Source organism: Clostridium sp. OM02-18AC (assembly GCF_003481825.1).
GTDB lineage: Bacteria > Bacillota > Clostridia > Lachnospirales > Lachnospiraceae > Brotaphodocola.
Genome location: NZ_QULW01000012.1, coordinates 57672 through 115342 on the forward strand (window position 1 = coordinate 57672; position 57671 = coordinate 115342).

Sequence of the window (57671 nt, forward strand, 5' to 3'; positions counted from 1 at the left end):
GGATCGCGTTATGGAAGCAAACAAGCTGTACAATTCCCTGCCGACTCACGACCGTGACGACGCTATGGCTATGCAGTATTTGATCCCGAACTGGAAGTTCGATTCCAAGAAACCGGCACTGGTACGGTAAAAATCCCGAATTCGGGATTGAATTGCCGACACGGTCTCATGAAGGCGGTGTCGACCACAGATTTGGCTCAATCCCGAAAGGGTTTGGCGGTAGGCTATAAACAAAAAGAAAAGGAGATGAAGGTATGTTCTTCAAAAAGTATGGGGACATTGTCGTAGGTGTATTTTTCATGGTATTATCCGCTGCACTTATGATTATGGCACAGATGCTTCCGAAATCCCAGGTTATGGATATCGGACCGGATTTTATGCCAATGGTAATTGGAGCAATCACATTTATCCTGGCAGCAATCCTCACATTTTTAAACATTAAAAACTTCAAGATGCATGCAAAAGAGCTGGAAAACGCAGAGATTCCGGAATGCGATTACAAGCGCGTAATTTCCAGTATCATTCTGGTTCTGGTGTATGTCATGGTTCTGCAGCCGGTGGGATTTATTCTTTCCACCCTGGTGTTCTTACTTCTGCAGATGCTGGTACTGTCTCCGGACGATGAGCGTGATGCAAAGCACATCATCCGTCTGGTTGTGATCGATGTAATCTTTACTCTGGTAGTATTCTTCCTGTTCCGTTACGGATTCAAGATCGTACTGCCGGCTGGTATCTTTACCATCAGTTTATAAGGAGGACGTAAGAATATGCAGGCATTAGGACTTTTAGGTAGTGCATTCGCAAGTATTTTAAATCCGGCGTCCATCCTTCTGATGATCGCTGGCGTAGCAATTGGTATTATTTTCGGTTCCATCCCGGGACTGTCAGCTTCCATGGCAGTAGCATTGATGCTGCCGTTGACCTTCAGCATGACCCCTTCCCTGGGTATGAACACCCTGGTAGCAGTTTATATCGGCGGTATTTCCGGTGGTCTGATCTCCGCAATCCTGCTGAACATGCCTGGTACCGCATCTTCCATCGCAACCTGTTTCGATGGACACCCGATGGCAAAAAATGGTGAGGCAATGAAGGCTCTGGGAGTTGGTATCGTATTCTCCGCAATGGGTTCCATCTTCTCTTTCCTCGTCCTGACCTTCTGTGCACCGCTCCTTGCAGATGTTGCACTGAAATTTACTCCGGCTGAGAACTTTGGTATCTGCTTCTTCGCACTGACGATGGTAGCAATCCTTTCTTCCGGTAACATGATCCGCGGTCTGCTTGCAGGTATGTTCGGTCTGATGTTTACCTTAGTTGGTATGGCACCGATCGATGGTACTCCGCGTTTCACCTTTGGCAACACAAACCTGATGGCAGGTTTTGATACTCTTCCTACCCTGATCGGTATCTTCGCAATCGCAGATATCCTGTGTACTGCTGAGAGCATGAAGGGCGGCAAGATGGAAACCATCCCGATCAAGAAAGTAAAAGGTTTTGGTTTCTCCATGAAAGAGTTTGTTTCCTGGCTGCCGAACTTCCTTCGTTCTTCCTTAATCGGTACCGGTATCGGTATCCTGCCAGGTATCGGTGGTTCTACTTCCGGTATGCTTTCCTACGTAACTGCAAAGAACATGTCCAAGCATCCGGAGGAGTTTGGTAAAGGTAATCCGGAAGGTATCGTAGCAACCGAGTCTGCAAACAACGCAACCATCGGTGGTGCAATGATCCCACTGTTGGTACTTGGTATCCCGGGTGATGGTGTTACCGCTATGATGTTAGGTGGTTTCCTGATCCACGGTCTGTCTGCTGGTCCGCTGCTGTTCGTGAAAAATGCAGACGTTGTATACGGAATTTTCGCAGCATGTATCGTTTGTACCCTGATCATGCTGGTGGTTGAGTGGACCTGTATCAAGGGCTTTGTACAGGTACTGAAGGTGCCGAAGCACATCCTGCTTCCGCTGATCCTGGTTCTGTGCTGTGTCGGTGCATACGCAACCAACAACCGTATCTTCGATGTACAGTCCATCCTGATCTTTGGTCTGGTAGGTTATATTTATCACAAGTTCAGTCTGCCGACGACTCCGTTCGTACTGTGCTTCCTGATCGGTGAGATGCTGGAGACCTACTTAAGACGTGGTATCATGCAGTACAAGTCCTTTGGCGCATTCTTTGCAAGACCGATCTTCGATGTATTCTTCTTCATCGCTATCGGTGTTCTGGTATGGACTGTAACCAAGGAGTTAAAGGCTTACAAAGAAAAGAAACAGGCAGCATAAAGAGATCTGAACTTTACAATATTTTATTTCTATATTAATATGATATATGCCCCGTCCGCAGCGGACGGGGATATATATAAGGGAAAAAACAGGGCAGCCAAAATGCCCGGAAAGAAGGAGAAAGTATGAAGAAAAAAATTTTTGCAGCAGTTGTAGCTGGAACCATGGCAATGAGCCTTGCAGCATGCGGCGGAAGCAAACCGGCAGAGACCACTGCAGCTCCGGCAGCTGAGGAGAAGACCGAGGCAGCAGCAGAGAGCAAAGCTGAGGGCGAGAGCACCGAGGCAGCAGCAGAGAGCGATTCTACCTGGGAGCCGAACGGAACTGTATCTATCGTAGTTCCGGCAGGTGCAGGCGGAGATACCGACCTTACTGCTCGTATTTTTGCTCAGTACGCAAAAGAGAAGACCGGCGTTGACTTCATCGTTGTAAACGCAAGTGGTGCTTCAGGTTCTGTAGCTGCTAACCAGGTTATGAACTCTGCAGCAGATGGTCAGACTGTATTATACGGACACTGCCTGCTGAGCGTTGCTAACATCGCTGGTATTACCGACTACAATTTCGAGGCATTCAAGCTGGGACCGAACTTCGCTAAGAACCCGGCACAGCAGTTCTATGTAAATGCTGATAAATACAAAGATCTGGACGAGTTCATCGCAGCAGCAAAAGCTAACCCGGGTCAGTTAAAGGCTTGTACCGAGGTTGGTGCTTACACCTACTACGAGCTGCTTGCATTTGAGAAAGCAGCAGACATCGACCTTGACCTTGTAGATGCAGGTTCTGCTTCCGATAAGATCGCAGCTATGCTGTCTGGTCAGGTTGACTTAATGCCGGGTACTTGGATGTTGAATAAAGACTATGTAACTGCTGGTCAGTTTGTATGCTTAGGCGCTCCGACCGATCAGAAATACGATATGCTTGAGAATGCAGGCGTTAAGACCTTCGCTGATCAGGGTATTGACCTGGCATTCCCGGATACTGACTACTCTTTCTACTTCCCGAAGGAGACTCCGGACGAAGTAATCACCTACTTTGATGATCTGTGCAAAGACCTTCTGGACGATGAGACTGTAAGCAAGGCTCTGACCGATATGGATGTTATCCCGTACTACTTAAATCATGAGGATGCATTCCAGAACGATACCGAGACCTACAACGCAATCAAGGCTATCGCAGATACTTTAAAGTAATTGATTTCAAGTAAAATTTAATACAAAATCAGGCATTCAGGCTGGAGATGGAGGAAACGAAAATGGAGAGTGTTGTTTCAAATCTGATGAAGGATGTTAAATTACCGCGTATGTTCCGTGTGAAACAGAATTTTTCTACACACAGGGTAGAACCGGAGACGATTCCAAACAAGATTGAGACGATGCTTTCTGAGGAAAAGTTTGCCTCTCAGATTCAGCCTGGAATGCGTATTGCGATTACTGTCGGCAGCCGCCAGATCGCGAATGTCGTGGTGATCACAAAAGCAATCGTTGATTTTGTAAAAAGCAAAGGTGCCGAGCCGTTTATCGTGGCTGCAATGGGCAGCCACGGCGGCGCCACCAGTGAAGGTCAGAGAGAAGTTCTTCGTCAGTTCGGTGTGACCGAGGAAACCATGGGCTGTCCGATCAAGACCAGCATGGAAGTGGTAAAGATTGGTGTCAACGAAGAGGGGATGGACGTTCTCATTGGCCGTGATTCCGCAGAAGCAGACGGAATTATCATCAATTGCAGGATAAAACCTCATACGTGTTTTCGAGGACCTTATGAGAGCGGTATCATGAAGATGATGACCATAGGTCTTGGAAAACAGGCAGGAGCATCGGTCTGCCATGCAGCCGGCTTCAAATATATGGCAAAATATGTGCCAATGTTTGGCCGCGCAATCTTAAAACATGCAAATATCTTATTTGCAGTTGCAGTTCTGGAAAACGCTTACGATGAAACCGAGCGGATCGTTGCCTTAAACCACGACGAGATCGAGGAAGAAGAGCCGAAGCTGCAGGAAATTTCCAAATCCCTGCTGCCGAGGATCTGCGTGCCGGAGTGTGACGTCCTGGTATGCGACGTGATCGGCAAAAACTTCAGCGGCAGCGGCATGGATCCGAACATCACCGGAACCTTTGTTACCCCGTATGCTTCCGGTGGCTTAAAGTCCCAGCGCGTTGCAGTTCTGGATCTGAGCAAAGAGAGCCATCATTCCGGAGTCGGCATTGGAATGGCGCATGCCACAACCCGCCGCTTCTTCGACAAGATGGATTTTGAACTGACGTATCCGAATCTGATCACTTCCACCGTGATCGAGAATGCGCGTATTCCGCTTGTTATGAAAAACGATAAGGAAGCCATTCAGGTCTGTGTGCGTACCTGCACCGATGTCGACCACGACAAGATCCGCATTGTCCGGATCGCGAACAGCCTGAAGGTAGAGCACATTCTCTTATCGGAGGCATACTACGACGAAGTGAAGAACAATCCAGATTTCACCATCGAGAGTGAGCCGCAGGAAATGGATTTTGACGAAGATGGAAATTTAAGAGATCTGGGACAGATTTTTTAGGTGATCATAAGGCATAAGAAAAAGAGCTGCTGCTGCAGCTCTTTTTCTTATGCCTGAATGGCATCTTTTAAATATCTGAGAAATTCCTGGCATACCGTATCTTGGTATCCGGTGTTCCCCTGTGTTACAGCGGTCTGATAACGGTACAGCTTTGGCATCAGAGAAATGTACTGCACAGGAAGAATGAGATCCATTCGAGATTCTGGGGTAAAGGTGAGACCAAGCCCTTCAGCTGTCATCTGAAGGGCATCAGCCATATCCCGGATTTCGCATACAATGTCCGGGATAACTTCTATGGAAAGAAGAAATTCATCCACAGATGTTCTCAATGCAGTTCCGTGATCGGCCAGGACAAACGGAAGAACTTTGCTTTGCAGAAAGGCACAGACGTTTTTTGAGTTTATCTCCTGGCCTATAGCTGTTTCCTGTAGTATGCAGTCTGGAACGGCCAGAAGAATCTCTTCTCGATATAGAATCTCTGAATTCGGATATTGTCCTGGATGCTGTGTTGTGATGATAGATATATCCAGCTGTTTGTCCCATACCTTTTTTAACAGATTGATCGGACTTTCGTCTATGATATGGAGAGAAAAATAAGGGATGTTCTGATGTTTCATATCTACAATCACGCGGGTGATCATGGAAGCAGCCCAATGGGAGGAAACACCGATTTCCAAGTGCCGCTGGCCGGAGTTTATCTGTATTTTTTGATAAAGCCTGTGCTTTAATTCTAACACCTGTTTTGCGGTATAGATATAATCTAGTCCGGCCTGGGTTGGTAGCATTTCTGAATGTTCACGCTGAAATAATGGCTGTCCAATCTCCTGCTCCAGTTTTGCCAGTGCCTGGCTAAGGGTCGGCTGTGAAATATAGAGTGTCTGGGCAGCCCTGGTCATATTTTTTTCCCTGGCAATTGCGAGAATATACTCAATCTGTTTGGTGTCCAAAAAAATCTCCTTCTTTGGTGTTAATAGGAAAAAGTAATCAATTCCATCAAATTTGGCAATTAGACTTTTTCCTGTGTATCTTATATACTTCTTTTAAAAGTATAGATGAGAATCTTTATAAATTCAAGTATCTTTCACATTTCATCTGGAATCAGCAGGAGGGTTATTATGAGTAAATTAGCAGATTTAGTTGCAGATGTTCGTCTTCCGGAAATGATTGAAATGAAACAGAGTTACCCACGGCCGGTATTAAAGGATATTGCTGGAGAAGTTCATAAACAGCTGGACATCTCCGGAGTAGGCGCGCAGATCAGGCCAGGAGACAGTATTGCTTTGACGGGAGGAAGCCGTGGCATTGCCAATATTGCTTTAATTCTAAAAGAGGCAGCTGCTTATGTAAAGGCAAAAGGCGGTAACCCATTTATCATACCGGCCATGGGAAGCCATGGTGGAGCTGTAGCAGAGGGGCAGACGGAAATCCTGGCTTCTCTTGGCATTACAGAAAGCTACTGTGGATGTCCGATATGTTCCAGTATGGAGACAGATCTGATTGGTGTTACGGAGGTCTCCCAGATTCCGGTTTACGAAGATCATTATGCGCATCAGGCCGATGGAGTCATCCTGATCAACCGAATTAAACCGCACCCTTCGTTTAGCGGAAAGGTGGAAAGTGGTGTATGCAAAATGGCGGCTGTAGGACTTGGAAAGCAAAAAGGAGCCGCTGCTTATCACAGGCTTGGCATTGAAAATATGTCAAAGACCGTTCAGGAAGTTGCGTGCTATCTGTTTGAACATGGAAATATCATTGGCGGTATTGGAACGGTGGAGAATGCATATGACGAAACGGCCCTGGTCGAAGCCATGACTACGGAACATATTCTGGAGCGTGAGGTGGAACTTCTGAAGATTGCCTATGAGAATTTTCCACAGATTTATTTTACAAAGTATGATGTCCTTCTGGTTGAAGAAATGGGCAAGAATATCAGTGGAGCAGGAATGGATACGATGATTATATCCCGCTACACACATGATGGAATCCCCCATGACAAGCACCAGCAGACGATCTGTGTCCTGGATCTCACGGAAGAAACCCATGGCAATGCATGCGGCATGGGCCTGGCGGATATCATCACCAAGCGGTATGCCGAGCATATTGATTTTATGGCAACTTATCCGAATAACCTGACATCCCGGGTTCTTGGCTCTTGTAAAATGCCATTGGTTACAGACAATGACTACACGGCGATTCAGACGGCAATTCACTGCTGTACCGGTATCGATTATAACTGTGTAAAGCTGATCTGGATCCAGAATACGCTGGATATCAGTCGTATCATGATTTCACGGTCTCTCTATGAGGAGTGGGAGAACAACCGGGAACAGTATCCATATATGGAACAGGTGGGGGAATTCCATCCAATAGAGTTTACTGCAGACGGTACTCTGGTTCGTCTTCCCCGTCGGGCTTAAAAGAAGTGGGCATTAGAATGCCTGAGATGTCTCTGCACTTTTTAAAAGCAGCAGGATCAGATCACGTACCGGCCTTGTTAAAGCATTGCTTTTGGGATAAGCAATGGCAATCTGAAAGGTAACCTGTGGCTTGAGAGAAAAGAGCCTGCAGCCATGGAGCTGCCCACCCGCAGAACGCGGGAGAAAGGCAATGCCTTTTCCGTTTGCAACCATGTTTCCGGATGCGTTGATATCACTGATCTCGCACAGAATGTCCGGCAGAAAAGAAAGCCCGGCCAGAATGTTTTGTTCAAGGCTGTGAAAGAAGCTGTTGTGCTGGTTCAGGATAAAGGATTCTCCGGAAAGCATAGATAAATCAGCACCATGTTGCTCAAAATCAGGAATAACCGAATGGTTTTCTGGAATGGCAAGCATCAGCTCTTCTTCGCGCAGAGGAAGAAATTCCAGCATACTGTGACCGGCTTCCCCAGTCGCAACGACAGCAAGATCGGCCATGCCGTTGGAGAGATAATCCTTTGCAGCAGATGCGTTTCCGTTGATGGTGCTGAGTACAATATCCGGGTGCAGCTTGCGGAAATCCGGCAGAATCTTTGTGGAAAAATCTGGCAGCAGAATGTTATTGTAGATAAAGGTGATCTGATGTCTGCCGGACTGGGAGAGCTTTCGGATATCATTCAGTGCGCGCTCATAAATGTTCTGGATGGAGCGAGCACCGTTTACATATATTTTTCCGGCATCAGTCAGGTGCATTTCGTTTTGTTCACGTGCAAAGAGCTTTGTGTCGAGGCTTTCTTCGACCCGTTTCAACTGTCGGCTCAGCGCAGGCTGAGAGAGGAGCAGACGGTCTGCAGCCTTTGAGATGGATTTCTCTTCGGCAATCGCAATGATATAATCCAGTGTCTGAAAGGTCATAAGGAACCTCCTTCTGTGTGAAATTCATCCCAGATATTCCGTGCGGCTTCGTTAAAATCCGGAATATAGTAGGGAACATGAAAGTCATTTTGTATCATCAGGTAGATAAAATACCGTTCACTTTCTGATAATACTGTTCCTTTTTTTGTCACTACGCACAGATTCAGATAGTAACGCGGGGCAAGGGAGAGGTAGGCGATATCCGGATCATCCATGAGTGCGGTAGAACGTGGTTGAAAACCAATGCCGGAGCCATTTCGGACCATGTTGCGTATGACAAGGTTGTTACCGCTTTCAAATACCACGGTAGGAGAAAAACCGGCCTGATGGAATATATAGTCCGAGATGGTCCGGATGCTACTGCCCGGACTCATAAGGATAAAGGGAGAGTCGGACAGCTCCTCTGGTGAAACCTGCGGGAATTCCATGGAGGTGTTTTTGGGGCGGTGCGCCAGCGGATGGAAGGCCGGGACAGCGACAATGACCTCTTCCCGAAAGAGAGTGATATAGTCAAAATCTGCCGATTCCGTGTCAAAGCAGGTGCCGAGAGAGCAGGAAGCCATTCCATTTTGTACCATATTGCGCAGTTCCTGCATGTAGCCCTCCTGAAGCCGCAGACGGATATTCGGGTACCTGGCAGAGAAACGGGCGAAGATCTTGGAGGCCACCTCAGAACCTCGCAGTGGGGTGACACCGATACGAATCTCTATGGGCGGAGCAGTCGTGAGCTGACGGATGGACTGAAGCGTCTGCTCCTGTGTGGAAAGAATGCGTCTGGCTGCTTCCAGATAAATCCGCCCTGCCGGAGTCGGGATCAGCTTTTTTTTATCGCGAAGGAAAAGGTCGATGCCCAGTTCCTGTTCAAGATTAGACAGAAAAACACTTAGAGTTGGCTGAGAGATGCCAAGCTGTTTTCCGGCAGCGGAAAGGGTGCCGGCTTCTGCTAGCGCTATGATGTAAGACATATTTTTGATCTGCACTGGAGAATCCTCCTTTTATGGATATCCTATAGAATGAGTATAATATATCTGTTGAAGAATATCAATGATATATAGTTTTTTGTAATAGTATATATAGCGAAACATGGATTGTACATTCTATGGCAAAATGATACAATTTCACCATAAACAAGAAAGATAGAAAAGCTTCAGGTGTGTACTGGTAGGCCGATTATCATGAACAGTACCGGAAGTCCAGACTTTTTTATCAAAAAATGTAATGAGGGAGAAATTGAGATGAATGTACAGATGATAATGGCATTATGCATCCTGGTATTTATGGTAGTAATGCTCCTGACCCATGTGCTTCCATATGGTGTCACAGGAATGATCTGCTGTGTCCTTTTTGTATTTACCGGAGTGTTAGATTTAAAGACGGCCTTTTCCGGCCTTTCCAGCAGTACTACATTGATGATCGCACCAATGATCGTAGTTGCGACTGCCCTTGGCAAGACAAGCCTGATCCACCGTCTCAGAGGTGTGATGGGCAAGCTTCAGGGAAAAAGCGGAGCTATGCTGGTTCTTGGTTTATGTGGCATGACAATTCTTTTGTCTCAGCTGATGGGACAGGTCGCATGTATTTCCGTTATGCTTCTGTTTATCCAGACCTTTGATGATGACAGTGAGTATTCCCCGTCCAGACTGCTGTTTTTAGTTGCAACGGTAAACTGTCTGGCAACTTCCAAATTCCCGATCGGCATGGGTGCTACGATGCCAGGCACGATCACTTCTTACTATCAGGGACTTGTTGGTCCGGAGGATTATCTGGGAATTGCTGATTTCTGCAAGGCTGGAATCCTTCCGCTGATCGTGGGCGTCATTTATTGCCTGATCTTCTATAAGCTGATTCCGAACGGAACGATTGATAAGTCCCAGGTGAAAGAGGTTAAGGATGCAGCGCCGATCTCCAGAAAAGATGAATATTTTATTTTTGGTGTATTTGCAGCAATCATGCTGGGCTTTATGTTTACCAAGCAGCTTGGAAGTGATATTACCAACGTGATTCCGGCAGCAGGCCTTCTGGTTCTGATCGTGTTTAAGGTTCTGGAGATTCCGGAAGTGATGAAGACCCTTACCTGTGATATGGTATGGATGGTGGCAGGAATGAGTGTAGTTTCAACCGCACTTTCCAAGACCGGTGTCGGTGAACTGATCGGACAGACGGTTTTAAATATCCTGGGTGGACATCCGAGCGGATTGTTTGTAAGTATTGTCTTCTGTGTGGCATGTGCACTGATGACAAACTTTATGTCTAACATGGGTACCATGGCGCTGATGAGTCCGATCGCAGCTTCTACCGCGCTGGCAGGCGGCATGAATGTGAAAGCAGTCGTGCTTTGCTGCTGTGTATCTGCATGGCTGGCATTTGTAATGCCGACCGGCTGCTCCGGCACGATGATGGCATTTGGTATCGGTAATCAGAATCCGCTGAAGACGCTTAAGTTTACCTTACCGCTTCTGATTCTTACCTTGATCGCACTGATCATCGGCATTAATATTTTCTTCCCGATTTACGGTTAAGAGAGGGAAATAAGGAGATAAAAGTCATGAAAACAATATTTAATCCGGGAACAAAGAAAAAAACACTGACTCTGGTCGATAATGTAGTGTATTCCACGGTAAAAGATTTAAACGGGGATCCGCTGGAGCTGAAGCTTTCGGTTCTGCTCCAGAATGGAAACAGTGAGATGCGTGCTGCAATGGGGGAAGATGATCCGAAGGAGGATCACAGTCCGAAGCCGGCACTGGTATGGGTACCGGGCGGCGGCTGGAAAGGCACAGACAAGAATATGATGCTGGGGGAGATGACAGAATTTGCAAATGCCGGATATGTGGTTGCTTCGATCTATTACCGCAGCAGTGCTCAGGGGCATTATCCGGATCAGCTGATCGATGTGAAAACGGCAATCCGTTTTCTGCGTGCTCATGCAGCGGAGTTCGAGATCAATCCGGAGAAGATCGGTATCTTTGGCCGTTCGGCAGGTGCACATTTGTCAGCAGCAGCAGCTATGAATCAGGATGGTTTTGACAGTGAGGAATGGAGCGGCTATTCCTCTAAGGTTCAGGCATGCTGTGATATGTTCGGACCGGTTGATATCAAGGCGTTGATGGAAAATGAAGAAAAGCAGTTTTCAAATCCGTCTGCACGCTGGCACAGTGTTGAGGAAACCCATGGAGGATGTCTGTTGGGAGGAGATCCGGCAACGATGAAGGAGCGCGGTGCGAAAGCAAGTCCGGTCAATATGGTAAATCAGGATATGTGCCCGATTCAGATCCTTCATGGTGATAATGACCCACTTGTTCCGGTAGAGATCAGCAGTGAGACGCTTTATCAGAAGATTGTGGCTGCCGGTATGGAAGATAAAGTGGATTACTATGTGATTCCGGGCGCAGGTCATGGAACGAGAGAGTTTTTCCAGGATGCCACGAAGGAATTGCAGATTGCATTCTTTGATAAGTATTTAAAGTAAGTTCGTTAATTAACAACCCCACACGTTATACCAGAAACTTATAAAATGGCTTGAATCCCACGGATTTAAGCCATTTTTTCGTATGATAGGAAATTCCTCCACTCGGAGGAAGTCATACTAAAAATGCCCGCTTTTATGCGGGCACCAAAACAAGACAATTACTGAAAGAAGTCGATATAGAAACCTTCTTCGGGTTCTTCACCATCCCAGTCATCATCTTCAGTTAGAAAATAGTGCATATCCAAAAGGTCTGAATCCGACATGTTCTTAACGAGTTTTGCTGTCATACCTTCTGGTGGATGAGCAAAGAAATAAAATCCAGTGCAGGGATACATTTTTTAACAAAAGCATTGTCTTCATGGCGATGATAATGGAAAGTAACATTTTTACCATCATAAGAATCAATGCGGTTTAAGGCAATGACAGGGCGTCCAAGATAGCGGCTGATATATTTGGTGACTGTTTTAGTATCGCAAAGATTAGGTTTGGCATAGACGTAGAAGCCGTTGGAATCTTTTTTACAGTGCGGAATGTTCAAAATGCGTCAGCAGAAGCCGGATCAGCTGCTTCATAGGCTCAGAAAGCGTACAGGTCTTTGGGTAAGCGGCTACAATGTAAAAGGTAAACGGAGGATTGAGGGAATACGTGCGGAAGGTGTCCCCCTCGTGGTGGGAATCGCCTGGTACAAACGCATTTCCAAGTCCTTTGTTTAACATATAGCGGCGGGAAACATTATCCTCGACCTCACAGATGACGTTGGGCTGCAGCTGCATCGCGCGGAGGATCTGTTCTTCACTGTCACGGGCAAAAGAGGGGGCGTGGGTGAGAACAAAGTAATCATCCCGGAGTTTTTCGAAATTACCGGCATGGATCTCTTCCTGGGAGACTTCCGGATGACCATCCGGGAGAGCGAGTAGAAGTTCTCCGGTCCACAATGGAAGATATTCCAAAACGGTGTGCTCTAAGGATGCAGTAAGCACAATCCCAAGATCTGCCCTGCCCATGATCAGATCTTCCTTGGCCTTTGGGCTGTTGCAGCGCTGGGACAGAATCTCTATGTCCGGATATAGTTCGCGGAATGCAGGCAGACATTCGATGGCGGATGAGGTCGCGCAGGCAAAACGGAGCGTGTTTTTATTACTGCGACTCATGGAGGAAATCTTTTTTAAGGCTTCCCGCTTGATCTGCAGGATAGAATGTGCCCCATTGATATAGATTCTCCCGGCATCGGTGATGGAAAGACCGTTCTTTTCCCGCAAAAACAGCGGGGTTCCAAGCTCGTCTTCCAGCTTTTTTAACCGCTGGCTGAGTGCCGGCTGGGAAAGGTAGAGACGCTCGGCTGCCTTACTGAGACTTTTTTCTTCTGCAATGGCAATGACATATTCTAAGATTTTGGTGTCCATGTGTGGGTTCTCCGTTCCGTATCATATAATTCGTATTCTTCTAAAAGTCTTTTGGCATTGGCATTCGGATTGAAACGGTAATTTGCCCGTTTGCTTTCCTGCAGATAGTTTAAATAGATCAGGAAACGTTCTTCCTCGCTCAGAATGTGATCGGGAGCGGACATGATGGTCATATGCACGGAATAAGACGGTTTCAAAGAAAAGTAGACCAGGTTTTTGGAAGGCTCCACATGACCGCGTCCAAGCAGCGCTACACCGGCGCCCTGGTCTGCCATGTGCTTTAGGATCAGGTTGTTGTCGGATTCATAAACGACGGTCGGCTGCATCTGGTTTTGCTGAAAGATCATATCTGCAGTCTGTCGTATGGTTGAATTTTCCGTAGCGAGCAGGAACGGGGTGTCCTGAAATTTACGGATATCGATCGCGGTCAGGTGATCGAGGTCCTGGCTTGCCTGGTAGGCAAGAGGATGGAAGGAAGGAACGAAAAGAACCAGTTCTTCTTCATGGAAAGAAGTATGGATGATATCGGGTTCGTCCGGGTCGTTGCAGGTGCCAAGTGCCAGTTCGACGCTGTGGTCCTGGATGGCGCGGCGCAGTCCTGCCATATAACCTTCTTTCATCTCGATTTTTACATTGGGGTAACGGCGGTGAAACTGGTTGAAGATCTGGGCGATGGCGATGGAACCGCGCAGCGGAGTCACGCCAATGTGCAAGGTTTTCTGGTAACCGTTGGAGAGCTCGGAAATCATCTGATATGTCTGCTCTTTCACACCGATGATACGGGTAGCGGCTTCCAGATAGATTTTCCCTGCAGCGGTTGGATACAGCTGTTTTTTATAACGAAGGAATAATTCCGTTCCCAGTTCGTCTTCCAGTTCTGCCAGGTATTTGCTGAGCGCCGGCTGGGATACTCCGAGTTCTTTGGCAGCAGCAGACAGACTGCCGGTTTCGGCGATCGAAAGCACATAAGTAAGTTGTCTGGTATTCATGTGACAGCCTCCATAACAAGCATCGCTGTGTGCAAAACGCAGGAGCAACGATGTATAACTTTTACTTATATGATATATAAAATTAACCTGTTTGTCAATCGTCATATTGTGTATTATAATACAGACATAGATGAGAAAAGAAATACAGATTGACTCATCAGAAACAAAATCGTAAATTTTTTCATAACAGGTAATCGGGAAAAACTATAATTATTTGTTATGAATTAGAAAAAAGGAGAGGGAGAAAACACTATGAAAAAGAACAGATTATTTGCAGCAGCTATGGCAGCATGTCTGACCGCAGTAAGCCTTGCAGGATGCGGATCATCCTCAAGCTCTGAGACCACTGCAGCAGCAACGACCGCTGCAGCAGCAGAGAGCAAAGCAGAGGGCGGCGATACCGCAGCAGCAGGCGATGCAGTAGGTCCGTGGAAATCCGGCGACAACGTTTACATCGACGTTCCGGCAAAAGCAGGCGGCGGTACTGACCTGTACACCCGTTATTTAACCCAGGCTCTTGGCGAGGTTTGCCCAGGCGTAAACTTCGTTGTAACCAACTACGATACCGGTGAAGTTGGTATGGAGCACACCAAGAACGCAGCAGCAGACGGCTTAACCCTGGTTACTTGCCACGGCGGCGCTATCATCCAGTATCTTGCTGGTTCTTCTGAAGTTAACATCAAAGATGACTTAAAGGTTGTTGGTATCATGAACCAGGGCGGTCCGCAGGCCATCATCGCAAAACCGGGCGCTCCGTACAAAAACTTTGCAGAGCTGGCTGATTATATCAAAGCTAACCCAGGTCAGGTAGTTATCGGTTGTTCCTTAGGCGGTACCACCCAGGTGCTCTTCACTTCCCTGGTTGAGGCTCTGACCGGTGATGCAAACTCCGTAAACTATGTACAGTGCTCTTCCGAGGCTGATAAGCTGACCAACGTTGCAGCAGGTTCTATCGATATTGCAAACTGCTCTATCCCGAACGCAGAGTCTTATGATGCTGACAACAAGATTACCGTACTGGGAAGCCTTGGACCGAAAGTAGCAACCCTTGAGAACATGAGTGAGCTGGTTGGTACTGAGCTGGATGAGAAGTTCGCTACTACCCAGGAGCAGGGTATCGATGTAACCTGGGATTCCAACTACTATGTACTGGCTCCGAAGGATACTCCGGATGAGATCTGCGAGGCAATCAACGAGGCTCTGTGCAAAGCCAGCGAAGTTCAGTCCTTCATCGATGGCAACAACTCCATGGCTACCTACATTGCAGCTGTAAACTATGAGGATACCAAGAAAGCTCTGGATGACGAGTGGGCATTCCAGGATGACCTTGTATCTTCCATGGGTCTGAAGGTTCGCTAAAGAACCGAACAGAAACGAAACTAAAAAACATGTCCGGCTGTCCTTACGGGCAGCCGGATTTCTTTTTAAGGAGAGATTTCCTATGAAAAAATTGAATCGTACCTATATCATGGGTATTGTGTTTATCATTCTGGCTCTGTGGGTTCTGTTCCAGACCACACAGATTCCGGAAAAACTGGTTTCCAACGAGCCGGGACCAAAGCTGTTCCCGTACATTTCCGCGATCGGCATGATCGTCATGGCAGTTCTGTCCATGATCTTCGATGGTAAAAAAGAAGCAGAAGATAACAAAAATGGCGCTGCTCCTTACCTGGATGCAGCAGGATGGAAACGTCTGGCACTGATCATGGTTGAGTGTATCGTATTCTGCGTAGCCATGAACGTAATTGGTTTCTGGATCACTGCCATGGTTGGCATGATGATGTTCATCATGACCCTGAAAGTGGACAAGAAGATCAACCTTGTATTTGCAATCGTATTCAGCATTGCACTGGGCAGCCTGTGCTACTTCGGATTTACCAAGGGCTTCAACATCCCGCTTCCGAAGGGTTTGATCTGGAGTTCCCTTGGCATTAAGATGCCGTAAGCAAGAAGGAGGAAATAGAAAATGGCTAGTTATCTTTCAGCACTTGGCGTTTTGTTCCAGCCGATGAACTTCATCATGATGTACCTGTGTTCCCTGGTCGGCTGTGTACTTGGTGCAATCCCTGGTCTTTCCGGCGGTCTTGGTATCACCCTGATCCTGCCGATGACGTTCGCATTAAACACAAACTTAAGCTTTGCAATGCTGCTTGGTATGTATGTCGGCGGTGTATCCGGTTCTTTCATCGCAGCAGTATTAGTCGGAATCCCTGGTTCCGCAGCTTCCATCGGTACCTGTTATGATGGTTATCCGATGACCCAGAAAGGTCAGGCAGCACGTGCGCTGACCATCGGTATCACTGGTTCCTTTATCGGTACCCTGGTTTCTATCATCGTTGCAACCCTCTGCTCTACCTTCATTGCAGATGTTGCCCTGATGCTTGGACCGTGGGAGTACTTCAGCCTTTGCCTGATGGCAATCACCATGGTAGTTGGTTTAAGCAACGGTTCCATTTTCAAAGGTCTGTTAGCTGCATTCTTTGGTCTGTGGCTTTCTACCATTGGTTCCGATATGGTTACCAACCAGCTTCGTTTCACCTTTAAGAATACCAACCTGTATGGCGGTATCAACGTTGTCTGCCTTCTGATGGGTACTTTCGCACTGCAGCAGGTAGCAACCAGCTACGCAAAGAACAATCTGGATATGCCGGAAGTAGATGCAGGTTCCTTAAAGGGATTTGGACTTAGCTTTAAAGATTTCAAAGCAAACTTAAAGACTATTATCACTTCCCTGTTCATTGGTCTGTGGATCGGCTTCCTTCCGGGCATGGGTTCCGGTATCTCCAACCTGATCGCTTATGGCCAGGCAAAGAAGATGAGCAAACATCCGGAGAAGTTCGGTACCGGTATCGATGAAGGTATCTGGGCAACCGAGGTTGCAAACAACGCAGGTGTCGGCGGCGCAATCATCCCGATGATCGCTCTTGGTATCCCTGGCGATGCAACCACCGTACTGTTAATGTCTGCCATGACCATTCACGGACTGCAGGCAGGCCCGATGTTCATTAAGAACAACCCGCTCCTTGCAAACCTGATCTTTGCAACCATACTGGTATCTGCAATCCTCATCTTTGTAACCGAGCTGTTTACCAAACGCTGGTTCCCAATGCTGTTAAAGGCTCCGTACCATTACCTTTACAGCGCGATCCTCATGATCTGCTTCTTAGGTGCTTACTCCGCATCTACCTCGATGTTCAGTGTTTACCTGGTACTGGTATTCGGTGCCGTTGGTATCCTGATGGAGTTCTTCAAGATGCCGGGTACCCCGTTAATGCTTGCATTCATTCTGGGAAGCAAGATTGAGAGTTACTTCCGTATGGGCTGCTCTTACGCAAGAGGCGATATGACTTCTTTCGTAACCCGTCCGATTTCCCTGATCTTCATCCTGATCGCTGTTTACAGTGTGGTTGGACCGATCATCACAAAAATGCTGAAGAAACGGAAAGCAGCAGCAAACTAGGCAGAATGGGTGTCGGTATAGGTCGGCAACAAGAGATGTAAACCAAACTGTTTTTAGAACAGCAGTGAGATAAGGTGAGAAGCCGGAGCTAGAAATAGGCTTCGGCTTTCTTACTGCCAAAAATCGGAAAATCGTTAAGAAAATTAGAAAAATTGAGAAAGACAGAATAAATCAGAAATCAGAATACGTTGAATGACATGAATGGAGGACAAGTGATGCTGACACAGGAACAAAAAGAGACCATGATCGCGGCACTCCGCGGCAAGAGTGTGGCAAAAGAGAACATTACCGAGGAATACAAAAAGAACCTGGACCTGGCTGAGCGCGAAGAAGTCAAAGTAACAACTTCCGAGGGACCGGTTCCATGCTATATCTTTACAGCGAAAAACCGTACCAAAAACTGCCCGGTACATATCAATGTACACGGCGGCGGATTTGTACGCCCGCATGTACTGAGAGATGAGATCTACTCTGCAAAGGTGGCAGATGCGATCCAGGGAATCGTTGTGGATGTGGATTACAGCCTGGCTCCGGAGTATCCGTACCCGAAGGCATTCAACGAGACCTATGAAGTATGCAGATGGGTATTTTCCATGCTGGAGCACTGGGATGCGGACAGCAGACGCGTATCCATGGGCGGACACAGCGCAGGTGCAAACCTGACTGCCGCTGTCTGCTTAAAGGCAAACCAGACCAAAGAGTTCCAGTTCTGCCTGCAGGTTCTGGATTATGGCGCATTCGATATGGTAACTGACCCGGCAGACAAGCCGGAGGCAGCAACCAACATGATCCCGGTAGAGCGCGGCAGAATGTTCAGCCTTGCTTACACAGACGGAAATCCGGAAACCTTAAAGGATCCGTACTGCAGCCCGCTTTTAGCAACCGATGAGATGTTAAAAGGGCTTCCGGAAGCGCTGATCACCAGTGCCGGACATGATAATTTCCGTTTCGAGGATGCAGACTATGCAAAACGTCTGGTATTGGCCGGAGTAAAAGTTACCCAGAAATGCTTCTTAAATTCTTACCACGGCTTCATCGTTCACTGCACGGATGAGTGGGAAGAAGGACAGCAGCTCGTAATTAATACGATCAAACAGGCATCCCTGTAGAATGGAGGAAACAATCGATGAACGTTCAGTTAGATGCAGAACTGGTTATGGAGCTTCGTGCAGATTGTCCGGAGGAGGACAGACTGGTTGTCGGAGGCAATGACTGGGGATTTTTAAAGGTGATCCAGATCAAAGGCGGCCATTTTGAGGGCGAGAAGCTCCGTGGTCGTGTTGTACCGGGCGGTGCAGACTGGAATATGGGAGTCGGCGGAGACACGGAGGATACCGTAAGCTCCAGAACCGTATTCGCAAAATATTTGCTTCAGACCGATGACGGTGTTTACATTGCCATCGAAAACCTTGGCTATAAATATGCAGACCAGGAGAAGAACAGCGTCATCCAGACCCGTCCATCCTTCCATGCACCAAGAGGAAAATATGAGTGGCTGAACTATGGTGTCTATGTCGGAAGTCTTTCCGGAAGCACCGTAGACGGAGTCCGTGGTGTCAATATTAAGATTTATAAAATGATGTAAGCATAAGTGAGGCAGGCAGAAAGGAGCCGGAATTATGAAAAAAGTAATCAAACCGGGCAGGGCAAGAAAGAGCATTAACTTTATTGATAATATCGTATATTCCAGACAGAAAGATCTCGAAGGCAACGAGATGGAGCTGAAGATGTCCATCATGCTGCAGAACGGAAACAGCGAGATGCGTCTGGCATCCGGACATGACGATGAGGCAGACGACAAGACTCCGAAGCCGGCAATTCTGTGGGTTCCGGGCGGCGGATACCGTGGATGCGATAAGAACCTGATGGTAGCGGAGATGGCATTTTTAGCAGATGCCGGATACGTGGTTGCTTCCATGTATTACCGCAGCAGTGCCGAAGCACATATGCCCTCCCAGATCATCGACGTAAAGACTGCGATCCGTTTCCTGCGTGCCCATGCAGATGAGTATGAGATTGATCCGGACCGCATCGGTATCATCGGCAGATCTGCAGGCGGACATCTTTCTGCACTGGCTGCCATGAACTCCGATCTGTATGAGAGTGAAGAGTGGAGCGGCTATTCTTCCGAAGTGCAGGCTTGCTGCGATATGTTCGGACCGGTTGATTTCTTAAAGCTGATCGAGATTGATGAGCATGAGATTGCCACCAACCCGAATTTCCGCTGGAAATCCATGGCGGAGACGCATGAGGGAGCACTGATGGGCGGAGACCCGGCAACCTTAAGAGAGCGTTCCAAAGAGTTCTGCCCGCCATATATCCTGACGAAAGAGATGAGTCCGATGCTGATTTTGCATGGGGACTGCGATAAGCTGGTTCCGTGCTCCATCAGTGAGGAATTCTATGATAAGATCGTGGAGGCAGGCATGGAGGACCGTGCAGATCTTTACATTCTTGCAGGCGCCGGACATGGAACCAAAGAGTTCTTCCAGCCGGAGACCAAGGAGATTATCTGTGCGTTCTTTGACAAAAATCTGAAATAAAATCTAAAATATGACAGTTTCAAAGCCGACTTTGCTGCACAAAACAACAGAGTCGGCTTTTTCAAAAAGTAGATTGTAACAGAGTAAAAAAGCAAATCCCAAAAAGAAAGAAGAGGATCAGAAATATGATGAAAGTACAGGTACCGATGTGGTCAACTGCCAGCGATGCAGAACTTCAGTTTTACCGGGAGATGGGCGTGGAGTATATCTCGGTCATGTTTCACGAAAACGACTGGGATTATGAGCGTGTGTCCCGCCTGCAGGAGCGCATGGCAAAGTTTGATCTGAAGATTACGGACGCAGGAAGCTTTTCCGTGTTTAAAAACCCGATCATTCATCTGGGACTGGAAGGCCGGGACGAGCAGATTGCGCGCTATAACCAGTTTACTACGGTTATGGGACAGTGTAAGATTCCGGTCTGCTCCCTGGCATGGCAGCCGGACGGTGCAGTGCGTTCCTACAAGAGGGTAGGAGAACATACCCGCGGTTCTGTCAGCGGGATCGTAGACATGGAGGAGATCGCAAAGCGGGAGGCGAGCCATGGACGGGTTTATTCGGAAGAAGAAATCTGGGATAATTTCAAATATTTTCTGGACCGGACACTCCCGGTATGTGAGAAAGCCGGTGTAAAGATGGCGCTTCACCCGAATGATCCGCCAGCTGCCTGTGTCATGGGAGTACCGAGCCTCATTTACAACAGCGATGGCTTTAAGCGTGCATTTGAACTGGCTGGAAACAGCCCGTATCTGGGCATGAAACTTTGCGTGGGCTGCTGGCTGGAAGCAGGGGAGCAGTTTGGCAACCTGATGGAAGACATCCGTTATTTTGTGGAGCAGGGCAAGGTGCTGGCTGTCCATTTCCGCAACTTAAGTGCTCCGATGCCATATTTTGAGGAAGTACTTCTGGAAGATGGCTACGCAGACATGTATGAGATCATGAAGCAGTTGGTGCGCTGCGGCTGCGACGCCCTGATTTCGGTAGACCACGCATCCCACGGCGTTCCGGAATTCGGAGGAATGGCGGGTGCGTACGGATATTCCACTGGATATATGAAGGGGCTTCTGTATGCGGCAGAGCAGGAAGTGAAGCGCGAGAGCGGAAAGTAAAGCTGCAAGCGCAGAAGGTAATGTGCAGGCGCAGAAAAGCAGCGCGGGAAAACGCGGAACGTTCGTTAATTAACGAGCTTGAAGAAAGGCGAAAAAGTAGGAAAACAGGTCGGAATTTTGGAAAATCCGGCCTGTTTTTGTGCAATTTTGCGGGCGAATGCTCGGTGTATGTATGAAATTAAAAAATACTCGTTTCCTTTTTAACTTAACTTGTATACAGAATACAAAAGGTATAAAATAAGCATGTAATTGAGAAAAATGAAGAATAAATGGAAGCTGCAAAAAGACAGCTGAATGAAAAAGGGAGAGAATGTTATGGCAGTACATGTAATTGATGAAGCTAACCGTTGTCTGAATTGTAAGAAGCCGATGTGCATGCAGGGATGTCCGATCCATACCCCGATCCCGATGATGATTAAGGCATTTAAAGAAGGAAACTTAAATGAGGCGGGGGAGATGCTCTTTGAGAACAACCCGATGTCCATGATCTGTTCCCTGGTCTGCAACCATGAGAAGCAGTGTGAGGGACACTGCGTGCTGGGACGCAAGGGTGAGCCGGTCCACATCAGCAGCATTGAAAATTACGTTTCCGATACTTATTTTGATAAAATGCAGATTCCCTGCCAGCCGAAGAATGGAAAGAAAGTTGCCGTGATCGGTGCGGGTCCTGCAGGCATTACCATTGCGATCCTTCTGGCAAAGAAGGGATACGGTGTGACGATTTTTGATTCCAGGGATAAGATCGGCGGGGTTCTTCAGTACGGCATCCCGGCATTCCGCCTGCCGAAGTCGATTCTGGAGCGCTACAAAGTAAAGCTGCGCGAGATCGGTATTAAGATCCGTCCGAATACGACGATTGGCGGAGCGCTGGAGATCAAAGATCTGTTCCGTGATGGTTACCAGAGTATCTTCATCGGAACCGGTGTCTGGAGACCGAAGACACTGGGAATCAAGGGAGAATCCCTGGGAAATGTTCATTTTGCGATCGATTACCTGGCGAATCCGGATTCCTATGACCTTGGCGATCATGTGGCGATCATCGGTATGGGCAACTCCGCCATGGATGTGGCGAGAACTGCACTGCGCAAGGGAAGCCGCCATGTAACGCTTTATGCAAGAGGACTGAGCAGCCAGGCAAGTGAGCACGAAACTACCTACGCAAAACTCGATGGTGCAGAGCTGGCATTTGGCTATCAGCCGGTAGAGATCAATGATGACGGTCCGGTGTTTCAGAAAGTTCTCTTCGATGAGGAAGGAAAGATCAGCGGATACGAGCCAACTCCGATTCAGGTACAGGCAGACAGCGTGATCATTTCCATCAGCCAGGGACCGAAGAGCAAGCTGGTCAATACCACGGAAGGTCTGAAAGCTTCCGAGAATGGTCTGCTTGTGACCAACAGCTTTGGCGAGACGACCCACCCGGGCATCTTTGCGGCAGGGGATGTGGTGCTGGGAGCCAAGACCGTTGTGCAGGCAACCGCGTATGCCAAGCTGGTGGCGGATGCAATGGACAAGTATATGCGCGGGGAGCTGAACCAGATGCCGGGCGCGGATGTGTAGGAACGAAAGAACGATAGCAAACAAAACAAAAGAACGAAAGCAAACAAAAAAGCAAAAACCAAAATGCAAGTAGAAAGCACCGGATGCAGGGCAGCGGAGCAGTGATTTTCGGAAACAGAACAGTTGAAAAACAAAAGTGCAAGATTTCGGAATATTATGAAATCTTGCACTTTTTTCTGCACATTTAGAAATATAAACATGAAAATCTTTTTTTTTATGGTTTCTTTATGCCTCCATTACGGAATTTATATGGAAAATTCTGGATTTTAACAGGATTTAAACTCTTAGAAAAACTTTATGGAATCACAGTTTGGCGAATTTCCATTTTGAAAACCGTGTTGTTATAATCCGGGTAAGAGGTACGGAAAGTGCGGACAATACACGGAAACGGTGTTGGATGCAGGGAAAGCACACACATCCGGAATAAAGTGGATCTGGCGAAAACCGTGCCGAAAATAAAAAGGAGATGAGAGGTATGTTTTTTAAAAAGTACGGAGACATTGTGGTTGGCGTATTTTTCATGGCACTGTCCGCCATGCTGATGATCATGGCACAGATGCTTCCGAAATCCAAGGTCATGGATATCGGACCGGATTTCATGCCGATGGCGATTGGTTCAGTTACATTCGTCCTGGCAGCGATCCTGATAGTTTTAAGTATCAAGAATTTTAAAATGCATGGGAAGGAACTGGAGCACGCAGAACCTGAGGATTGCGATTATAAGCGTGTGATTTCGAGTATCATCCTGGTGCTGATCTATGTGTTTGTGCTTCAGCCGGTAGGATTCATTCTTTCCACCCTGGCTTATCTGATGCTGCAGATGGCAGTGCTGTCACCGGATGAGGAGCGCGATGCAAAGCACATGATCCGGCTGCTCGTGATCAACGTAGTGTTTACCCTGGTGGTATTTTTCCTGTTCCGTTATGGATTCAAGATCGTACTGCCGGCTGGTATCTTTACCATTAGTTTATAAGGAGGACGAAAGATTATGCAGGCATTGGGACTTTTAGGAAATGCATTTATCGGTATTTTGCATCCGGTTTCCATCCTTATGATGATTGCCGGTGTTGCGATTGGTATTGTGTTTGGTTCGATTCCGGGACTTTCTGCATCCATGGCTGTGGCGCTGATGCTGCCGCTTACCTTCAGTATGACTCCGTCCCTGGGCATGAATACCCTGGTAGCGGTTTATATTGGCGGTATTTCCGGCGGCCTGATCTCCGCGATTCTGTTAAACATGCCGGGTACGGCATCTTCCATTGCAACCTGTTTTGACGGTCATCCGATGGCAAAACGGGGCGAGGCCATGAAGGCGCTGGGACTTGGAATTGTATTCTCAGCACTCGGCTCCATCTTCTCTTTCATTATTTTAACATTCTGCGCACCGCTTCTTGCAGATGTCGCACTGAAATTTACTCCGGCTGAGAACTTCGGTATCTGCTTCTTCGCACTGACGATGGTGGCAATCCTTTCTTCCGGAAATATGATCCGCGGACTTTTGGCTGGTCTGTTCGGACTGATGTTTACGCTGGTTGGTATGGCGCCAATCGACGGCACCCCGCGTTTTACCTTTGGAAGCACCAACCTGATGGCCGGATTCGATACCCTTCCGACTCTGATCGGTATCTTCGCGATCGCAGATATCCTGGTTACCGCGGAGAGTATGAAAGGCGGTCGTGTTGATACCATTCCGATCAAAAAGGTAAAAGGCTTTGGCTTTAGCTGGCAGGAGTTTGTTTACCATCTCCCGAACTTCTTCCGCTCTGCCCTGATCGGTACCGGTATCGGTATCCTTCCGGGAATCGGCGGTTCCACATCCGGCATGCTTTCCTATGTAACAGCAAAGAACATGTCCAAGCATCCGGAAGAATTTGGTAAGGGCTGCCCGGATGGCGTCGTAGCAACCGAATCTGCAAACAATGCGACCATCGGCGGTGCCATGATCCCGCTTTTAGTACTTGGTATCCCGGGAGACGGAGTAACCGCAATGATGTTAGGCGGATTCTTAATCCACGGCCTTTCTGCAGGACCGCTGCTGTTCGTAAAAAATGCAGATGTCGTATACGGAATCTTTGCAGCCTGCATGCTGTGTACCGTGATCATGCTGGTAGTTGAGTGGACCTGTATCAAGGGCTTTGTGCAGGTATTAAAAGTGCCGAAGCACATTTTGCTTCCGCTGATCCTCGTTCTGTGCTGTGTTGGTGCCTATGCAACCAACAATCGTATCTTCGATGTGCAGTCCATTCTGATCTTTGGTATCGTCGGATATGTTTATCATAAGTTCAGCCTGCCGACCACACCGTTTGTACTGTGCTTCCTGATCGGTGAGATGCTGGAAACCTACCTCAGACGAGGTATCATGCAGTATAAATCCTTCGGTGCATTCTTCACCAGACCGATCTTCGATGCATTCTTCTTCATTGCGATCGGAGTGCTCGTATGGACGGTTGTGAAAGAACTCAAAGCATACAAAGTGAAAAAGGCCGCGATGTAAACAATACGATTAAAAAAACGATGGACCGTGGAAGTTGCCTTCGGCAACTTCCACGGTCCTGTTACGTTCATGATAGTATTCGTTCAGATCCGCTCCGGCTGTATCCCCTTCCACCAGTTGTCTGCGAGTCGGATGAATTCCCGGGCGCCGACGCTTAAGTAACCGGAGGTGGCATAGCTGACGGTAACATCCCAGCTGGGGTGTCCGGGAAGACGGAAGCAGACCAGTTTTTCAGATGGATTTCGCACATAGTACCAGGGGACAATCCCGCAGCAGATCGTGGATTCGACGAGGGATACGATTCCGGCAGTACTGTTGCTCTCAAACAGGATATCCGGCTGAAAAGCGCTGCGGGCAAAAATCTGGTCGCAGAGTGAGCGGAGTGTGGAATTGCGGTCCATCAGCACAAAGGGCTCATAGCGAATCTCACTTAAATCCAGTGTGGCAAGCGGTTCACCGGGCGGTGCAGCTTTCTGGGCAATCGGATGGATCGCCGGTATGATGAGGATCAGTTCTTCGCTTCCCAGGATCTGGTACTGGTTTTTAGACCAGTCTGATCGGGAGAGAACCTGAAAACTGATATCCAGATCTCCGGAGGCAATGGCAGCCTGCTGGGCGGATACCCGCATTTCCAGAGGGCGTATCGTGAGATTTGGCATGGAACGGTGCAGTTCCGGGTAAATGGCGGTAAACATGTCGAGCCCCCGGCTGGGACACAGACCGATGTTTAAGGTGCCTTTGCACAGACGGGAGACATCGTAAAGCTGGTTATAGGTGTTTTTCTTGATCTGCATCATTTTTTTGGCACCTTCCACGTAGATGCGCCCGGCATCGGTCAGACACCATTTGTTTTTCGTGCGCTGGAACAGCGGGGTGCCGAGTTCGCGCTCCAGCTTTAAAAGCTGCTGGTTTAAGGCGGACTGGGTCAGAAACAGTTTTTCTGCCGCTTTGGTAATGTTATTTTCTTCCGCGATCTTTAAGATATATTCGATTTGTCTGGTATCCATAAACTTCCTCTGTTTTTTATTTCAGATATTATCATGCTTATTAAGCATGTCAGGGAAAATTCCCTGGAAAAAAATGATTGCTTGTTTGCCGTTATTGTAACAGAAAACACAAAGCTTTGGTTGCATGCAGCCGTAAGAAAAGTGTAAAGAAATGATAAATTTAAAGTCAGATGCTTGACAAAGTGACAGCCTGTCATTATAATGTGACATATTGTCACGTAAAAAAGTGACAGATTGTCACAAAAATGACAAAAAGGAGGTGCAAAGCATGCCTACGGAGCGATTTTACCGTCTTCCGGAAGCGAAAAAGCAGATCATCCGGGAAGCAGCCATCAAGGAATTTGCAAGAGTCCCGTTTGATAAGGCTTCTATTAACCAGATCATTCAGAATGCGGATATTTCCCGCGGAAGCTTTTATACGTATTTCGAGGATAAGCAGGATGTGGTCCGCTATATATTTGAGGATCATGCCGCTCAGCTCAAGGATTATTGTGAAAGCGAGCTGAACCGTAACGGCGGTGATTTCTTTGCCATGTTAGACTGGCTGTTTGAATTTACGATCCGCCAGCTGACGGAGTCGAAGGAAATGATCGAGGTGGTGAAGCATGTATTTTCCTACCAGGAGAATACCAGTGCATTTGGTATTGAATTTGGCTGCAAGCCGCCGGTGAGAGGAATAAAACCAGAACAGTCCCCCGTACAATGGTTTTTGAAGAAGATCCGCCTGGAGGATTTTGCAGTGCAGTCGGAACAGAAACTTGATACCGTGATGCAGCTCGGTATGGTATCCCTTCTTCTGGCTATCCGGGCTTACTATCAGGACCCGGATGATCTGGAAGCAATCCGGATCCGCTACCGGGATGCGATGGAAGTATTAAAGTATGGCGTGTTAAAAAAATAAGCTGCTGTTCACGTAAGCGTGCCCGGCAGCAGAAATAACCCATAAAAGTAAAAAAGACGTAACTGTGAAGGTACTGAACAGTTACAAAAAGACGAGGATAAGAGGAGACAGCTATGAAAAAGAAAGTAGTAATTGCAGGAGTGGTAGTTGCGGCGATTGCGGTTGTGGCAGGTCTTAGCCTGACCCGCGGCAAGCAGACCGAAGAGGAAACCTTGATCCCGGTTGTAAATGTGGAAAGTCCAAAGACTGGAAGCATTGAACTGTACCGCAGTCTGGTGGGCAAGGTAGAGCCGTCTGATGTGGTCTATATTTACCCGAAGGCAGCCGGTGAGATCACCGACGTGTTTGTGAAAGCAGGCGACATGGTCCAGGAGGGACAGCCGATCTGCAAGATCGATACCAAGCAGGTGGAGGCAGCAAGACTCCAGATGGAATCTGCACAGCAGGCTATGAATGACGCGAACACCAACTTAAACCGCCAGCAGGCCCTGTTTGCTGCAGGCGATATCGCAAGTGTAGCGTTTGAGCAGGCCCAGACTCAGGCCAAGAATGCCCAGATCTCCTATGATTCCGCAAAGCTGAACTATGATTATCAGGTGGAATTTGCAAACGTGACTGCACCGATTTCCGGCAAGGTGGAGACCTGCAACATTGAGGTTCACGATAATGTGGCCTCCCAGGTGCTTCTGGCCGTGATTTCCGGCGCAGGCAGCAAGTCCATCACCTTTTCCGTTCCGGAGAAGGTGGTAACCGAGCTGCATGTAGGCGACCCGATCAGCGTAGATAAGAATGGTACCGATTACCAGGGCACCATCAATGAGGTCAGCAGCATGATTGACGATTCCACCGGACTCTTTAAGGTAAAGGCGTCCGTGGAAAACGGCGATGCGCTCCCCACCGGTTCTACCACCAAGCTTTCCGTTATTTCCGACCGTGCAGATAACGTGCTGACCATTCCGGTTGATGCGGTTTACTATTCCGGTGGAGATGCTTACGTGTATACATACGACAACGGAACCGTACATTATGTTCCGGTTGAGGTTGGTCTTTATGATTCTGAGAAGGCACAGATCCTTTCCGGAATCAATGCTTCCGATGAAGTCATCACGACCTGGAGCTCTGAACTTTATGAGGGTTCCCAGGTACAGAAGGCAGATCCGGCTGCAGCGGCTTCCATTGATTCGGAAAGCGATGCACAGAATGCTGAGGGCGGTGCAGCAGATGGCGCACAGACCGCCGAAAATGCAGAAAGCACTGAGTCAGCTGCCGAGACAAAAGGTAACTAAGGGTAAAGCAGAAGGAGGAAAACATCAATGGGATTAACAAAATCAGTCCTGAAGCGGCCGGTTACCGTGGTCATGGTAATCCTGTGCCTGATCGTGTTCGGTCTTCAGTCCGTGCTTGGATCCAAGCTGGAGCTGATGCCGACCATGGATATGCCGGTACTTATTGTATATTCCGTATATCCGGGTGCCAGCCCGGAGGACGTGAACGACCTGGTCAGCACCAAGATCGAGGATGAGATCGGTTCCTTAAGCGGTGTCGATACGATCCAGTCCCGTTCTATGGAGAACGTATCCCTGGTCATCATCCAGTATGACTATGGTAAAGATATTGACGAAGCATACGATGACTTAAAAAAGAAAATGGACGCCATAGAGGGCGATCTTCCGGATGACTGCAATGCTCCGGTCATCATGGAGTTAAATATCGACGAGATGGATACCATGTCTCTCGCGGTCAATAATAAAGCAGAGTCCAATCTTTATAACTATGTAAACAACAAGATCGTTCCGGAGTTTGAGAAGATCACGACCGTTACCGATGTCAGCATCAGTGGTGGACAGAAGGAGTACATCCAGGTAGAACTGATTCCGGAAAAACTGGAACAGTATCACTTAACCCTTGCTTCTGTGGCATCTTCCATCGGAAGTGCAGATTTTACTTATCCGTCCGGCGATACCATTGTGGGTGGTCAGAAGCTTTCTGTCAGTGCCGGAACCGAGTATGGCACCGAAGAACTGTTAAAGACCATTCCGCTGACCGTTGGAGGCGGCAATGTCATTTATCTGTCGGATATCGCGAATGTTCAGACAGCGCAGGAGGATGCCGACAGTATTGCGCGCTACAATGGTGAGGATACCATTTCCATCGGCATCAAGAAACAGCAGAGTGCATCTGCGGTTGATGTTTCCAAGTCCGTAAAGCAGACCATCAAAACCCTGATGGATGCCGATGAAAACCTGGAGATCGTTACCGTAAACGATACCAGTGACAACATCACTTCTTCTTTAAAGAGTGTTATGCAGACCATGGTGATGGCAGTTGTGGTTTCCATGCTGATCATCTTCCTGTTCTTTGGTGAGATCAAGGCATCCCTGATCGTTGGTACCTCGATCCCGATCTCTATCCTGGCTGCCCTGATCCTGATCCAGGTTATGGGCTTCTCCTTAAACGTAGTTACCTTATCGAGCTTGGTACTTGGTGTAGGTATGATGGTAGATAACTCCATCGTAGTGCTGGAGAGCTGCTTCCGTTCCACCAAGGGAAAAGGCATTGTGGGATACCGGGAGGCTGCCCTAGAGGGAAGTGGCATTGTGCTGCAGTCCATTATCGGAAGTACCGTGACCACCTGTGTTGTATTCCTGCCGCTGGCTCTGCTTCAGGGTCTGACCGGCCAGATGTTCAAGCCGTTAGGCTTTACGATCATTTTCTGTATGGTGGCATCCCTCATCAGTGCAATGACCATTGTTCCGCTTTGCTACTGTTTCTATCGTCCGCAGGAGAAAGAGGAATCTCCAGTCGGTGCTTTGATCCGTGCCATGCAGAATGGTTACCGCGGCATTATGAAGGTGCTGTTGAAGAAAAAGAAAACCGTGATCTTCACTTCCGTTGCATTGCTGGTGGCCGCCTTCTGGATGGCTTCACAGCTGCGCATGGAGCTGATGGTTTCCGATGATACCGGTGAGATTTCCGTTTCCATCGAGACCCGCCCGGGTCTGACCCTGGAAGAACAGGATAAGATTTACGCGCAGGTAGAGAAGATCATAACGGCAGATGGAGATCTGGATTCCTACATGTTAACATCCGGCGGAAGTGGTATGTCTGCCATGACCAGTTCCGGCGCAACGCTGACTGTCTATCTGAAGGATGACAGAAAGCGAGAGACCAATGAGGTCATCAAGGAGTGGAAGCCGCTCTTAAACCAGATCGCAGGTGCGAATATCTCCATGGATATTGCATCGTCCTCTTCGATGATGAGCAGCAGCAGTGGCATTGAGTACATCCTGCAGAGTACACAGTACGATGAATTAAAGGATGCATCTGACCAGATCACCAAAGAACTTCTGGAGCGTCCGGAAGTATCCAAGGTACACAGTACCCTGGAGAACGCAGCGCCGGTTGTCAAGTTGAACATCGATGCCATGAAGGCGAACGCAGAGAACATTACCCCGCTTCAGATCGCAGGTACGGTCAGTGCCATGCTGGGCGGCAAAGAGGCAACAACCTTAAACGTAGACGGTGACGATGTCAGTGTTATGGTAGAGTACCCGGATGATGAGTACGACACCATCGACAAGTTAAAGGGCATTGTACTTCCGAATAATGCAGGCGGTTCCGTGGCCCTTGCCGATGTGGCCGATGTGGTATTCCAGGACAGCCCGAATACCATTACCAGAAAAGATAAGCAGTATCAGGTGACCATCACCGGCGATGTAGCGACCGACGATGCGCGCCAGATCGATGCGATCGAGAACAAATTATATAATGAAGTTGTAAGCAAGCATTTGACCCCGACCATCACCCGTGCCTTAAACTCCCAGGATGAGAGCATGAAGGAAGAGTTCGGCAACCTGGGTACCGCCATCATCACCGCGATCTTTTTGATCTTCGTTGTCATGGCAGCACAGTTCGAGTCACCGAAGTTCTCGCTGATGGTCATGACCACCATTCCGTTCTCCCTGATCGGTTCCTTCGGACTTTTATACCTGGCGGACTGCCCGATCAGTATGGTATCCCTGCTTGGATTCCTGATGTTAGTCGGTACCGTAGTAAACAATGGTATCCTCTATGTCGATACCGTAAACCAGTACCGCAGTGAGATGGACCGCGAAACCGCTCTGATCGAGGCTGGTGCGACCCGTCTGCGCCCGATCCTGATGACAACGTTAACGACCATTGTATCCATGATCCCGATGGCGCTGGCCTACGGTGACAGCGGTAAGAGCATGCAGGGTCTGGCCCTGGTAGATGTGGGAGGTCTCGTGGCTTCCACTGTGCTTGCACTCTTAATGCTGCCGATCTACTATGAGGTTATGAGCCAGAAAAAGAAACCGGAACCCCATTACGATTAATAAGCCAGACGGCTTCGGAGGATGTTTATAATGAAACGATTCAAACAGACATTGTCTCTGGCCCTTGCCGGAGTCATGATGACGGCGGCGCCGACTGCGGCGTTTGCCGCCAGCCCGGAGTTCGCCCGCAGCGCTGAGGAGTGGGCAAAGCTCCAGGACAATAAGATTGAGTACGACGAGATCGCAGACCTCGTCCATGAATACAATGCGACGGTACAGAAGAATGCCATCGATCTTGGCAAGTTCCGCAAGGATTACGGCGACAGCAACGAGAAATGGGCAGACCGCTACCGGGAACTGGCAGACGACCTGGAGGCAAGCTTAAGCTATCCGGATGTAGACGATGCTTCTTATGCATCCATTATGACGCAGATCGTTACCAGTGAAATGCAGATTGACAGCTGGAGAAAGTCGGCAGATGAAGCAGTCGATGATTATATGACCTACTACTATAATTATGCGTCTGCCGAGGCAATGCTGACCTCCAATGCGCAGCAGCAGATGATCGCATATTATGTGAACCAGCTGCAGCTGGAACTGGATCAGAAAAATCAGGAACTGTTAAACGAAACCATCCAGAGCGTACAGACCCAGAAATCTCTTGGCATGGCAACGGATGTGGATGTGCTTACTGCCGAGGAAAACTTAAGAAACGCCAATAAGGCAATCCTGGATGACCAGAATACCATTGAAAACAATCAGGAGAAACTGTTTGTAACACTGGGCTGGAAGCACGATGACAGACCAGAGGTTGGGACCCTGCCGGACCCGGATGTGAGCCGGATCGCAGCCATGAATCCGGAAGCGGACAAAGCGCAGGCAGTGGAAAACAGCTATACCATGAAGATCAACAAACGCAAGCTGGAAAATGCAAAGAGCGAAGAAACAAAGGAAACCCTGGAAAAAACAATCCGGGAAGATACCCAGAAAATCGGCGCTGCAGTGACCAGCAGCTACCAGAATGTACTGGCGGCAAAAGCAACCATGGATTTAAGACAGGCTCAGTCGGAACTGCAGGAGAAGACCATGCAGACAACCGAACGTCAGTATCAGCTTGGCATGCTGGGAAGACTTGATTATCTGAATAAAAAGTATGCGTATGATTCTGCCGTGATCCAGGCCCAGACAGCCAAATACAATCTGCTCCAGGCAATCCAGTCTTATGATTGGGTTGTGAATGGTCTGGCAAATGCATCATAAGGTGGTGAAGAAAATGAGAACAGGAATCTGGAAAAAGAATACTGCTTTTTGTAAAACAGCAATGGCATTGAGCGCATTCCTGTTTACAGCAGCACCGCTTCAGAGTTATGCGGCCTATGCGCCGCTTACCGGCAATATGGAAGACACTTACGATGCGCAGACCTGGGCGAAGCTTCAGGATAATGTGCTGGAATACGATGAGATTCCGGACCTTGTGCATGTTTATAACAGCAGTATCGAGGATATATGGAAAAATTTGCGGGATGCAAAGGAAAAGCTGGATCGAAATGCAGAGGAACTGGAAAGTCAGAGCCTGAAAATGAAGCATCTGAAAGATACGGCAAAGGATCGTGGTGAAATTGGAAATCTCATAAACTATACGACACAGGAAATAATTCTTCAGAAAACAGCAACTGCATTAAAAAGTTCAGAATTGTATTCGAAACAGACGGTTTCCAGTATCCAGAAAGCGGAAAAACAGATTACCAAGGCAGCACAGTCCCTGATGATTTCGTATGATTCTCTGATGAAACAGCGCAATACACTGGAAAAACTTCAGGAACTTTATGGGAAACAGTATGAAATCGCAGTCAATAAGCATGCGCTTGGCATGGCAACAGACCAGGATGTGCTTACGGCACAGACCAACCAGCTTTCGGCGGCAAGTTCTGTAGTTTCCCTGGATGGAGGGGCTCTTCAGTTAAAACCGAATCTATGTACCCTGACCGGCTGGGCGGCAGATGCTTCCCCGGAGCTGGCGCCAATCCCGGAAACGGATCTTTCGCTCATGGACCAGATGAATCTGGAAGAGGACACGAAAAAGGCGATCGGCAATAACACAACTTTGATCAGTCAGCGTACTTCTGCAAAAGGAAGCACCACTGCGGGTGTTGAGGCGCGTCTTGGCATGATCGAGGAAGGTGAGCAAAAGCTGACCATAGAGATGAAGCGCCTCTACAATGATGTTTTTGCGCAGAAAGAAGCGTTTGAGGGTGCGAAAGCCGGATATCAGGCAGCACAGAAGACACATGATAAATATACGCGCATGTACCAGATGGGACTTCTCGGCGAGTCGGACTATATTGGAACGGAAATTTCCTATTATCAGTCTAAGAGCGCTTACGAGAGTGCAGACACAGCCCTTCGTCTGGCGATTGAGACGTATAACTGGGCAGTCCAGGGGCTTGCAACTGTGGAATAAAGAAAAAACGGATTTTGAAATCAGGGCGATGATCCTCTAACAGGGAGTAATCGCCCTGATTTAATTTCGTCCGGAGTTCGTCCCGGCTTTCTTCGGGAATCTCTTTGCACACTTCATCCAGAAAACAAAAGCGCGGGAAAAGCACGCACCACCAGTTGTGCCCGTTTCCTTCTCCGAGGATTACCCGTGCGGCATCATAGTTTCCGCAGGGAATAACCAGGTTGTCATAGACGCGGGTGGGAAAGTACGTGCGCTCCAGGAACAGATGCGCCTGATACGACATTCCTTTCTGCTTCAGAAAACGGTCTGCGGCAGTTTCCAGACTGGTCTGATTTTCAGTTAACCAGGTAAGCATCGTTTCTTTGCTGTCGACATTTTGGGGAAGCCGGTCATGGATCCAGTCCAGCAGATAGCTCCGGACCTCCAGCTTGACATCCTGATCCTCAGCACAATCGCTGTTTGCCAGAATGTGGAAGCGTAGGATGGACGGCGCGATGCGCCCGGCCAGTGCTTCCCGGCTTTTCTGCAGGCTTCCCATGGAGAGAAGAAGCAGCAAAAACAGAAGCATCAGAAACAGGGGCGGGAAGAATGGATGCAGTGTGCGATCCGGAATGGGCGGAAAAGTAGAAGCACGTTTATGCGCGGCAGACTGTGAATATTGTTTTATGGAAAGATAAGATTTTGGTTTCATGGAAAAACCTCCGTTTCAGCAATCTTTTTTGTGTGTCCTGTTACTTTTTTAGTGTTGACAGGTATGTTATAATTAATCAGACATTTTGAATAAAGAAAGGAAATCTGTTATGAGTAAGAAAAAAATCGCAGTTCTGTTCGGCGGACAGTCATCGGAGCATGTGGTATCCTGCGTGTCAGCGGCAAATGTGATTGACCAGATAGATAAAGAAAAGTACGATCTGCTTTTGATCGGTATCACGGAGGAAGGCCACTGGGTCAAGGCAGACAGTGTGGAGGACATCCGCTCCGAAGCATGGAGACAGAGCAAGGTGGACGTTGTCATTTCCCCGGATGCCACCAAAAAGTGTGCGCTGATCACCGAGAATGGCGTAACCCGGGAAGAAAAGATCGATGTGGCATTTCCAGTGCTTCACGGTCTTTACGGCGAGGACGGTACTGTTCAGGGCCTGTTCGAGCTTGCGAAGATCCCGTATGTAGGCTGCGGCGTGCTGGCATCTGCCGTTTCCATGGATAAACTTTACACCAAGATCATCGTCGATGACCTGGGCATCCGCCAGGCGGCTTATGTTCCGGTGATGCGCTGGAAGATGGAAAAAGATATGGATGCAGTGATTGCGCAGGTTGAGGCCCGCTTCCAGTATCCGGTCTTTGTAAAACCGTCCAACGCTGGTTCCTCCCGCGGTGTCAGCAAGGCAGAAAACCGGGAAGAACTGGTAAAGGCCCTGAAAGAGGCTGCAAAGCATGACCGCAAGATTCTTGTTGAGGAGACTATTGTGGGTCATGAGGTGGAGTGTGCAGTCTTTGGCGGCGGACAGAAACCGGTAAAGGCTTCCGGTGTCGGTGAAATCCTGGCAGCAGCTGAGTTCTATGATTTTGATGCAAAGTATAATAACGCAGAGTCCCGTACCGTCATCGGACCGGAGCTTCCGGGCGATTCCGCGGAGCGTGTGCGTGAGGCAGCAGCCAAGATCTTTAACGCAGTCGACGGCTATGGTCTGTCCCGTGTGGATTTCTTTGTAACAAAGGAAGGCGAAGTGATCTTTAACGAGATCAACACCCTGCCGGGCTTTACCGCTATCAGCATGTACCCGATGCTCTGGGAGGCTGCAGGCATTCCGAAAAAAGAACTGATCGACCGCCTCATCGATCTGGCGTTTGAGAGGTAAGAAGCATGGTTGACAGAAACGCGCCGGTTGGCGTATTTGATTCCGGTGTCGGCGGGCTGACGGTAGCAAGGGAAATCATGCGCCAGCTGCCCGATGAGCGGATCATCTACTTTGGCGATACCGCACGGGTGCCATACGGAAGCAAATCCAAAGATACGGTACTGCGTTATTCCAGACAGATCATCCGTTTCCTTCGGACGAAAAAGGTCAAGGCCATTGTCATTGCCTGCAATACGGCAACGGCACTGACCCTGGATACGGTTGCAGCGGAGTCGGATATTCCGATCATCGGTGTGATCAATGCCGGTGCCCGGACCGCGGTGGAAGCAACACGCAATGGACGCATCGGTGTCATCGGAACCGAGGCTACGGTCGGCAGCGGCATTTATACGGAAGTCATGAAAAAAATGAAGCCGGACATCCAGGTGTTTGGAAAATCCTGCCCGTTGTTTTGCCCGTTAGTAGAAGAAGGGTGGCTTCATGATCCGGTGACCGATGAGATCGCATCCCGTTATTTAAGTGTCCTGAAAGAAAAATATATTGATACCCTGGTGATGGGCTGCACCCATTATCCGCTTTTGCGTTCTACGTTAAGACGCCTGATGGGAGAAGATGTTACGCTGGTGAATCCGGCTTACGAGACGGCCATTGAGCTGCGCGGACTTCTGGCGGAGAAAGGCTTAAGCCGCGATCCGTCTGCTCCGTTTGCGGGGGAGAAGCATCAGTTTTACGTCAGTGACCTTGCAGAAAAGTTTACGGATTTTGCAAGTTCGATCCTGCCGCAGGATGTAAAAGAGACGAAAAAAATCAACATTGAGGAATATTAAAGAGGATTATGACAAGAGATGTATTGATTCGCCTGAGTGGTCTTCAGGCAATGGAGGGCGACGAAGGAACCGTGGAAGTGATTACTTCCGGTGATTACTTCTGGAAAAACAATAAACATTACCTGATCTACGATGAGGTGATGGAAGGAATGGACGGAGCCATCCGCAATACCATGAAGCTGACTCCGGAAAAACTGGAGATCAAAAAGAGTGGACCGGTATCTGCCAGTATGGTATTTGAACTGGACAAAAAGACCCAGACCCATTATGTAACGCCAATGGGAGAACTGCTGGTGGAGATGACGACCAGCCGTATCGGATTTGAAGAAGAGGATGACCACTTAAAGGTCGAGGTGGAATATTCCCTCGATATCAATTACGATCATGTGTCAGACTGCCGGATCGTTCTGGATATCACTTCGAAGGACTGCGCGAAGCTGGACCTGGGAAATACACAATAGGAAAGAAAAACAAAAGAACATAAAACAAAAAAGAGGCATGCGCAAAACGCGCTGCCTCTTTTTTTGTCCCGTGGGACATTTGGACAAGATTAATTGTCTTTCTTGAATCTTGCAAAGAAACCTTTTTTCTTCGGTGCCTGCGGGATTGCTCCGCCGCGGACACTCTTGATCTCGGTAATGTAAAGACCGCTCACAACCACTTTTGCCTCGGTCTTCACCGGGAGTGCTGCAAATACACGCTCGTCTGCCATCAGGGTCATAACCTTCGGACCTACCTTCGCCTTTACAACCGGAACCTTTGCCCAGCGCATGTACTTCGGAGTCTGCTCGTAGACCATCTTTGGAAGACCGGAATCTTTGATCTTCAGTTTCTTTTTGTCGATGACCAGCATAGAAACCGTCTGTTTGGACATTTCCAGAAGCTGCTGCTGCTCAACCTGACGTTTTTCGAGCTTTCTTCCTAAGAAGTACAGAACCGCAAGAGCGATCACTGCGATCACCAGAATTACCAGCAAAACGTTTAAAAAAGTCTGCATGGGGAATACCTCCGTTAGGTTCTTTTATGTAACAGGACAAACCTGTACAAAAAGTATAGCATTTTTGTCAAAAAAAATCAAGGAAAAACTTGACAGCTTGACAGACGTATGATATTATGGAGTGTGCACTATTGTGGCATTCTGGGCTTTTTGCGCCCAAAAATATGCCAGAAATTAGATTAGAAAACAGGGGTGAAACGTCAATGGAGAAAAGCAGAATGCGCCCGGTAACATCGGGAAAGAGCGTTAGAATGAGCTACTCAAGACAGAAAGAAGTTCTTGAGATGCCAAACCTGATTGAGATTCAGAAAGACTCCTATCAGTGGTTCCTCGATGAAGGATTGAAGGAAGTATTTGAAGATATCTCCCCAATCTCCGATTTCGCAGGTCATTTAAGCCTCGAATTCGTTGATTTTACATTATGTAAAGATGAAGTCAAATATAACATCGAAGAATGCAAAGAACGCGACGCAACTTACGCTGCACCTTTAAAGGTAAAGGTAAGACTTTACAATAAGGACAAAGAAGAGATCAACGAGCACGAGATCTTTATGGGAGATCTTCCGCTCATGACCGATACCGGCTCATTCGTAATCAACGGCGCTGAACGAGTTATCGTAAGCCAGCTGGTTCGTTCTCCGGGTATCTACTATGGAATCGGCCATGACAAGATCGGTAAAGAGCTGTACACCTGCACGGTTATCCCGAACCGTGGTGCATGGCTGGAGTACGAGACCGACTCCAATGATATCTTCTACGTTCGTGTAGACCGTACCCGTAAGGTTCCGGTAACCGTACTGGTACGTGCACTGGGCTATGGCACCAACGCAGAGATCATCGATCTGTTCGGCGAGGAGCCGAAACTGCTGGCAAGCTTTGGCAAAGATACTGCAGAGAGCTATCAGGATGGTCTGTTAGAGCTCTACCGCAAGATCCGTCCGGGCGAGCCGTTATCCGTTGATAGTGCAGAAAGCCTGTTAAACAGCATGTTCTTTGACCCGCGTCGTTATGACCTGGCCAAAGTCGGCAGATATAAATTTAATAAGAAGCTTCACTTTAAGAACCGCATCAAAGGTCAGATCCTGGCTGAGGATGTAGTGGACATGACCACCGGAGAGGTTCTGGCAGAGGCTGGCGTAAAGATCGACAAAGAGCTCGCAACCACCCTGCAGAACGCAGCTGTTCCGTACGTTATGATCCAGACTGAGGAGCGCAACTACAAGGTACTGTCCAACTTAATGGTTGACCTGGCAGCTTATGTAGACTTCGATCCGAAGGAAGCCGGTGTTACAGAGTTAGTATATTATCCGGTATTAAAAACGATTCTGGAAGAAGCTGGTGACGATCAGGAAGAGTTAAAGAAACTCATCCACAAGAATATCACCGAGCTGATCCCGAAGCATATCACCAAGGAAGACATCATTGCTTCCATTAACTACAACATGCATCTGGAAGGCGGCATCGGCAACGCAGACGACATCGACCATCTGGGCAACCGTCGTATCCGTGCCGTTGGTGAGCTGTTACAGAACCAGTACCGCATCGGTCTGTCCCGTATGGAGCGTGTGGTAAGAGAGCGTATGACCACCCAGGATATGGACGGCATCACTCCGCAGTCCCTGATCAACATCAAGCCGGTTACCGCAGCTGTGAAGGAGTTCTTCGGAAGTTCCCAGCTGTCCCAGTTCATGGACCAGAACAACCCGCTGTCTGAGCTGACCCACAAGAGACGTCTCTCTGCATTGGGACCTGGCGGTCTGTCCCGTGACCGTGCCGGATTCGAGGTTCGAGATGTACACTACACCCATTATGGACGTATGTGCCCGATCGAGACTCCTGAGGGACCGAACATCGGTCTGATCAACTCCCTTGCAACCTATGCAAAGGTAAATGAGTACGGCTTCATTGAGGCTCCGTACCGTGTGGTAGACAAATCCGACCCGGCTAACCCGCGTGTAACCGACGAGGTTGTATACCTGACTGCAGACGAGGAGGATAACTTCGTTGTCGCACAGGCAAACACCCCGCTCGACGAGGAAGGCCACTTCATCAACAATAACGTAGCCGGTCGTTTCCGTGAGGAGACTTCCGAGTTCCAGAAGAGAGCCATCGACTTAATGGACGTATCTCCTAAGATGGTATTCTCCGTAGCAACATCCATGATCCCGTTCCTGCAGAACGATGACGCAAACCGTGCGCTGATGGGATCCAACATGCAGCGTCAGGCCGTTCCGCTGTTAAAGACCGAGGCGCCTGCAGTAGGTACCGGTATCGAGGGCAAAGCCGCTGTCGACTCTGGTGTCTGCGTCGTAGCAAAGCATGCCGGTGTTGTTGAGCGTTCCGCTTCCAACGAGATCATCATCAAGCGTGATGACAACGGCGCAAAAGATGTTTACCATCTGATCAAATTCTCTCGAAGCAACCAGTCCAACTGCTACAACCAGAAGCCGCTCGTTTACAAGAACGACCACGTTGAGGCAGGCGAGGTCATCGCAGACGGTCCGTCCACCAGCAACGGTGAGATCGCTCTTGGTAAGAACCCGCTGATCGGTTTCATGACCTGGGAAGGTTACAACTACGAGGATGCGGTTCTCTTAAGTGAGAGACTGGTTATGGAAGATGTCTACACCTCCGTTCATATCGAGGAGTATGAGGCAGAAGCCCGTGACACCAAGCTCGGGCCGGAAGAGATCACCCGCGACGTTCCGGGTGTCGGCGACGACGCATTAAAAGACCTGGACGAGAGAGGTATCATCCGTATCGGTGCTGAGGTCCGTGCCGGTGATATCCTGGTTGGTAAGGTTACTCCGAAGGGCGAGACCGAGCTGACTGCTGAGGAGAGACTGCTTCGTGCGATCTTCGGTGAGAAAGCAAGAGAAGTACGTGATACTTCCTTAAAAGTACCGCACGGTGCTTACGGCGTCATCATCGACGCAAAAGTATTTACCAGAGAGAACGGCGATGAGCTGGCTCCTGGCGTAAACCAGACTGTCCGTATCTACATTGCACAGAAACGTAAGATCTCTGTCGGCGATAAGATGGCAGGACGTCATGGTAACAAGGGTGTCGTTTCCCGCGTACTCCCGGTAGAGGATATGCCGTTCCTTCCGAATGGTCGTCCGCTGGATATCGTGCTGAACCCGCTGGGCGTACCTTCCCGAATGAACATCGGACAGGTCCTGGAGATGCACTTAAGCCTTGCATGTAAAGCACTTGGCTTCAACATTTCCACCCCGGTATTCGAGGGCGCGAACGAGGTAGACATCATGGATACCCTGGAAATTGCAAATGATTACGTAAACACCTCCTGGGAGGTGTTTGAAGAGAAATACAAAGATACCCTGAAACCGGAAGTTATGGATTACTTAGGTTCCCATCTGGAGCACCGTGAACTGTGGAAGGGCGTTCCGCTTCAGCGCGATGGTAAGGTAAGATTGCGTGACGGACGTACCGGCGAGTACTTCGACAGCCCGGTAACCATCGGTCACATGCATTACCTGAAGCTGCATCACCTGGTTGACGATAAGATCCATGCACGTTCCACCGGTCCATACTCCCTTGTTACCCAGCAGCCTCTGGGTGGTAAGGCACAGTTCGGCGGACAGCGTTTCGGTGAGATGGAGGTTTGGGCTCTGGAGGCGTATGGTGCATCCTACACCCTGCAGGAGATCCTGACCGTGAAGTCCGATGATGTTGTCGGACGTGTGAAGACTTACGAGGCAATCATCAAGGGTGAGAACATCCCTGAGCCGGGTATTCCGGAGTCCTTCAAGGTACTGTTAAAAGAGCTGCAGTCCCTTGGTCTGGATGTAAGCGTACTGCGTGACGACGGAACCGAGGTTGAGATCGGTGAGAACGTAGATTACGGCGAGACCGATCTGCGTGCCATCATCGAGGGCGACCGCCATTACAACCGCGAAGAGTCCTTTGGCGACTACGGCTATCAGCAGCAGGAGTTCAAGGGTGAAGAGCTGGTTGACGTCGATAACGGCGATGACAGCAGCGACGATTTCGAAGGGGAATCCGACGATTATACCGATGATTCCTTTGATGAAGAATAATAGAAGGGAGTAACGCTCATGCCTGAGACAAATGAAACTTATCAGCCATTGACATTTGACGCCATTAAGATTGGCCTGGCTTCCCCGGAGAAGATTCTGGAGTGGTCACACGGCGAGGTAAAAAAGCCGGAGACCATCAACTACCGTACTTTAAAGCCGGAGCGCGACGGTCTGTTCTGTGAGCGCATCTTCGGACCGAGCAAAGACTGGGAATGTCATTGTGGTAAATATAAAAAAATCAGATACAAAGGCGTAATCTGCGACCGCTGCGGCGTTGAGGTAACCAAGTCCAGCGTCCGCAGAGAGCGTATCGGCCACATTCAGCTGGCTGCTCCTGTATCTCATATCTGGTACTTTAAGGGTATCCCGAGCCGTATGGGTCTCATCCTGGATATCTCCCCGAGAGTACTGGAGAAGGTTCTGTACTTTGCATCCTACATCGTTCTGGATGCAGGTCAGACCAGCCTGCAGTACAAGCAGGTACTCTCCGAGAAAGAGTACCGCGAAGAAGTTGAGAAGTGGGGCTACGGCAACTTCCGTGTCGGAATGGGTGCCGAGGCTGTTCTCGAGCTTCTTAAGAGCATTGATCTGGAGAAAGAGTCTGAGATGCTCAAACGCGAGCTGAAAGACGCAAGCGGCCAGAAACGTGCAAGAATCATCAAGAGACTGGAAGTTGTAGAAGCATTCCGTAACTCTGGAAATAAGCCGGAGTGGATGATCATGACCGTGATCCCGGTTATCCCGCCGGATATCCGTCCGATGGTACAGCTGGATGGCGGACGTTTCGCAACCTCTGACTTAAACGATTTATACAGAAGAATCATCAACCGTAACAACCGTCTTGCGCGCCTCCTTGAGCTGGGCGCTCCGGACATCATCGTCCGCAACGAGAAGCGTATGCTGCAGGAGGCTGTCGATGCTTTAATCGATAACGGCCGCCGCGGCAGACCGGTAACCGGACCTGGCAACCGTGCACTGAAGTCCCTTTCCGATATGCTGAAAGGTAAGCAGGGACGTTTCCGTCAGAACCTGCTTGGTAAGCGAGTTGACTACTCCGGACGTTCCGTTATCGTCGTAGGACCGGAACTGAAGATCTACCAGTGTGGTCTTCCGAAGGAGATGGCGATCGAACTGTTCAAGCCGTTCGTTATGAAAGAGCTTGTCCAGAACGGAACCGCTCACAACATCAAGAGTGCGAAGAAGATGGTAGAGCGTCTGCAGTCTGAAGTATGGGATGTCCTCGAGGATGTGATCAAAGAGCATCCGGTTATGTTAAACCGTGCACCTACCCTGCACAGACTGGGTATCCAGGCATTCGAGCCGATCCTGGTTGAGGGTAAGGCAATCAAGCTGCATCCGCTTGTATGTACCGCATTCAATGCAGACTTCGATGGAGACCAGATGGCAGTACATCTTCCGCTTTCCCAGGAAGCACAGGCAGAGTGCCGTTTCCTGCTCCTGTCTCCGAACAACCTGTTAAAGCCGTCTGATGGTGGCCCGGTAGCTGTTCCTTCCCAGGATATGGTACTTGGTATCTACTATCTGACCCAGGAGCGCCCAGGCGCAACCGGCGAGGGCATGATCTTCAAGAGCGTCAACGAGGCAATCCTTGCTTACGAGAACGCTGCTGTGACCCTGCACTCCCGCATCAAAGTAAGAGTCACCAAGACCATGCCGGATGGCACCGAGATGACCGGAGTGGTAGAATCCACCTTAGGCCGTTTCATCTTCAACGAGATCATCCCGCAGGACCTTGGCTTTGTAGACAGAAGCATTCCGGGCAACGAGCTGCTTCTTGAGGTTGACTTCCACGTAGGAAAGAAACAGTTAAAGAAGATTCTGGAGAAAGTCATCAACGTACATGGCGCTACCCAGACTGCTGTTACCCTGGATGACATCAAGGCAATCGGTTACAAGTATTCCACCAGAGCTGCCATGACCGTATCCATCGCGGATATGACCGTGCCGGCATCCAAGCCGAAGCTGCTGGCTGACGCTCAGGAAACCGTTGACCGTATCGCAAAGAACTTCCGCCGTGGTCTGATCACCGAGGAAGAGCGTTATAAAGAGGTTATCGAAACCTGGAAGACCACCGATGACCAGCTGACCAAAGACCTGTTAGGCGGTCTGGATAAGTACAACAACATCTTCATGATGGCAGACTCCGGTGCGCGAGGATCTGATAAGCAGATCAAGCAGCTGGCAGGTATGCGTGGACTTATGGCAGATACAACCGGTCACACCATCGAACTTCCTATTAAATCCAACTTCCGTGAGGGTCTTGACGTACTGGAGTACTTCATCTCCGCTCATGGTGCACGAAAGGGTATGTCCGATACCGCACTGCGTACCGCAGACTCCGGTTACCTTACCCGTCGTCTGGTAGACGTATCCCAGGATCTGATCGTGCGTGAGGTAGACTGCTGCGAAGGCAAGGATATCCCGTACATGGAGATCAAGGCATTCACCGATGGCAAAGAGACCATCGAGAGCCTGGAGGAGCGTATCACCGGCCGTTATATCGCTGAGACCATCACCGATCCGGAGACCGGAGAAGTGGTTGTAAAAGCAAACCATATGTGTACTCCGAAACGTGCTGCAGCTGTTATGAAGGCACTGAACAAGATGGGCCGTGATTCCGTCAAGATCCGTACCGTCCTTAGCTGTAAGTCCCATATCGGTGTCTGCGCAAAATGTTATGGTGCCAACATGGCAACCGGCCAGCCTGTACAGGTTGGTGAGGCAGTCGGCATCATCGCTGCACAGTCGATCGGTGAGCCTGGTACCCAGCTGACCATGCGTACCTTCCATACCGGCGGTGTAGCAGGTGGAGATATCACACAGGGTCTTCCGCGTGTCGAGGAGCTGTTCGAGGCACGTAAGCCGAAGGGTCTTGCAATCATTACCGAGTTCGGTGGTGTTGTAACCCTGAAAGATACCAAGAAGAAACGTGAGATCGTGGTTACCGATCCGGAGACCGGCAACTCCAAGACCTATCTGATCCCGTACGGTTCCAGAATCAAGGTTCAGGACGAGCAGGTGATCGAGGCCGGCGATGAGCTGACCGAAGGTAGCGTAAACCCGCATGACATCTTAAAGATCAAGGGTGTCCGTGCCGTACAGGATTACATGATCCAGGAAGTGCAGCGTGTATACCGTCTGCAGGGTGTAGAAATCAACGATAAGCACGTTGAGATGATCGTTCGTCAGATGTTAAAGAAGATCCGCATCGAGGAGAGCGGCGACAGCGATGTGCTGCCGGGCGTATCCATGGATGTCCTCGACTTCAACGAGATGAACGAGGCTCTGATCGCAGAGGGCAAGCAGCCGGCAGAGGGCAAGCAGGTTATGCTTGGTATTACCAAGGCATCCTTGGCTACCGATTCCTTCCTGTCTGCAGCATCCTTCCAGGAGACCACCAAGGTTCTGACCGAGGCGGCTATCAATGGTAAGGTTGACCATCTGATCGGTCTGAAGGAGAACGTCATCATCGGTAAGCTGATCCCGGCTGGTACCGGTATGAAGCGTTACCGTTCCGTAAAGCTCAACACAGATGCTGAGCCGGAGGATGAGATCGCTCTGGAGGATGACGACGAGATCCTGCTTTCCGGCGATGAGGATATGGCGGAGGAAGCTCCGGAAGTATTCGATATCGACGATAGCGAAGAGTAAATAAAATGAACTGCCTTTTCTGCTAATAGAGGTCCGAAAACGCCTGCCCCACCTTACTGCGTCGTTTCGCCTTCACCCAGAGTCCCGTGTTCGGACGGTGCTAGCTGACAGCTGTTTGCGGATAGTCGGACAAAAATGTCCGACTACCTCAAACACCAGTCGCTACACAGCCGGACACGTCGGACATCGGGTTACGGCTACGCGATGCAGCAAGGCGGGACAGGCGTTTTCTACGTTATTGGCATTGTGAGGTAAAATTGTTTCTTTTCATTTTGAGCAGTATTGTAATGGTTGCGGGTTTTATTACCAAGTATAGCCAATAAAGTAGAAAGCCACCGCCACGCATTACAGAATAAGCATTTGTTTGAAAATCCGTGAGTGGGCGAGCATAGCGTTGGAACGGAGACCCTTGTTTGAGCACGCAGCGCGTGCGAGTTTGGGCCGCAGTTCCAACAACAGGCGGCGCAGTCCACGAGCAAAAGGATTTTCACCAAAATGCGTTTCTGTAATGCGTGGCGGTGGCTTTCGGACCTTTATGAAAAACGGAAAACAGAATTGTTTTTTATGGTAGAGATAAGAGGGTTTTATGGAACAAAAACAACATGGGGGAAAGCAGGAAATTGAGAAAAAAACTGTTAATAGAAGAAATATGCCGCCAAATACCGGGCAAAGACCGAAGCGTCCGCTTTCCGAGCGCGAACTTTATGAAATGCGCGCGCGCAAAGCACGGAAAATGAAGATCATGCGCCGTCGTCGCCGCATCCTGCTTTTGGGCTTGCTTGCGATCTGCATTCTGACTGGTGTGCTGGTGGCTGCGATTTCCGGGAAAATCCGAAGCTGGAAGGCGGAGAAAGCAGCGGTGGAGGCTGCGGCTGTACAGGAGAGTATGAGCGCGTCTGCGGCAGAGAAAGAGAGCCAGAAAGCGGAAGAAGACGCGGCGTACCGTGCCTCTTTGCCGGATGTGGGGGCAATCTACGGTATTGCAGTGAGCCAGGTGGGATGGAGCCACTTTTTTGCAGACAATTCGTACAGCATGGCGCCGACAACCTCCTATGTGACGGCGCTCCGGGCAACATTAAGCGGACAGCCGGAGGGCATGAGCGGAACCATCCGTTACCGCGTGAATTTGAGCGGTACAGGCTGGCTGGACTGGCAGGAAGACGGTGCTGAGGCTGGAGATTCGGCAGGTACGGCGCCGCTTGAAGGCATTGCCATGGAGTTGACCGGAGATTTGAGCGATTATTATGAGGTGCTCTACAGCGTGCTGCAGGATTCCAAATGGACAGACTGGGTTTCAGATGGTGCGGAAGCCGGAACGGTTGGTGCAGGACTGCGGGTAGACGGTGTAAGAATCTCTGTGGTGAAGCGGACCGGCGGCGAGGTTTATGCAGGTAATATTGACCCGAACCGGCCGATGGTGGCGCTGACTTATGATGATGGACCGTCACCGACCGTGACACCGCGGATTTTAAACTGTCTGAAAGAAAACGGTGGACGGGCTACGTTCTTTATGGTAGGACAGAAGGTCATTAAGAGCCCGGATGTCTTAAAACAGATGGTGGCACAGGGCTGTGAAGTGGCAAATCATACCTTTGACCATACCCTGATGACGAAAGTTTCTCCGACGGATCTGGCGAATCAGCTGGTGGCTACAAACCAGGCAGTTTCCGATGCCTGCGGCATCTCGCCGGTGCTGATGCGGCCATGCGGTGGAGCGAAAACGGACGCGGGCATGAACATTGCCGGAGCCATTTCCATGCCTGCAATTTTGTGGAGCGTGGATACGCTGGACTGGAAGACGCGGGATGCATCGCAGACGATCCAGACGGTGTTAGATAAGGTAAAGGACGGTGACATCATCCTGATGCATGACCTTTACGATGCGACGGGCGATGCCAGCGAGACCATCGTTCCGGAACTGGTAAACCGCGGCTTCCAGCTGGTGACGGTCAGTGAGCTTGCGTCTTACCGGGGCGGCATGATCCCGGGAAAGAGTTATTCGCAGTTCCGGCCATAATAGTTCCGGCCATAATATTAACTTTAACTTGCGGACGTGTCCCGTATATGGTATAATCAACGCGAAAATGTGCCATTGCAACCTTTTTCGGGTCAGATTGCATTTGCATATCGGGAGGACGCCAGTAATAGCGCGTCCGTTGATTCAAAAAAGCATGCGATCCAAAAGGCATCAGCAAAAGGCAAAGACAATACAGGAGGCTAAGACTATGAAACATGTAAAGACTTTAAACAATAAAACTCTGAAGGAGTCCATGAAGAAGGGCGGATGCGGCGAGTGCCAGACTTCCTGTCAGTCTGCATGCAAGACTTCCTGCACCGTTGGCAACCAGAGCTGCGAGAACGCAAACAGATAATGCATCTGTCGTATACTGGAATATAACGGTTCTTAAAGATGGCAGAGGTGAATAAGGGTTCCTTTTGGCGGAACTCTTATTCATGTCTGCCTATGTGTGTGTTAGGGGACTTACACATAGGCGTTGTTTTTGCGGCTTTGGGGCGTGAAAATGGCGGGTGATAGGTGATATAAGAAACAGAAATAAAGAAAAAGGTCCCATTAGAAGGAGAAATTGAGTGATTCATCAGTATAAGAATAATGGATATAATATCGTCATGGACATTGCCAGCGGTTCTGTCCATGTAGTCGATGATGTAGTTTACGATGCGGTTGCGCTGTTAGAACCGGTGATCGGTGAGGTTATGTCTCCGGTGCAGATCCCGGAAACCGCAAGAAAAAATGCAGAGGAAGAGCTTTTAAAGAGCTATCCGGCAGAGGATGTAAAGGAAGCACTGGACGAAGTTCAGGAGCTGATCAATGCTGAGGAGCTGTATACAAAGGATATTTACCAGACTTATGTGACAGACTTCAAGAAGAGAAAGACCGTTGTAAAGGCGCTGTGCCTGCACATTGCACACGATTGTAACTTAGGCTGCAAGTACTGTTTTGCGGAAGAGGGCGAGTATCACGGCAGACGTGCACTCATGAGCTTTGAGGTCGGCAAAAAAGCACTGGATTTCCTGGTAGCGAATTCCGGAAACCGCAGAAACCTGGAAGTAGATTTCTTTGGCGGTGAGCCGCTTATGAACTGGGAAGTTGTAAAGCAGCTGGTAGAGTACGGCCGTTCCCTGGAGGAGCCGAATAACAAGCATTTCCGCTTTACCCTGACGACCAATGGCGTGCTGTTAAACGATGAGATCATGGAGTTCTGCAACCGCGAAATGAGCAATGTGGTACTCAGCCTGGATGGAAGAAAAGAGATCAACGATCTGATGCGTCCGACCAGAAACGGTCACGGCAGCAGCTATGACATTATCGTGCCGAAATTCCAGAAATTTGCGAAGAGCCGTGCCGGTAAGGATTATTATGTTCGCGGTACCTTTACCCGCAACAACCTGGACTTCTCTGAGGATGTGAAGCATTTCGCAGACCTTGGATTTGAGCAGATGTCCATTGAGCCGGTTGTCGGTGCAGAGGACGAGCCGTATGCGATCCGTGAGGAAGATCTTCCGAAGATCATGGAAGAGTACGACAAGCTGGCTGTTGAGTATATCAAACGGAAGAAAGAGGGAAGAGGCTTTAATTTCTTCCACTTCATGATTGATTTAAACCAGGGACCGTGCGTAGCAAAACGTCTTTCCGGCTGTGGCTCAGGTACGGAGTATCTGGCAGTGACTCCTTGGGGCGACTTTTATCCGTGCCACCAGTTTGTAGGTCAGGAAGATTTCCTGATGGGCAATGTAGACACCGGTATCACCAGAACCGATATCCGCGACGAGTTTAAGCTCTGCAATGTCTACGCAAAAGAAAAGTGCAGAAACTGCTTCGCAAGATTTTACTGCAGCGGCGGATGCGCAGCCAATTCCTACAACTTCCACGGAACCATCACCGATGCTTATGAGATTGGATGCGAGATGCAGAAAAAACGTATCGAGTGTGCGATCATGATTAAGGCGGCTCTTGCCGACGAAGAATAAAAGGAGAAGAAAGATGAAGAACAGCAAAGTAAAAGGCCTTTTAGGTCTGCTGGTCCTGCTGTTCGCAGTAGGGCTGTTCGGATTCTTCGGCTATGATACCATGGATGACATCAAGCTGGGTCTTGACCTGGCAGGCGGTGTCAGCATTACGTATCAGGCAGTTGAGGAGAATCCGACATCGGAAGAAATGTCCGATACCATTTACAAGCTGCAGCAGCGTGTACAGAACTACAGTACCGAGGCTGTAGTGTACCAGGAAGGAAATAACCGGATTAACATCGACATCCCGGGTGTTTCCGATGCAAATGCCATCCTGGAAGAACTCGGCAAGCCGGGTTCCCTGATCTTTACCGATGAAACCGGTAAGACCATTTTAACTGGTGACCAGGTTGCATCCGCAAAAGCGGGAATCATCGAGCAGAATGGTCAGAAATCTTATGTCGTAAGCCTGACCTTTACTGAGGAAGGTACCAAAGCATTTGCCGATGCGACTTCCGCAAACGTAGGAAAGCGCATTGCCATTATCTACGATAACCAGATCTATTCCAATCCGGTTGTCCGCGAGGCAATTACCGGAGGTCAGTGTCAGATCGACGGTATGACGGACTACAATGAAGCTGAGAACCTGGCAGCGACCATCCGTATTGGTTCTCTGTCCCTGGAGCTGCAGGAACTGCGTTCCAACGTAGTTGGTGCACAGCTTGGCCAGCAGGCGATCTCCACCAGCTTAAAGGCCGGTGCGATCGGTTTTGCGATCGTTGCCGTATTCATGATGGTAGCTTACCTGATCCCGGGTGTTGCTTCGGTTATCGCCCTGGCTCTGTATGTTGGTCTGGTGCTCATCATGCTGACTGCATTTGATGTTACCCTGACGCTTCCGGGTGTTGCAGGTATCATCCTTTCTGTTGGTATGGCAGTGGATGCAAATGTTATTATCTTCACCCGTATCAAAGAGGAAATTGGTCTGGGACGCAGTGTGAAATCTGCGATCAAGGCTGGTTTCTCCAAGGCACTGTCCGCAATCCTGGATGGTAATATCACCACCCTGATCGCAGCAGCAGTCCTGTATTTCCGTGGTTCCGGTACGGTAAAGGGCTTCGCAAGCACCCTGGCAATCGGTATCGTACTTTCCATGTTTACTGCACTGTTCATCACCAAGGGTGCCCTGTACGCCCTGTATGCAGTGGGCTTTGAGGATCCGAAGTTCTACGGAACCAAGAAAGACGGCAAGATCATCAACTTCCTTGGAAAGAAGAACCTCTGCTTTATCCTTTCCATCGTTGTGATCGTGGCAGGCTGGGCAGGCATGGCTCTGCACAAGGGTCAGACCGGCTACATCTTAAACTACGGCATGGACTTCACCGGTGGTACTTCCACCAATGTGACCTTCAATGAGGATATGAGCCTGGATGACATCTCTGCAAAGGTAGTTCCGGTTGTTTCCAAGATCACCGGCGATGCGGATGTGCAGACCCAGAAGGTTGCAGGTACCAACGAAGTTATCATCAAGACCAAGACTCTGGACGTAGAACAGAGACAGCAGCTGGAAGACGCTATGGTGGAGAACTTTGGCGTTGACGCTGAGAAAATCACGGCAGAGAGTATTTCCGGTGCTGTCAGCACGGAGATGAAGAAGGATGCAGTCTGGGCAGTAACGATCGCAACCGTTCTGATGCTGTTATACATCTGGTTCCGGTTTAAGGATATCCGTTTTGCAGCCAGTGCAATCCTTGCCCTGGTGCACGATGTACTGGTTGTCGTAACGTTCTATTCCCTTGCGAAGTGGTCCGTTGGTTCCACGTTCATCGCATGTATGCTGACCATTGTCGGTTACTCCATCAACGCGACGATCGTTATCTTCGACCGTATCCGCGAGAACCTGGCGCTGAAGAAGGCAGGAAGCAAGCAGACCCTGGAGGAGATCGTAAACTTAAGTATTACCCAGACCTTCACCAGAAGTATCAATACTTCCCTGACAACGTTCATCATGGTATTTGTTCTGTTCTTACTGGGCGTATCCTCCATCCGTGAGTTCGCCCTGCCGCTGATGGTTGGTATCGTTTGCGGAACCTATTCTTCCGTATGCGTAACCGGTGCGCTCTGGTATGTCCTGACAACCAGAAAACAGAAAAAGGCTGAGAAATAATTATGAGATATAAACTGATTACAACGGACGGACGTGCCAAGCGGGCTGAGGTAGAGACCGTACACGGCACGATCCAGACTCCGGTTTTCATGAATGTAGGCACGGTGGCCGCCATTAAAGGTGCGGTTTCCACCGATGACCTGCGCCAGATCGGCACACAGGTGGAGCTGTCCAACACTTACCATCTGCATGTGCGGACCGGCGACAAGCTGATCAAGCAGTTCGGCGGACTTCACAAGTTTATGAACTGGGACAAGCCGATCCTGACCGATTCCGGCGGATTCCAGGTCTTTTCCCTTTCCGGTCTTCGCAAGATCAAGGAAGAGGGCGTAACCTTCCGCTCCCACATTGACGGTCACAAGATCTTTATGGGACCGGAGGAGAGCATGCAGATCCAGTCCAACCTGGCATCGACCATTGCCATGGCATTCGACGAGTGTCCGCCGAGCCATGCAGAGCTTTCCTATATCCAGAATTCCGTAGACCGCACGACCCGCTGGCTGGAGCGCTGCAAAAAAGAAATGGCGCGCTTAAATTCCCTGCCGGATACCATTAACAAAGAGCAGCTTCTGTTCGGTATCAACCAGGGCGGTGTGGTAGATTCCATCCGTATTCAGCATGCAAAGACCATTGCAGACATGGACCTGGATGGTTATGCAGTAGGTGGTCTGGCCGTCGGAGAGACCCATGAGGAGATGTATCATATCCTCGATGTGACGGTTCCGTATCTGCCGCAGAACAAGCCGACGTATCTGATGGGAGTCGGAACTCCGGCAAATATCCTGGAGGCAGTAGACCGCGGCGTGGACTTCTTTGATTGTGTATATCCGTCCCGCAACGGCCGCCACAGCCATGTATATACCAACCACGGAAAACTCAATCTGTTAAACCAGAAATACGAGCTTGATCCACGTCCGATCGAAGAAGGATGCCAGTGCCCGGCATGCCGCTCTTATTCCAGAGCGTATATCCGCCATCTGTTCAAGGCGAAGGAAATGCTGGGAATGCGTTTATGTGTCTTGCATAATCTGTATTTTTATAATAAAATGATGGAAGAGATCCGCGACGCGATCGAACAGCACCGGTACGCCGAGTACAAAGCACAGAAGCTTGCCGGTATGGAGGAGGGTCCGAAGGAATAATCGGGCTAAAACAAAAACGAAAGTAGGCTGACCAGAGCGAGGCGCAGGGACAGCCGCAAGGAGGACAACATGTTAGTAGCAACTTCAACCATGAACCCAACCGTAATGATTGTGTTATACGTGGTAATCTTTGGTGGTATCTTCTATTTCATGGGATACCGTCCGCAGAAGAAGGAGAAAAAGAGAGTCGAGGAGATGATGGCAAGCCTTGCTATCGGTGACAGCGTATTAACCACCAGCGGTTTCTATGGTGTGATCATCGACATGACCGACGATACCGTAATCATCGAGTTCGGCAACAACAAGAATTGCCGTATCCCGATGCAGAAAGCAGCAATCGTACAGGTTGAGAAGCCGGAAGCATAAAATAGTCATATCGTTAATGGAATGAACAAGGGCCGAAAGTTCCTGCCCCGCCATACGGCGGGGCGGAAGCTTTCGGCCCTTTCGTTTTGTGTTTCATGGATCAAATGGTTATTTATTTCTCCCAACGTCCGGATGCGCCGCATGGCAGTACCAGTCCGGTTTCGGTGACCGGAAGTCCGATTTCCTGGGCTTCCACGTGACCGCCGAATTTCGGTACGATCTCGGTGCTCATCATGTAGGTAAGAACAGCCGGAGCAAGTCCGGTGGTGTAGGAGTTGATGAGGAAGAAGAGTGGGTCATCGGATAAAAGCTGGACGCACAGCTTTACCAGCGGATGGATCGCGTCTTCAATTTTCCAGATCTCGCCTTTCGGACCGCGTCCGTAGGATGGCGGGTCCATGATGATGGCATCGTAATGGTTGCCGCGGCGGATCTCGCGCTCTACAAACTTCACGCAGTCATCGACCAGCCAGCGGATCGGTGCATCGCTTAAGTTAGAGGATGCAGCATTTTCTTTTGCCCAGCCGACCATGCCCTTGGAGGCATCGACATGGGTGACGGAAGCACCGGCCTTGGCAGCAGCCAGTGTAGCGCCGCCGGTGTAGGCAAACAGGTTTAAGACTTTGACCGGGCGGCCTGCATTGCGGATCTTATCGCTGAACCAGTCCCAGTTTGCAGCCTGCTCCGGGAAGAGTCCGGTGTGCTTGAAGCTGAATGGTTTTAAGTTAAAAGTAAGGCCTTTGTAGCCGATGGTCCACTGCTCCGGGAGATCAAAGAACTCCCACTCGCCGCCGCCCTTGGCGCTGCGGTGATAGTGACCATTCATGTGTTTCCAGCCTTTGTGTGTCTTTGGAGTGTCCCAGATGACCTGCGGGTCCGGGCGGACTAAGAGATATTCGCCCCATCTTTCCAGTTTTTCTCCTTTTGAACAGTCAATGACCTGATAATCTTTCCAGCCATCTGCTAACCACATATATTTTTTCCACCTTTCGTATTTACGGTTTGTTTTACGTTGTATGTCACGTTTCATGGTTACCAAAGCAACCGCGCCTCGGTGCGAGGATGTGCCAAGGCACATTCTTTCTTACGTTGTTCCATCTTCTCATTATAACAGTAAAATGAAGAGGTGTCCACGAGTTTCCAGAGGCAACTTTCGAGTTTCCGGAACTACTTGTTTGGTGTACAGGAAATTATTGTTCCGGTAAATGGCAAGCCGAAATTTACTTTTTGGGGAAGCTATAGTATATTAGATAACAGAGAAAACATGGCAGTTTTCGGAGAAAACAGAAAATAAAACGGTCGCTGCTGATCGCATAACATATGGACAGCAGCAAACTGTCGGACCAAAATGAGGATAAGGTGGATGAATTTTATGAAAAAATATGATTATGTACTGGTAGGAAGCGGACTTTACGCAGGTGTCTGGGCTTATGAGGCAAAAAAGCGCGGAAAAACCTGTCTGGTTGTGGAAAAACGCGATCATATCGGCGGAAATGTGTATTGTGAGGATGTTGAGGGGATTCACGTACACCGTTATGGTGCCCATATTTTCCATACCAGTGACCGTCAGGTGTGGGATTATGTGAATGAACTGGCAGAGTTTAACCGCTACACCAACAGCCCGGTTGCAAATTACAAGGGCGAGATGTATAACATGCCGTTTAACATGAACACGTTCAGCAAGATGTGGGGCATCAGCACTCCGGCAGAAGCGAAGGCTATCATCGAGGAGCAGAAGAAGACCGTGACCGGGGAGCCGAAGAACCTGGAGGAGCAGGCCATCAGCCTGGTGGGAACCGACATCTACCAGAAGCTGGTCAAAGGCTATACGGAGAAACAGTGGGGAAGAGACTGCAAAGACCTTCCGGCGTTCATCATCCGCAGACTTCCGGTGCGTTTTACGTACGATAACAACTACTTCAACGATCTGTATCAGGGTATCCCGATCGGCGGTTATAACGTGATCATCAACAAGTTGTTTGAAGGCTGCGACATTGAGACTGGCGTGGATTATCTGGAGCATAAGGAACATTACGATGCGCTTGGTGACAACGTGGTCTACACCGGAACCATCGATGCGTATTATCAGTATCAGTTTGGCAAGCTGGAGTACCGGAGCCTGCGCTTTGAGTCTGAGGTGCTTGATGAGGAGAATCATCAGGGAGTTGCGGTGGTCAATTATACAGACCGCGAGACCCCGTATACCCGTGTGATCGAGCATAAGCATTTTGAGTTTGGAACCCAGCCAAAGACTGTGATCACCAGAGAGTATCCGGCTGACTGGAAAGAGGGCATGGAGGCATACTATCCGGTGAACGACGAGAAGAACCAGGCATTGTACCAGCAGTATGCGGCTCTGGCAGAGAAAGAGGAGCACGTGATCTTCGGCGGACGTCTGGCAGAGTATAAGTACTATGACATGGATAAAGTCATTGCTTCTGCGCTGAAGCGCACGGCAGAGTGCATGGGAGAGTAAAGATGGACCGGGAATGTATGAATGTGGTTTACGCCTCGAATGATGCTTACGCAAGGCATTTGGGTACGTCAATGTATTCGCTGCTTGACCGGAACCGGGATTTTGCAGAGATTACGGTTTACGTCCTGACGCTGGGGCTTTCCAGGGAAAACCAGGAGCGGTTAGAGGAGATCGCAGCGCATTTTGGGCGGAACCTGGTCTGCGTCAACCTGGATGATCTGCGGGAGCGGATCGGCTATGAGGTAGATACCGGCGGCTTCGATATCAGTGTGATGCTGCGCCTGTTTATGGGCGATATGCTTCCGGAGTCTGTGGAGCGGGTGCTGTATCTGGACTGCGATACGGTAGTGCTCCAGTCTTTAAAGCATCTGTGGAAAGAAGATCTGGAGGGAAACATCGTTGGAGCCGTGATGGAGCCGACCATCTACCAGGCGGTAAAAGAATCCATTGACCTGGGCGAGGAGGATCCGTATTATAATTCCGGCGTTCTTCTGGTTGATTTAAAACAATGGCGCGAAGAAGAAGTTCAGAAAAAACTTCTGGAATTTTGGAAGAGCAAAGGCGGGAAGCTGTTTGCCAGTGACCAGGATGTGATCAATGGCACGCTGAAAGGGCAAATCCACACGCTGATGCCGCGTTATAATTTCTTTACGAATTACCGGTATTTTTCTTACCGGGAGCTGGTGCGCCAGGGAAAAACCTATAAGGCAGTTACGCCGAGAGAACTGCAGATTGCAAAAAAACATCCGTCGATCGTCCACTATATGGGCGATGAGCGGCCATGGATCGCGGGAAATTTCAACCATTACCGCAGGGCTTACGAGCTCTATCTGGCAAAGACTCCGTGGGCAGGAGCCGCGAAAGAAGAAGGAAAGCGGGCCTATATGCTGGCTTATCATATGCTGGATTATGCGACAGCGCTTTGCCCGCCGGTGCGGCGGATGGTGAGCCGGAAACTGGGAATGAAACTTGTGGAGAATCGGAGGAAATAATAAATGGTTATGGTTTTGATGGCAACATATCAGGGAAAGCAGTATCTGGAGCAGCAGCTGGATTCGATTCTGGCGCAGACAGTTCCGGTAAAGATCCTGATCTCCGACGATGGTTCCGATGACGGAACCCGGGAAATGTTAAACGATTATGCCGGATGGTATCCGAAACAGGTCTTTTTGCATCACAGAACGGAGCATACAGGCGGCGCGGCCGGAAATTTTTTCTGGCTGATGAAAGAAGCTCTGAAGGACGAAAAAAACGAGTACATTTTCTTCAGTGACCAGGATGATGTATGGGAAAACAACAAGGTAAAGGTCATGCTGCACCGGATGCGGGTGCTGGAAAAGGGACTGGGAAAGCAGTGCCCGATTCTTTTGTACTCGGATATGGAAGTGGTGGATGAGGATATGTACGAGATCCATGAGAGCTTTGCAGGTTACACGCATCAGGATCCGGACCGCAACAGCTTTGCAGAGCTTCTGGTGGAAAACCAGGTGACCGGTGGAGCTTCGATGATCAACCGTGTCCTTCTTGAGCGCTGTGCGAAGGAGCCGGAGGTCTGCTGCATGCATGACTGGTGGATCGCGCTTACTGCATCCTGCTTTGGCGTGATCGAATTTATGCCGAGGGCTTTATCCAAATACCGCCAACATGGAAATAATGTACTGGGTGCGAAGGATGCAGGCAGTTTTGAGGAGATGAAAGCCCGCCTTGGTCGCGGGGAAGAGGTGGAGCGGAATTACCGCCGGATGCTGAACCAGGGCATTGCGTTTGGCCGCATGTTCTGGAAAGAGATGGATAAGGGCGAGCGCATGACGCTTCGTGCATTTCTGGCGCTTCCGTACCAGTCTGCTGCGGGCCGCCTGAAAAATATCCGTTACAATCATTTTTATAAAAATTCCATGCTGCAGACCCTGGCGATGTGCGTGACCATCCCGAAGGCAGAGAAAATGCGCCAGCCGAAAGTGGATGCGGAAGACACCTCAAAATCGGAAACGGAAGAGTGGGAGCAGTGGCCGGAGAAGCTGGGCGTGGTGGAAAATCCGGAGGTAGTGGAAAAGCCAGAAGTGAAGGAAGTGCAGGAAACAGAGAAAGTGCAGGATGAACAGGCATGATAGCGGCAGCGGAAGTTGAGAAAGACAGGAAGAATACGGTGCGACTAAGCTGTGTGATCTTAAATTATAATGATGCAGAGACAACGGAAAAGTTAGTTAAGCAGATTGCGGATTATGAGGTACTCCATCAGATTATAGTGGTGGATAATGCTTCTACGGATGATTCGCTGGAACGGCTGAAGCAGTTGG

49 protein-coding genes (2 of these 49 cut by a window edge) are annotated in these 57671 nt (G+C 49.2%); 38 read left to right on the plus strand and 11 right to left on the minus strand.

Going from position 1 to position 57671, the window contains the following annotated elements:
- From DXB18_RS09750 to DXB18_RS09770, 5 genes are all read left to right on the plus strand, one after another.
- Nucleotides 1–130 carry the 3' end of an enolase C-terminal domain-like protein gene (locus DXB18_RS09750; protein WP_118542419.1) on the plus strand. The gene continues 1217 nt to the left of window position 1, outside the view, so only the last 130 of its 1347 coding nucleotides appear in the window; its start codon lies off the left edge, out of view; the stop codon is at nucleotides 128–130.
- A 124-nt stretch (nucleotides 131–254) separates the two neighbouring features.
- Entirely contained in the window at nucleotides 255–752 is a 498-nt protein-coding gene (locus tag DXB18_RS09755; RefSeq protein WP_118542421.1) for a tripartite tricarboxylate transporter TctB family protein, read from the plus strand.
- Between the two features lie 15 nt (nucleotides 753–767).
- Nucleotides 768–2273, plus strand: a complete 1506-nt coding sequence (locus DXB18_RS09760) for a tripartite tricarboxylate transporter permease (protein ID WP_118707508.1) — start codon at nucleotides 768–770, stop codon at nucleotides 2271–2273.
- Between the two features lie 125 nt (nucleotides 2274–2398).
- Entirely contained in the window at nucleotides 2399–3463 is a 1065-nt protein-coding gene (locus tag DXB18_RS09765; protein ID WP_118707510.1) for a tripartite tricarboxylate transporter substrate-binding protein, read from the plus strand.
- A 62-nt stretch (nucleotides 3464–3525) separates the two neighbouring features.
- Nucleotides 3526–4821, plus strand: coding sequence for a lactate racemase domain-containing protein (locus tag DXB18_RS09770; RefSeq protein WP_207665779.1), 1296 nt, complete (start codon nucleotides 3526–3528; stop codon nucleotides 4819–4821).
- Nucleotides 4822–4868: 47 nt separating this feature from the next.
- Here the strand turns inward: DXB18_RS09770 and DXB18_RS09775 are convergent, their stop codons facing one another.
- The gene (locus DXB18_RS09775) at nucleotides 4869–5768 is read right to left on the minus strand and encodes a LysR family transcriptional regulator (protein WP_118542429.1); all 900 of its coding nucleotides are present in this window, start codon (nucleotides 5766–5768) and stop codon (nucleotides 4869–4871) included.
- 168 nt (nucleotides 5769–5936) lie between these two features.
- Here DXB18_RS09775 and DXB18_RS09780 point away from each other — a divergent pair, with 168 nt between their 5' ends.
- A complete protein-coding gene (locus DXB18_RS09780; RefSeq protein WP_118707514.1) occupies nucleotides 5937–7238 on the plus strand; it encodes a hypothetical protein in 1302 nt (433 codons plus the stop codon).
- A gap of 12 nt (nucleotides 7239–7250) precedes the next feature.
- Here DXB18_RS09780 and DXB18_RS09785 read toward each other — a convergent pair whose 3' ends face one another.
- A complete protein-coding gene (locus tag DXB18_RS09785) occupies nucleotides 7251–8150 on the minus strand; it encodes a LysR family transcriptional regulator (RefSeq protein ID WP_118542433.1) in 900 nt (299 codons plus the stop codon).
- Nucleotides 8147–9130 (minus strand): LysR family transcriptional regulator, encoded by a 984-nt coding sequence (locus DXB18_RS09790; RefSeq protein ID WP_118707516.1) that lies wholly within the window; start codon nucleotides 9128–9130, stop codon nucleotides 8147–8149. Before DXB18_RS09790 ends, DXB18_RS09785 begins: the two co-directional genes overlap by 4 nt.
- A gap of 255 nt (nucleotides 9131–9385) precedes the next feature.
- On the opposite strand from DXB18_RS09790, the gene DXB18_RS09795 reads away from it, so the two are divergent.
- Together DXB18_RS09795 and DXB18_RS09800 are read left to right on the plus strand one after the other, a co-directional pair.
- Complete coding sequence (locus DXB18_RS09795) at nucleotides 9386–10669, plus strand: SLC13 family permease (RefSeq protein ID WP_182430537.1); 1284 nt, start codon at nucleotides 9386–9388, stop codon at nucleotides 10667–10669.
- A gap of 26 nt (nucleotides 10670–10695) precedes the next feature.
- Nucleotides 10696–11619 (plus strand): alpha/beta hydrolase, encoded by a 924-nt coding sequence (locus DXB18_RS09800; protein WP_118531642.1) that lies wholly within the window; start codon nucleotides 10696–10698, stop codon nucleotides 11617–11619.
- 158 nt (nucleotides 11620–11777) lie between these two features.
- Here the strand turns inward: DXB18_RS09800 and DXB18_RS16725 are convergent, their stop codons facing one another.
- Genes DXB18_RS16725 through DXB18_RS09815 form a run of 4 tightly spaced genes read right to left on the minus strand, consistent with a single transcriptional unit; the run spans nucleotide 11778 to nucleotide 14011 of the window.
- Nucleotides 11778–11906: a hypothetical protein gene (locus tag DXB18_RS16725; protein ID WP_279220844.1), complete on the minus strand. Its 129-nt coding sequence runs from the start codon at nucleotides 11904–11906 to the stop codon at nucleotides 11778–11780.
- Nucleotides 11903–12157 carry a transposase gene (locus DXB18_RS16185; protein WP_243024773.1) on the minus strand — a complete coding sequence of 85 codons (255 nt, stop codon included), beginning with the start codon at nucleotides 12155–12157 and terminating at the stop codon, nucleotides 11903–11905. Before DXB18_RS16185 ends, DXB18_RS16725 begins: the two co-directional genes overlap by 4 nt.
- Entirely contained in the window at nucleotides 12138–13022 is an 885-nt protein-coding gene (locus DXB18_RS09810) for a LysR family transcriptional regulator (protein WP_118531643.1), read from the minus strand. Before DXB18_RS09810 ends, DXB18_RS16185 begins: the two co-directional genes overlap by 20 nt.
- Complete coding sequence (locus tag DXB18_RS09815) at nucleotides 13004–14011, minus strand: LysR family transcriptional regulator (protein ID WP_182430538.1); 1008 nt, start codon at nucleotides 14009–14011, stop codon at nucleotides 13004–13006. Before DXB18_RS09815 ends, DXB18_RS09810 begins: the two co-directional genes overlap by 19 nt.
- A 252-nt stretch (nucleotides 14012–14263) precedes the next feature.
- Between DXB18_RS09815 and DXB18_RS09820 the strand changes: the two genes are divergently transcribed.
- From DXB18_RS09820 to DXB18_RS09865, 10 genes are all read left to right on the plus strand, one after another.
- Nucleotides 14264–15370, plus strand: a complete 1107-nt coding sequence (locus DXB18_RS09820; protein ID WP_118541254.1) for a tripartite tricarboxylate transporter substrate-binding protein — start codon at nucleotides 14264–14266, stop codon at nucleotides 15368–15370.
- An 82-nt stretch (nucleotides 15371–15452) separates the two neighbouring features.
- A complete protein-coding gene (locus DXB18_RS09825; RefSeq protein WP_118531648.1) occupies nucleotides 15453–15956 on the plus strand; it encodes a tripartite tricarboxylate transporter TctB family protein in 504 nt (167 codons plus the stop codon).
- A gap of 21 nt (nucleotides 15957–15977) precedes the next feature.
- Nucleotides 15978–17471 (plus strand): tripartite tricarboxylate transporter permease, encoded by a 1494-nt coding sequence (locus DXB18_RS09830; protein WP_118541256.1) that lies wholly within the window; start codon nucleotides 15978–15980, stop codon nucleotides 17469–17471.
- A gap of 215 nt (nucleotides 17472–17686) precedes the next feature.
- Nucleotides 17687–18580: an alpha/beta hydrolase gene (locus DXB18_RS09835; protein ID WP_243103317.1), complete on the plus strand. Its 894-nt coding sequence runs from the start codon at nucleotides 17687–17689 to the stop codon at nucleotides 18578–18580.
- 17 nt (nucleotides 18581–18597) lie between these two features.
- Nucleotides 18598–19056: a DUF3237 domain-containing protein gene (locus DXB18_RS09840; protein WP_118707524.1), complete on the plus strand. Its 459-nt coding sequence runs from the start codon at nucleotides 18598–18600 to the stop codon at nucleotides 19054–19056.
- Nucleotides 19057–19090: 34 nt separating this feature from the next.
- Nucleotides 19091–20014: an alpha/beta hydrolase gene (locus DXB18_RS09845; RefSeq protein ID WP_118707526.1), complete on the plus strand. Its 924-nt coding sequence runs from the start codon at nucleotides 19091–19093 to the stop codon at nucleotides 20012–20014.
- A 125-nt stretch (nucleotides 20015–20139) separates the two neighbouring features.
- Nucleotides 20140–21120: a mannonate dehydratase gene (locus DXB18_RS09850; protein WP_118541262.1), complete on the plus strand. Its 981-nt coding sequence runs from the start codon at nucleotides 20140–20142 to the stop codon at nucleotides 21118–21120.
- Between the two features lie 315 nt (nucleotides 21121–21435).
- Nucleotides 21436–22680 (plus strand): NAD(P)-dependent oxidoreductase, encoded by a 1245-nt coding sequence (locus tag DXB18_RS09855; RefSeq protein ID WP_118707558.1) that lies wholly within the window; start codon nucleotides 21436–21438, stop codon nucleotides 22678–22680.
- Between the two features lie 475 nt (nucleotides 22681–23155).
- Nucleotides 23156–23653: a tripartite tricarboxylate transporter TctB family protein gene (locus DXB18_RS09860; RefSeq protein WP_118707528.1), complete on the plus strand. Its 498-nt coding sequence runs from the start codon at nucleotides 23156–23158 to the stop codon at nucleotides 23651–23653.
- Nucleotides 23654–23668: 15 nt separating this feature from the next.
- Nucleotides 23669–25174 carry a tripartite tricarboxylate transporter permease gene (locus DXB18_RS09865; protein ID WP_118541266.1) on the plus strand — a complete coding sequence of 502 codons (1506 nt, stop codon included), beginning with the start codon at nucleotides 23669–23671 and terminating at the stop codon, nucleotides 25172–25174.
- A gap of 83 nt (nucleotides 25175–25257) precedes the next feature.
- On the opposite strand, the gene DXB18_RS09870 is transcribed toward DXB18_RS09865, so the two are convergent.
- The gene (locus tag DXB18_RS09870) at nucleotides 25258–26181 is read right to left on the minus strand and encodes a LysR family transcriptional regulator (protein ID WP_118541268.1); all 924 of its coding nucleotides are present in this window, start codon (nucleotides 26179–26181) and stop codon (nucleotides 25258–25260) included.
- 268 nt (nucleotides 26182–26449) lie between these two features.
- Here DXB18_RS09870 and DXB18_RS09875 point away from each other — a divergent pair, with 268 nt between their 5' ends.
- The 5 genes from DXB18_RS09875 to DXB18_RS09895 all read left to right on the plus strand — a co-directional run bounded on the left by DXB18_RS09875 (nucleotide 26450) and on the right by DXB18_RS09895 (nucleotide 33838).
- The gene (locus DXB18_RS09875; protein WP_118707530.1) at nucleotides 26450–27082 is read left to right on the plus strand and encodes a TetR family transcriptional regulator; all 633 of its coding nucleotides are present in this window, start codon (nucleotides 26450–26452) and stop codon (nucleotides 27080–27082) included.
- Between the two features lie 113 nt (nucleotides 27083–27195).
- Nucleotides 27196–28368, plus strand: coding sequence for an efflux RND transporter periplasmic adaptor subunit (locus tag DXB18_RS09880; protein WP_118707532.1), 1173 nt, complete (start codon nucleotides 27196–27198; stop codon nucleotides 28366–28368).
- 27 nt (nucleotides 28369–28395) lie between these two features.
- Nucleotides 28396–31437 carry an efflux RND transporter permease subunit gene (locus DXB18_RS09885; RefSeq protein ID WP_118707534.1) on the plus strand — a complete coding sequence of 1014 codons (3042 nt, stop codon included), beginning with the start codon at nucleotides 28396–28398 and terminating at the stop codon, nucleotides 31435–31437.
- A gap of 30 nt (nucleotides 31438–31467) precedes the next feature.
- Nucleotides 31468–32637, plus strand: a complete 1170-nt coding sequence (locus tag DXB18_RS09890; RefSeq protein WP_182430539.1) for a TolC family protein — start codon at nucleotides 31468–31470, stop codon at nucleotides 32635–32637.
- A 13-nt stretch (nucleotides 32638–32650) separates the two neighbouring features.
- Nucleotides 32651–33838, plus strand: coding sequence for a TolC family protein (locus tag DXB18_RS09895; RefSeq protein WP_182430540.1), 1188 nt, complete (start codon nucleotides 32651–32653; stop codon nucleotides 33836–33838).
- Here DXB18_RS09895 and DXB18_RS09900 read toward each other — a convergent pair.
- On the minus strand, nucleotides 33747–34529 hold the full coding sequence (locus tag DXB18_RS09900) for a stage II sporulation protein R (protein WP_118707540.1): 783 nt from the start codon (nucleotides 34527–34529) through the stop codon (nucleotides 33747–33749). The two genes, DXB18_RS09895 and DXB18_RS09900, sit on opposite strands and share 92 nt — an antisense overlap.
- Before the next feature lie 109 nt (nucleotides 34530–34638).
- Here DXB18_RS09900 and DXB18_RS09905 point away from each other — a divergent pair, with 109 nt between their 5' ends.
- Genes DXB18_RS09905 through DXB18_RS09915 form a run of 3 tightly spaced genes read left to right on the plus strand, consistent with a single transcriptional unit; the run spans nucleotide 34639 to nucleotide 36985 of the window.
- The gene (locus tag DXB18_RS09905) at nucleotides 34639–35697 is read left to right on the plus strand and encodes a D-alanine--D-alanine ligase family protein (RefSeq protein WP_118541282.1); all 1059 of its coding nucleotides are present in this window, start codon (nucleotides 34639–34641) and stop codon (nucleotides 35695–35697) included.
- 5 nt (nucleotides 35698–35702) lie between these two features.
- Entirely contained in the window at nucleotides 35703–36524 is an 822-nt protein-coding gene (gene murI, locus DXB18_RS09910) for a glutamate racemase (RefSeq protein WP_118541284.1), read from the plus strand.
- An 8-nt stretch (nucleotides 36525–36532) separates the two neighbouring features.
- Complete coding sequence (locus DXB18_RS09915; RefSeq protein ID WP_118707542.1) at nucleotides 36533–36985, plus strand: DUF1934 domain-containing protein; 453 nt, start codon at nucleotides 36533–36535, stop codon at nucleotides 36983–36985.
- 89 nt (nucleotides 36986–37074) lie between these two features.
- On the opposite strand, the gene DXB18_RS09920 is transcribed toward DXB18_RS09915, so the two are convergent.
- A complete protein-coding gene (locus DXB18_RS09920) occupies nucleotides 37075–37521 on the minus strand; it encodes a hypothetical protein (protein ID WP_118541287.1) in 447 nt (148 codons plus the stop codon).
- 203 nt (nucleotides 37522–37724) lie between these two features.
- Here DXB18_RS09920 and DXB18_RS09925 point away from each other — a divergent pair, with 203 nt between their 5' ends.
- From DXB18_RS09925 to yajC, 8 genes are all read left to right on the plus strand, one after another.
- The gene (locus DXB18_RS09925) at nucleotides 37725–41582 is read left to right on the plus strand and encodes a DNA-directed RNA polymerase subunit beta (protein WP_118707544.1); all 3858 of its coding nucleotides are present in this window, start codon (nucleotides 37725–37727) and stop codon (nucleotides 41580–41582) included.
- An 18-nt stretch (nucleotides 41583–41600) separates the two neighbouring features.
- Nucleotides 41601–45254: a DNA-directed RNA polymerase subunit beta' gene (gene rpoC / locus DXB18_RS09930; RefSeq protein ID WP_118541291.1), complete on the plus strand. Its 3654-nt coding sequence runs from the start codon at nucleotides 41601–41603 to the stop codon at nucleotides 45252–45254.
- A gap of 586 nt (nucleotides 45255–45840) precedes the next feature.
- Nucleotides 45841–47271 (plus strand): polysaccharide deacetylase family protein, encoded by a 1431-nt coding sequence (locus DXB18_RS09935; RefSeq protein ID WP_118541293.1) that lies wholly within the window; start codon nucleotides 45841–45843, stop codon nucleotides 47269–47271.
- Between the two features lie 208 nt (nucleotides 47272–47479).
- Nucleotides 47480–47626 (plus strand): six-cysteine ranthipeptide SCIFF, encoded by a 147-nt coding sequence (gene scfA, locus DXB18_RS09940; RefSeq protein ID WP_118531699.1) that lies wholly within the window; start codon nucleotides 47480–47482, stop codon nucleotides 47624–47626.
- Between the two features lie 217 nt (nucleotides 47627–47843).
- The gene (scfB, locus tag DXB18_RS09945) at nucleotides 47844–49244 is read left to right on the plus strand and encodes a thioether cross-link-forming SCIFF peptide maturase (RefSeq protein WP_118541295.1); all 1401 of its coding nucleotides are present in this window, start codon (nucleotides 47844–47846) and stop codon (nucleotides 49242–49244) included.
- 13 nt (nucleotides 49245–49257) lie between these two features.
- Entirely contained in the window at nucleotides 49258–51390 is a 2133-nt protein-coding gene (gene secD / locus DXB18_RS09950) for a protein translocase subunit SecD (RefSeq protein WP_118541297.1), read from the plus strand.
- Nucleotides 51391–51392: 2 nt separating this feature from the next.
- A complete protein-coding gene (gene tgt, locus DXB18_RS09955) occupies nucleotides 51393–52532 on the plus strand; it encodes a tRNA guanosine(34) transglycosylase Tgt (RefSeq protein WP_118541299.1) in 1140 nt (379 codons plus the stop codon).
- A gap of 105 nt (nucleotides 52533–52637) precedes the next feature.
- Nucleotides 52638–52898, plus strand: a complete 261-nt coding sequence (gene yajC, locus DXB18_RS09960; protein WP_243035230.1) for a preprotein translocase subunit YajC — start codon at nucleotides 52638–52640, stop codon at nucleotides 52896–52898.
- Nucleotides 52899–53010: 112 nt separating this feature from the next.
- Here yajC and DXB18_RS09965 read toward each other — a convergent pair whose 3' ends face one another.
- Entirely contained in the window at nucleotides 53011–53871 is an 861-nt protein-coding gene (locus DXB18_RS09965; protein ID WP_118707546.1) for a class I SAM-dependent methyltransferase, read from the minus strand.
- Nucleotides 53872–54270: 399 nt separating this feature from the next.
- Here DXB18_RS09965 and glf point away from each other — a divergent pair, with 399 nt between their 5' ends.
- The 4 genes in view from glf to DXB18_RS09985 are tightly spaced (at most 3 nt apart) and all read left to right on the plus strand, a layout consistent with a single transcriptional unit that may run on beyond the window.
- Nucleotides 54271–55374 carry a UDP-galactopyranose mutase gene (glf, locus tag DXB18_RS09970; RefSeq protein WP_118707560.1) on the plus strand — a complete coding sequence of 368 codons (1104 nt, stop codon included), beginning with the start codon at nucleotides 54271–54273 and terminating at the stop codon, nucleotides 55372–55374.
- Between the two features lie 2 nt (nucleotides 55375–55376).
- Nucleotides 55377–56366: a glycosyltransferase family 8 protein gene (locus tag DXB18_RS09975; RefSeq protein ID WP_243103320.1), complete on the plus strand. Its 990-nt coding sequence runs from the start codon at nucleotides 55377–55379 to the stop codon at nucleotides 56364–56366.
- A 3-nt stretch (nucleotides 56367–56369) separates the two neighbouring features.
- On the plus strand, nucleotides 56370–57482 hold the full coding sequence (locus tag DXB18_RS09980; protein ID WP_118707548.1) for a glycosyltransferase family 2 protein: 1113 nt from the start codon (nucleotides 56370–56372) through the stop codon (nucleotides 57480–57482).
- Nucleotides 57479–57671, plus strand: partial view of a glycosyltransferase family 2 protein gene (locus DXB18_RS09985; RefSeq protein WP_118707550.1) — the 5' end (the start) only. 740 nt of this gene lie beyond the right edge of the window; 193 of the gene's 933 nt are visible here — the first part of the coding sequence; its start codon is at nucleotides 57479–57481; the stop codon falls past the right edge of the window. The genes DXB18_RS09980 and DXB18_RS09985 overlap by 4 nt, the downstream gene beginning before the upstream one ends.

Excerpts from the sequence above, each read along its gene's own strand:
- DXB18_RS09845 (WP_118707526.1), top strand. The coding sequence starts at position 19,091 with ATGAAAAAAGTAATCAAACCGGGCAGGGCAAGAAAGAGCATTAACTTT.
- DXB18_RS09830 (WP_118541256.1), top strand. The coding sequence starts at position 15,978 with ATGGCTAGTTATCTTTCAGCACTTGGCGTTTTGTTCCAGCCGATGAAC.
- DXB18_RS09865 (WP_118541266.1), top strand. The coding sequence starts at position 23,669 with ATGCAGGCATTGGGACTTTTAGGAAATGCATTTATCGGTATTTTGCAT.
- DXB18_RS09755 (WP_118542421.1), top strand. The coding sequence starts at position 255 with ATGTTCTTCAAAAAGTATGGGGACATTGTCGTAGGTGTATTTTTCATG.
- DXB18_RS09835 (WP_243103317.1), top strand. The coding sequence starts at position 17,687 with ATGCTGACACAGGAACAAAAAGAGACCATGATCGCGGCACTCCGCGGC.
- DXB18_RS09850 (WP_118541262.1), top strand. The coding sequence starts at position 20,140 with ATGATGAAAGTACAGGTACCGATGTGGTCAACTGCCAGCGATGCAGAA.
- DXB18_RS09915 (WP_118707542.1), top strand. The coding sequence starts at position 36,533 with ATGACAAGAGATGTATTGATTCGCCTGAGTGGTCTTCAGGCAATGGAG.
- DXB18_RS09760 (WP_118707508.1), top strand. The coding sequence starts at position 768 with ATGCAGGCATTAGGACTTTTAGGTAGTGCATTCGCAAGTATTTTAAAT.
- DXB18_RS09855 (WP_118707558.1), top strand. The coding sequence starts at position 21,436 with ATGGCAGTACATGTAATTGATGAAGCTAACCGTTGTCTGAATTGTAAG.
- DXB18_RS09890 (WP_182430539.1), top strand. The coding sequence starts at position 31,468 with ATGAAACGATTCAAACAGACATTGTCTCTGGCCCTTGCCGGAGTCATG.
- DXB18_RS09925 (WP_118707544.1), top strand. The coding sequence starts at position 37,725 with ATGGAGAAAAGCAGAATGCGCCCGGTAACATCGGGAAAGAGCGTTAGA.
- DXB18_RS09900 (WP_118707540.1), bottom strand. The coding sequence starts at position 34,529 with ATGAAACCAAAATCTTATCTTTCCATAAAACAATATTCACAGTCTGCC.
- DXB18_RS09785 (WP_118542433.1), bottom strand. The coding sequence starts at position 8,150 with ATGACCTTTCAGACACTGGATTATATCATTGCGATTGCCGAAGAGAAA.
- DXB18_RS09840 (WP_118707524.1), top strand. The coding sequence starts at position 18,598 with ATGAACGTTCAGTTAGATGCAGAACTGGTTATGGAGCTTCGTGCAGAT.
- yajC (WP_243035230.1), top strand. The coding sequence starts at position 52,638 with ATGATTGTGTTATACGTGGTAATCTTTGGTGGTATCTTCTATTTCATG.
- DXB18_RS09980 (WP_118707548.1), top strand. The coding sequence starts at position 56,370 with ATGGTTATGGTTTTGATGGCAACATATCAGGGAAAGCAGTATCTGGAG.
- DXB18_RS09965 (WP_118707546.1), bottom strand. The coding sequence starts at position 53,871 with ATGTGGTTAGCAGATGGCTGGAAAGATTATCAGGTCATTGACTGTTCA.
- DXB18_RS09935 (WP_118541293.1), top strand. The coding sequence starts at position 45,841 with ATGGAACAAAAACAACATGGGGGAAAGCAGGAAATTGAGAAAAAAACT.
- tgt (WP_118541299.1), top strand. The coding sequence starts at position 51,393 with ATGAGATATAAACTGATTACAACGGACGGACGTGCCAAGCGGGCTGAG.
- murI (WP_118541284.1), top strand. The coding sequence starts at position 35,703 with ATGGTTGACAGAAACGCGCCGGTTGGCGTATTTGATTCCGGTGTCGGC.
- DXB18_RS09885 (WP_118707534.1), top strand. The coding sequence starts at position 28,396 with ATGGGATTAACAAAATCAGTCCTGAAGCGGCCGGTTACCGTGGTCATG.
- DXB18_RS09810 (WP_118531643.1), bottom strand. The coding sequence starts at position 13,022 with ATGGACACCAAAATCTTAGAATATGTCATTGCCATTGCAGAAGAAAAA.
- scfA (WP_118531699.1), top strand. The coding sequence starts at position 47,480 with ATGAAACATGTAAAGACTTTAAACAATAAAACTCTGAAGGAGTCCATG.
- DXB18_RS09975 (WP_243103320.1), top strand. The coding sequence starts at position 55,377 with ATGGACCGGGAATGTATGAATGTGGTTTACGCCTCGAATGATGCTTAC.
- DXB18_RS09875 (WP_118707530.1), top strand. The coding sequence starts at position 26,450 with ATGCCTACGGAGCGATTTTACCGTCTTCCGGAAGCGAAAAAGCAGATC.
- DXB18_RS16725 (WP_279220844.1), bottom strand. The coding sequence starts at position 11,906 with ATGACAGCAAAACTCGTTAAGAACATGTCGGATTCAGACCTTTTGGAT.
- DXB18_RS09825 (WP_118531648.1), top strand. The coding sequence starts at position 15,453 with ATGAAAAAATTGAATCGTACCTATATCATGGGTATTGTGTTTATCATT.
- DXB18_RS09905 (WP_118541282.1), top strand. The coding sequence starts at position 34,639 with ATGAGTAAGAAAAAAATCGCAGTTCTGTTCGGCGGACAGTCATCGGAG.
- DXB18_RS09860 (WP_118707528.1), top strand. The coding sequence starts at position 23,156 with ATGTTTTTTAAAAAGTACGGAGACATTGTGGTTGGCGTATTTTTCATG.
- DXB18_RS09880 (WP_118707532.1), top strand. The coding sequence starts at position 27,196 with ATGAAAAAGAAAGTAGTAATTGCAGGAGTGGTAGTTGCGGCGATTGCG.
- rpoC (WP_118541291.1), top strand. The coding sequence starts at position 41,601 with ATGCCTGAGACAAATGAAACTTATCAGCCATTGACATTTGACGCCATT.
- DXB18_RS09870 (WP_118541268.1), bottom strand. The coding sequence starts at position 26,181 with ATGGATACCAGACAAATCGAATATATCTTAAAGATCGCGGAAGAAAAT.
- DXB18_RS09800 (WP_118531642.1), top strand. The coding sequence starts at position 10,696 with ATGAAAACAATATTTAATCCGGGAACAAAGAAAAAAACACTGACTCTG.
- DXB18_RS09920 (WP_118541287.1), bottom strand. The coding sequence starts at position 37,521 with ATGCAGACTTTTTTAAACGTTTTGCTGGTAATTCTGGTGATCGCAGTG.
- DXB18_RS09795 (WP_182430537.1), top strand. The coding sequence starts at position 9,386 with ATGAATGTACAGATGATAATGGCATTATGCATCCTGGTATTTATGGTA.
- DXB18_RS09780 (WP_118707514.1), top strand. The coding sequence starts at position 5,937 with ATGAGTAAATTAGCAGATTTAGTTGCAGATGTTCGTCTTCCGGAAATG.
- DXB18_RS09765 (WP_118707510.1), top strand. The coding sequence starts at position 2,399 with ATGAAGAAAAAAATTTTTGCAGCAGTTGTAGCTGGAACCATGGCAATG.
- DXB18_RS09895 (WP_182430540.1), top strand. The coding sequence starts at position 32,651 with ATGAGAACAGGAATCTGGAAAAAGAATACTGCTTTTTGTAAAACAGCA.
- DXB18_RS09820 (WP_118541254.1), top strand. The coding sequence starts at position 14,264 with ATGAAAAAGAACAGATTATTTGCAGCAGCTATGGCAGCATGTCTGACC.
- DXB18_RS09815 (WP_182430538.1), bottom strand. The coding sequence starts at position 14,011 with ATGAATACCAGACAACTTACTTATGTGCTTTCGATCGCCGAAACCGGC.
- glf (WP_118707560.1), top strand. The coding sequence starts at position 54,271 with ATGAAAAAATATGATTATGTACTGGTAGGAAGCGGACTTTACGCAGGT.
- DXB18_RS09770 (WP_207665779.1), top strand. The coding sequence starts at position 3,526 with ATGGAGAGTGTTGTTTCAAATCTGATGAAGGATGTTAAATTACCGCGT.
- secD (WP_118541297.1), top strand. The coding sequence starts at position 49,258 with ATGAAGAACAGCAAAGTAAAAGGCCTTTTAGGTCTGCTGGTCCTGCTG.